The organism is Paenibacillus sp. 7516 (genome assembly GCF_002272715.1).
Taxonomy (GTDB): domain Bacteria; phylum Bacillota; class Bacilli; order Paenibacillales; family Paenibacillaceae; genus Paenibacillus; species Paenibacillus illinoisensis_A.
The window spans coordinates 57,672-115,342 of sequence record NZ_NPBI01000003.1; the positions used below are offsets into that span (position 1 = coordinate 57,672).

General features: G+C 44.7%; 49 protein-coding genes (1 of these 49 only partly in view). 40 read left to right on the forward strand and 9 right to left on the reverse strand.

Annotated features, from left to right (window positions below; all coding sequences use genetic code 11):
- The first annotated feature begins 274 nt into the window (after nt 1-274).
- From CHI14_RS01880 to CHI14_RS01915, 8 genes are all read left to right on the forward strand, one after another.
- Nucleotides 275-1,327, forward strand: coding sequence for an amidohydrolase/deacetylase family metallohydrolase (locus tag CHI14_RS01880; RefSeq protein WP_249280971.1), 1,053 nt, complete (start codon nt 275-277; stop codon nt 1,325-1,327).
- Nucleotides 1,305-2,414, forward strand: coding sequence for a DgaE family pyridoxal phosphate-dependent ammonia lyase (locus CHI14_RS01885; protein WP_095286737.1), 1,110 nt, complete (start codon nt 1,305-1,307; stop codon nt 2,412-2,414). The genes CHI14_RS01880 and CHI14_RS01885 overlap by 23 nt, the downstream gene beginning before the upstream one ends.
- Complete coding sequence (gene dagF / locus CHI14_RS01890) at nt 2,411-3,166, forward strand: 2-dehydro-3-deoxy-phosphogluconate aldolase (protein WP_095286738.1); 756 nt, start codon at nt 2,411-2,413, stop codon at nt 3,164-3,166. The genes CHI14_RS01885 and dagF overlap by 4 nt, the downstream gene beginning before the upstream one ends.
- Nucleotides 3,159-4,172 (forward strand): sugar kinase, encoded by a 1,014-nt coding sequence (locus tag CHI14_RS01895; RefSeq protein ID WP_095286739.1) that lies wholly within the window; start codon nt 3,159-3,161, stop codon nt 4,170-4,172. The genes dagF and CHI14_RS01895 overlap by 8 nt, the downstream gene beginning before the upstream one ends.
- Entirely contained in the window at nt 4,159-4,902 is a 744-nt protein-coding gene (locus tag CHI14_RS01900; RefSeq protein WP_170947985.1) for a GntR family transcriptional regulator, read from the forward strand. Before CHI14_RS01895 ends, CHI14_RS01900 begins: the two co-directional genes overlap by 14 nt.
- A gap of 353 nt (nt 4,903-5,255) precedes the next feature.
- Nucleotides 5,256-5,795 (forward strand): 2'-5' RNA ligase family protein, encoded by a 540-nt coding sequence (locus CHI14_RS01905; RefSeq protein WP_095286740.1) that lies wholly within the window; start codon nt 5,256-5,258, stop codon nt 5,793-5,795.
- A 65-nt stretch (nt 5,796-5,860) separates the two neighbouring features.
- On the forward strand, nt 5,861-6,232 hold the full coding sequence (locus tag CHI14_RS01910) for a DUF7674 family protein (protein WP_095286741.1): 372 nt from the start codon (nt 5,861-5,863) through the stop codon (nt 6,230-6,232).
- Between the two features lie 136 nt (nt 6,233-6,368).
- Nucleotides 6,369-7,472, forward strand: coding sequence for a peptidylprolyl isomerase (locus CHI14_RS01915; RefSeq protein ID WP_095286742.1), 1,104 nt, complete (start codon nt 6,369-6,371; stop codon nt 7,470-7,472).
- A 148-nt stretch (nt 7,473-7,620) separates the two neighbouring features.
- Here CHI14_RS01915 and CHI14_RS01920 read toward each other — a convergent pair whose 3' ends face one another.
- Genes CHI14_RS01920 through CHI14_RS01930 form a run of 3 tightly spaced genes read right to left on the reverse strand, consistent with a single transcriptional unit; the run spans nt 7,621 to nt 10,891 of the window.
- Nucleotides 7,621-9,090 (reverse strand): serine hydrolase domain-containing protein, encoded by a 1,470-nt coding sequence (locus tag CHI14_RS01920; protein WP_349290348.1) that lies wholly within the window; start codon nt 9,088-9,090, stop codon nt 7,621-7,623.
- A 44-nt stretch (nt 9,091-9,134) separates the two neighbouring features.
- The gene (locus CHI14_RS01925; RefSeq protein ID WP_095286744.1) at nt 9,135-10,232 is read right to left on the reverse strand and encodes a HAMP domain-containing sensor histidine kinase; all 1,098 of its coding nucleotides are present in this window, start codon (nt 10,230-10,232) and stop codon (nt 9,135-9,137) included.
- Nucleotides 10,217-10,891 carry a response regulator transcription factor gene (locus CHI14_RS01930; protein WP_095286745.1) on the reverse strand — a complete coding sequence of 225 codons (675 nt, stop codon included), beginning with the start codon at nt 10,889-10,891 and terminating at the stop codon, nt 10,217-10,219. Before CHI14_RS01930 ends, CHI14_RS01925 begins: the two co-directional genes overlap by 16 nt.
- Nucleotides 10,892-11,170: 279 nt before the next feature.
- Here CHI14_RS01930 and CHI14_RS01935 point away from each other — a divergent pair, with 279 nt between their 5' ends.
- The 4 genes from CHI14_RS01935 (at nt 11,171) to CHI14_RS30615 (ending at nt 13,529) form a co-directional block, all read left to right on the forward strand.
- Nucleotides 11,171-11,839 (forward strand): hypothetical protein, encoded by a 669-nt coding sequence (locus CHI14_RS01935; protein ID WP_095286746.1) that lies wholly within the window; start codon nt 11,171-11,173, stop codon nt 11,837-11,839.
- A 312-nt stretch (nt 11,840-12,151) separates the two neighbouring features.
- Entirely contained in the window at nt 12,152-12,385 is a 234-nt protein-coding gene (locus CHI14_RS01940; RefSeq protein ID WP_095286747.1) for a transcriptional regulator, read from the forward strand.
- 44 nt (nt 12,386-12,429) lie between these two features.
- Complete coding sequence (locus tag CHI14_RS01945) at nt 12,430-12,909, forward strand: DUF3888 domain-containing protein (protein WP_095286748.1); 480 nt, start codon at nt 12,430-12,432, stop codon at nt 12,907-12,909.
- 8 nt (nt 12,910-12,917) lie between these two features.
- Nucleotides 12,918-13,529, forward strand: coding sequence for a sugar O-acetyltransferase (locus CHI14_RS30615; protein WP_095286749.1), 612 nt, complete (start codon nt 12,918-12,920; stop codon nt 13,527-13,529).
- Nucleotides 13,530-13,649: 120 nt separating this feature from the next.
- Here the strand turns inward: CHI14_RS30615 and CHI14_RS01955 are convergent, their stop codons facing one another.
- On the reverse strand, nt 13,650-14,522 hold the full coding sequence (locus CHI14_RS01955; RefSeq protein WP_095286750.1) for an AraC family transcriptional regulator: 873 nt from the start codon (nt 14,520-14,522) through the stop codon (nt 13,650-13,652).
- A gap of 308 nt (nt 14,523-14,830) precedes the next feature.
- Here CHI14_RS01955 and CHI14_RS01960 point away from each other — a divergent pair, with 308 nt between their 5' ends.
- From CHI14_RS01960 to CHI14_RS01970, 3 genes are all read left to right on the forward strand, one after another.
- Nucleotides 14,831-21,214: a rhamnogalacturonan lyase family protein gene (locus tag CHI14_RS01960; protein ID WP_095286751.1), complete on the forward strand. Its 6,384-nt coding sequence runs from the start codon at nt 14,831-14,833 to the stop codon at nt 21,212-21,214.
- A gap of 253 nt (nt 21,215-21,467) precedes the next feature.
- Complete coding sequence (locus CHI14_RS01965; protein WP_095286752.1) at nt 21,468-22,229, forward strand: kanamycin nucleotidyltransferase C-terminal domain-containing protein; 762 nt, start codon at nt 21,468-21,470, stop codon at nt 22,227-22,229.
- A 420-nt stretch (nt 22,230-22,649) separates the two neighbouring features.
- Nucleotides 22,650-24,935, forward strand: coding sequence for a preprotein translocase subunit SecA (locus CHI14_RS01970; protein WP_095286753.1), 2,286 nt, complete (start codon nt 22,650-22,652; stop codon nt 24,933-24,935).
- 104 nt (nt 24,936-25,039) lie between these two features.
- On the opposite strand, the gene CHI14_RS01975 is transcribed toward CHI14_RS01970, so the two are convergent.
- Nucleotides 25,040-26,050 carry a phosphotransferase gene (locus CHI14_RS01975; RefSeq protein WP_095286754.1) on the reverse strand — a complete coding sequence of 337 codons (1,011 nt, stop codon included), beginning with the start codon at nt 26,048-26,050 and terminating at the stop codon, nt 25,040-25,042.
- Nucleotides 26,047-27,051, reverse strand: a complete 1,005-nt coding sequence (gene rsgA, locus CHI14_RS01980) for a ribosome small subunit-dependent GTPase A (RefSeq protein WP_249280967.1) — start codon at nt 27,049-27,051, stop codon at nt 26,047-26,049. Before rsgA ends, CHI14_RS01975 begins: the two co-directional genes overlap by 4 nt.
- A gap of 528 nt (nt 27,052-27,579) precedes the next feature.
- On the opposite strand from rsgA, the gene CHI14_RS01985 reads away from it, so the two are divergent.
- From CHI14_RS01985 to CHI14_RS02025, 9 genes are all read left to right on the forward strand, one after another.
- On the forward strand, nt 27,580-28,134 hold the full coding sequence (locus tag CHI14_RS01985) for a class I SAM-dependent methyltransferase (protein ID WP_095286756.1): 555 nt from the start codon (nt 27,580-27,582) through the stop codon (nt 28,132-28,134).
- A 465-nt stretch (nt 28,135-28,599) separates the two neighbouring features.
- Nucleotides 28,600-30,312, forward strand: coding sequence for a sensor histidine kinase (locus CHI14_RS01990; protein ID WP_095286757.1), 1,713 nt, complete (start codon nt 28,600-28,602; stop codon nt 30,310-30,312).
- Nucleotides 30,309-31,715 carry a response regulator transcription factor gene (locus CHI14_RS01995; protein ID WP_095286758.1) on the forward strand — a complete coding sequence of 469 codons (1,407 nt, stop codon included), beginning with the start codon at nt 30,309-30,311 and terminating at the stop codon, nt 31,713-31,715. Before CHI14_RS01990 ends, CHI14_RS01995 begins: the two co-directional genes overlap by 4 nt.
- A gap of 380 nt (nt 31,716-32,095) precedes the next feature.
- Nucleotides 32,096-33,832 carry an extracellular solute-binding protein gene (locus CHI14_RS02000; protein WP_095286759.1) on the forward strand — a complete coding sequence of 579 codons (1,737 nt, stop codon included), beginning with the start codon at nt 32,096-32,098 and terminating at the stop codon, nt 33,830-33,832.
- A 61-nt stretch (nt 33,833-33,893) separates the two neighbouring features.
- Nucleotides 33,894-34,808: an ABC transporter permease gene (locus CHI14_RS02005; protein ID WP_095286760.1), complete on the forward strand. Its 915-nt coding sequence runs from the start codon at nt 33,894-33,896 to the stop codon at nt 34,806-34,808.
- Nucleotides 34,809-34,820: 12 nt separating this feature from the next.
- Entirely contained in the window at nt 34,821-35,714 is an 894-nt protein-coding gene (locus CHI14_RS02010) for a carbohydrate ABC transporter permease (protein ID WP_095286761.1), read from the forward strand.
- 67 nt (nt 35,715-35,781) lie between these two features.
- Nucleotides 35,782-37,410, forward strand: coding sequence for a glycoside hydrolase family 13 protein (locus tag CHI14_RS02015; protein WP_095286810.1), 1,629 nt, complete (start codon nt 35,782-35,784; stop codon nt 37,408-37,410).
- Nucleotides 37,411-37,688: 278 nt separating this feature from the next.
- A complete protein-coding gene (locus tag CHI14_RS02020) occupies nt 37,689-39,356 on the forward strand; it encodes a glycoside hydrolase family 13 protein (RefSeq protein WP_095286762.1) in 1,668 nt (555 codons plus the stop codon).
- 374 nt (nt 39,357-39,730) lie between these two features.
- Nucleotides 39,731-40,618, forward strand: a complete 888-nt coding sequence (locus CHI14_RS02025) for an aldo/keto reductase (RefSeq protein ID WP_095286763.1) — start codon at nt 39,731-39,733, stop codon at nt 40,616-40,618.
- A gap of 115 nt (nt 40,619-40,733) precedes the next feature.
- Here CHI14_RS02025 and CHI14_RS02030 read toward each other — a convergent pair whose 3' ends face one another.
- Nucleotides 40,734-42,494 carry a methyl-accepting chemotaxis protein gene (locus tag CHI14_RS02030; protein ID WP_095286764.1) on the reverse strand — a complete coding sequence of 587 codons (1,761 nt, stop codon included), beginning with the start codon at nt 42,492-42,494 and terminating at the stop codon, nt 40,734-40,736.
- A gap of 338 nt (nt 42,495-42,832) precedes the next feature.
- On the opposite strand from CHI14_RS02030, the gene CHI14_RS02035 reads away from it, so the two are divergent.
- From CHI14_RS02035 to CHI14_RS02045, 3 genes are all read left to right on the forward strand, one after another.
- The gene (locus tag CHI14_RS02035) at nt 42,833-43,234 is read left to right on the forward strand and encodes a hypothetical protein (RefSeq protein ID WP_095286765.1); all 402 of its coding nucleotides are present in this window, start codon (nt 42,833-42,835) and stop codon (nt 43,232-43,234) included.
- Nucleotides 43,235-43,411: 177 nt separating this feature from the next.
- Nucleotides 43,412-43,969 carry a PadR family transcriptional regulator gene (locus CHI14_RS02040; protein ID WP_095286766.1) on the forward strand — a complete coding sequence of 186 codons (558 nt, stop codon included), beginning with the start codon at nt 43,412-43,414 and terminating at the stop codon, nt 43,967-43,969.
- Nucleotides 43,962-44,681 (forward strand): CPBP family intramembrane glutamic endopeptidase, encoded by a 720-nt coding sequence (locus CHI14_RS02045; RefSeq protein ID WP_095286767.1) that lies wholly within the window; start codon nt 43,962-43,964, stop codon nt 44,679-44,681. Before CHI14_RS02040 ends, CHI14_RS02045 begins: the two co-directional genes overlap by 8 nt.
- Nucleotides 44,682-44,750: 69 nt before the next feature.
- Here the strand turns inward: CHI14_RS02045 and CHI14_RS02050 are convergent, their stop codons facing one another.
- Together CHI14_RS02050 and CHI14_RS29835 are read right to left on the reverse strand one after the other, a co-directional pair.
- Nucleotides 44,751-45,167 (reverse strand): GNAT family N-acetyltransferase, encoded by a 417-nt coding sequence (locus tag CHI14_RS02050; RefSeq protein ID WP_095286768.1) that lies wholly within the window; start codon nt 45,165-45,167, stop codon nt 44,751-44,753.
- A 165-nt stretch (nt 45,168-45,332) separates the two neighbouring features.
- On the reverse strand, nt 45,333-45,488 hold the full coding sequence (locus tag CHI14_RS29835) for a hypothetical protein (RefSeq protein WP_170947986.1): 156 nt from the start codon (nt 45,486-45,488) through the stop codon (nt 45,333-45,335).
- A gap of 144 nt (nt 45,489-45,632) precedes the next feature.
- Between CHI14_RS29835 and CHI14_RS02055 the strand changes: the two genes are divergently transcribed.
- The 13 genes from CHI14_RS02055 to CHI14_RS02115 form a co-directional block, all read left to right on the forward strand.
- On the forward strand, nt 45,633-46,247 hold the full coding sequence (locus CHI14_RS02055) for a cysteine hydrolase family protein (RefSeq protein ID WP_095286769.1): 615 nt from the start codon (nt 45,633-45,635) through the stop codon (nt 46,245-46,247).
- 183 nt (nt 46,248-46,430) lie between these two features.
- On the forward strand, nt 46,431-46,886 hold the full coding sequence (locus tag CHI14_RS02060) for a GNAT family N-acetyltransferase (RefSeq protein WP_095286770.1): 456 nt from the start codon (nt 46,431-46,433) through the stop codon (nt 46,884-46,886).
- Nucleotides 46,887-47,049: 163 nt separating this feature from the next.
- Complete coding sequence (locus tag CHI14_RS02065) at nt 47,050-47,628, forward strand: hypothetical protein (RefSeq protein WP_095286771.1); 579 nt, start codon at nt 47,050-47,052, stop codon at nt 47,626-47,628.
- A gap of 90 nt (nt 47,629-47,718) precedes the next feature.
- Nucleotides 47,719-48,333 (forward strand): histidine phosphatase family protein, encoded by a 615-nt coding sequence (locus CHI14_RS02070; RefSeq protein WP_095286772.1) that lies wholly within the window; start codon nt 47,719-47,721, stop codon nt 48,331-48,333.
- 210 nt (nt 48,334-48,543) lie between these two features.
- Entirely contained in the window at nt 48,544-49,173 is a 630-nt protein-coding gene (locus tag CHI14_RS02075; protein ID WP_095286773.1) for a TetR/AcrR family transcriptional regulator, read from the forward strand.
- Nucleotides 49,174-49,191: 18 nt separating this feature from the next.
- A complete protein-coding gene (locus CHI14_RS02080; protein WP_095286774.1) occupies nt 49,192-49,701 on the forward strand; it encodes a DUF4188 domain-containing protein in 510 nt (169 codons plus the stop codon).
- Between the two features lie 208 nt (nt 49,702-49,909).
- Nucleotides 49,910-50,035 (forward strand): sporulation protein YjcZ, encoded by a 126-nt coding sequence (locus CHI14_RS02085; RefSeq protein ID WP_095286775.1) that lies wholly within the window; start codon nt 49,910-49,912, stop codon nt 50,033-50,035.
- 567 nt (nt 50,036-50,602) lie between these two features.
- Nucleotides 50,603-53,224 (forward strand): phosphoenolpyruvate synthase, encoded by a 2,622-nt coding sequence (gene ppsA / locus CHI14_RS02090; RefSeq protein ID WP_095286776.1) that lies wholly within the window; start codon nt 50,603-50,605, stop codon nt 53,222-53,224.
- Between the two features lie 520 nt (nt 53,225-53,744).
- The gene (locus CHI14_RS02095; protein ID WP_170947987.1) at nt 53,745-54,407 is read left to right on the forward strand and encodes a GntR family transcriptional regulator; all 663 of its coding nucleotides are present in this window, start codon (nt 53,745-53,747) and stop codon (nt 54,405-54,407) included.
- Nucleotides 54,408-54,481: 74 nt separating this feature from the next.
- Nucleotides 54,482-55,819: an extracellular solute-binding protein gene (locus CHI14_RS02100; protein WP_170947988.1), complete on the forward strand. Its 1,338-nt coding sequence runs from the start codon at nt 54,482-54,484 to the stop codon at nt 55,817-55,819.
- Between the two features lie 23 nt (nt 55,820-55,842).
- Nucleotides 55,843-56,739 (forward strand): carbohydrate ABC transporter permease, encoded by an 897-nt coding sequence (locus tag CHI14_RS02105; protein WP_095286779.1) that lies wholly within the window; start codon nt 55,843-55,845, stop codon nt 56,737-56,739.
- A 2-nt stretch (nt 56,740-56,741) separates the two neighbouring features.
- Nucleotides 56,742-57,611, forward strand: coding sequence for a carbohydrate ABC transporter permease (locus CHI14_RS02110; RefSeq protein ID WP_095286780.1), 870 nt, complete (start codon nt 56,742-56,744; stop codon nt 57,609-57,611).
- A 34-nt stretch (nt 57,612-57,645) separates the two neighbouring features.
- On the forward strand, nt 57,646-57,671 hold the 5' end (the start) of the coding sequence (locus CHI14_RS02115; RefSeq protein WP_095286781.1) for a DUF6282 family protein. It continues 1,030 nt past the right edge of the window; the window shows 26 of its 1,056 coding nt (coding positions 1-26); it begins with the start codon at nt 57,646-57,648; its stop codon lies off the right edge, out of view.

Genomic DNA, 57,671 nt, shown 5'->3' on the forward strand with positions numbered 1-57,671 from the left:
TGTCCCTCCCGTATTTAAAAAGTTCAAATTAGTCATTCTGGAATATAAATTTATGTTCTGTTCTGGATTATACTTAAGTCAGCATAAACATTATAACATTATAATCTTTCGAATAAAGTAGCACGTCAGGTTTATTTTTAATAGAAGGAGGTACAGGTTTCATGAAATGCATCCAATTTTGAATTTTGCCTGTATACCTGGGTCGAATAAGGAGATGGGATGATTGGGCACAGAGAATGTGCTGCGAAATTTGCAGCTTGTTGACGGGCGGATCATGGATATCGCCATTCAGGACGGGGTCATCACCGACATTACACCGTCAGGCCAGGCTGGGGAAGCAAAGGGAGGTCAAGACTGTTCCGGGTTATATGTGTCTAGCGGATGGATTGATCTGCATGTGCATGCCGTGCCGGAGCTTGATCCCTATGGCGATGATATCGACGAAATTGGTGTGAAGCAGGGAGTAACCACGCTCGTGGATGCCGGAAGCTGCGGTGCAGATCGGATCGGTGCCTTGTACACTGCCAGCCTGAAGGCTGATACGCGGGTGTTTGCTCTATTAAATATTTCGAGGATCGGGCTTGAACGGACAGATGAGCTGTCACAGCTGGAATGGATAGACCGGGCGAAGGCACAAGCAGCTGCAGTGGCTTATCCTGATTTTATTGTAGGTCTGAAAGCACGCATAAGCCGAAGCGTCGTCAAAGACAACGGCATTGAACCGCTCAAGCTGGCACGCATATTGTCCGAAGAAACAAAGCTGCCGCTCATGGTTCATATTGGTTCCGCTCCGCCTGCAATCTCCGAAGTATTGGAGCTATTACAGCCGGGCGATGTAATTACCCATTATCTTAATGGCAAGTCCAATAACCTGTTCCATGAGGACGGCACACCCCTACAAGGTCTGATTGATGCTGCTTCCCGGGGAGTTCATCTGGATGTGGGCCATGGCACCGCGAGCTTCTCCTTCCGGATTGCAGAACAGGCCAAAGTGGCCGGCATTGAGCTGAATACAATCAGTACAGATATTTACCGCAGCAACCGTCTAAACGGGCCAGTGTACAGTATGTCGAATGTGCTGACCAAATTTCTCGTTCTTGGCTACAGTTTGGAAGAGGTCATCCGCGCGGTTACAATCAACGCAGCAGCATGGCTCGGCAAGCCGGAGCTCGGACAGATTAGGGTGGGACAGCAGGCGAACCTGACTTTGTTTGCTCTGGAAGCAGGTGAGAAGCAACTGAAGGACTCGGAAGGCGATGTTCGAATTGCACAGCACTATATTAAGGTTAAAGGAGTCTATGCGAATGGATCACTCATTACAAGCTAAATATGGACTGAAGCGTGTGATAAATGCCAGTGGTAGAATGAGCATTCTTGGCGTTTCTGCACCAACGGATTCGGTCATGGAGGCGATGAAACAAGGCGGACAACAGTACGTGGAAATCGCGGACCTTGTAGACAAATCGGGTGAATATATTGCACACCTGCTTGGTGCGGAAGGGGCAGTTGTTGTGAACTCGGCGTCCAGCGGGATAGCCCTGTCGGTGGCAGCCATGGTGACCAGCGGAGATCCTCGGTTCAGTCTTCGTCTTCACCAAGAGCCGATACCTAAAAACGAAATTATTATGCTAAAAGGTCATAACGTGCAATATGGAGCACCTGTTGAAACCATGGTATTTCTTGGCGGCGGCCGGGTTGTGGAAGTGGGATACGCCAATGAAGGCCGGCAGGAGCATATCGAACAGGCCATCGGTGAATATACCGCGGCTATTCTCTATGTCAAATCTCACCACGCTGTCCAAAAGAACATGATTTCTGTGGAAGAGGCCTGGGAGGTAGCACAGCGCAGAGGGGTTCCGCTAATTGTTGATGCCGCAGCAGAAGAGGACCTGTCCAAATATGTCCGATATTCAGATCTGGCGATTTACAGTGGATCCAAAGCGATTGAGGGTCCGACCTCCGGGATTGTCGCCGGTAAAAAGAAATATACCGAATGGCTGAAGGTACAGCTACACGGGATTGGACGCAGTATGAAGGTTGGTAAAGAGACTACCTTCGGGCTGCTTCAGGCGCTGGAGGAATACCAGAACAAGACCGATAACAGCGAACGGGAGAAGCAGGAGCTGGAGGCTCTTGAGGTACTCGCTGAGATCCCTGGAATTTCAGTTCGCATCGTGCAAGATGAAGCGGGCAGGGCGATCTACCGTGGACGCATCGAGGTTGATTCCAATGTTGCAGGAATGAATGCGAAGGATGTGAATGACCAGCTGCGTGAAGGCGAAATTGCGGTATATACCCGAGACTATGGCGTTAAGCAGGGTTATTTCGATATTGATCCAAGGCCGCTGCAAGGTGATGATCTTCAGGTGATTATCACAAGAATACAAGAAATCGTGGGAGGTGAGCGTAAATGAGTCATATTCAGCAGCGACTGTATAAGAACAGGGCCGCACTTAATGTACTGGCTGGCAGTATCGGGAACGCTAAGGAAGTATTCGAAGCTGCAGAAGGATATGTACTGATAGGTGTGCTCTCGAAAAACTACGATACGGCGGAGGAAGCAGCAATTGCCATGACTGCATATGGCCAGGCTGTTCAAGATGCCGTATCCATCGGGCTCGGAGCCGGAGACAATCGCCAGGCGGCAGTTGTGGCGGAGATTGCCGCAAGTTATCCGGGAAGCCATATCAATCAGGTCTTCCCGGCAGTGGGGGCAACCCGTGCGAACTTGGGAGCTAAGGACAGTTGGATTAACAGCCTGGTTTCTCCATGCGGGAAACCTGGCTATGTAAATATATCAACGGGTCCTGTCAGTTCAGGGGCCGCTCCGCATGCTATTGTCCCGGTTCATGCCGCTATTGCACTGGTTCGTGACATGGGTGGCAATGCGCTCAAATATTATCCCATGCAGGGCATGAAGCTGGAGGAGGAGTACCGAGCAGTTGCCAAAGCCTGCGGAGAAGCCGGGTTTGCACTGGAGCCTACGGGTGGAATCGATCTGGCTAACTTCGGAGCCATATTGGAGATTGCGTTAGAGGCAGGTGTGCCCCAGGTTATCCCGCATGTCTACTCCTCCATTATTGATCCAGAGACTGGGAGTACGAACGCGCAGGATGTTCGCAGACTACTCGATATGATCAAATCGCTGGTGGACCGGTATGCCTAGGATCGCTGCTTTTGGTGAAGTGATGATGCGTTTGCAGGTTCCGGGCTATGAAACGCTGATCCAGAGCAGCAGGCTGGAGTATTCTTTCTCTGGTAGCGGGGTAAATGTAACGGCAGCACTGGCTAAATACGGCCATACTGGTGCGCTTATAACAACCTTGCCGGAAACGCCGGTGGGCGAGGCAGCTATCGCTTATCTGCGCAAACTTGGAGTAGATACTTCACTGATCAGCCGTGGCGGCAAGTATCTGGGGATGTACTTTCTGGAGAATGGCTTTGGAGCCCGTCCCGGCAGAGTCACTTACACAGACAGGCTGAGCAGCAGCTTCAATACTGCGGAGGCGTGTAACTATGACATGCGAGCTCTTGCGGCCAAAGTCGACGTTCTTCATTTATGCGGCATCACGCTGGCAATGAATGAAGGCGTTCGCGAGCAGATGAAAGAACTTGCTGTGGAAGTGAAGCGTGCCGGGGGGAAGGTTGTATTTGATTGCAATTTCCGTCCTGCGTTATGGGGAACAGACGGTTATACCAAGGCCCGCCCACACTATGAAGAACTGCTTGAACTTGCGGACATCGCACTGATCAATGAGAAGGATGCGCGCTATATTCTTGGCATTGGGGCCGGAGATTATGATAGAATAACACAGTTAAAGCAAGTGATTCCCGAAGTTGTGGAGCGCTTCGGCGTCAGAACGGCAGCGGGAACCCAACGAGAGATTAATGCTGACCATACGCATTCCCTGACAGGTTATATCTGTCATGAAGGTACGTTTGTGTTATCCGGCAAATTGACCTTCCCGGTGTATGACCGAATTGGAGCCGGCGATGTGTTTGCCAGCACCATTATCCATGGGGAATTGCAGCAATACCCGCTGCAGCAAACGGTTAATATGGCAGTGGCGGCAGCGATGCTGGCCCATACCACTTCAGGCGATACAGCGCTTTTTAGCGAGAGTGAGGTGCTCCGGGCGCTGTCAGACCATACCTTAGATGTTGAAAGGTAGTGAACAGCGAGTGTCCTTGAAGCGCAAGCAAGGTCCTTTGTATCAGCAAATTCAAAAAATTCTCAAAGACAGAATACTCCATGGGGTATATCCTCTCGGAAGCATCATTCCCTCTGAGCCACAATTGGAGAAGGAATTCGGCGTCAGTAAAATGACGGTCCGCGGTGCGGTCCAGGAGCTGTCTCAAGAAGGATATGTGCAGAAAAAAAGTGGTGTTGGCACGATTGTGATGCGCAATACCTCCCATCAGAAGCTCTCTAAGGGAAAGCGGTTTACAGAGCTGCTCGTAGAAGAGGGTCATAAACTGGAAAAGAGAGTGCTGAACTCCCATTTAGTCACCAATGATGAGGGGACGGAGGAATATAACCGCTTCGGTCCGTATTGCCAGCGGATTGAAAGGCTCTACATTCTGAACGGTCAGCCTTATATTCATCTCATACACTTCCTGGCTGCAGCTGCCCTGCCGGGCGGCACACAAGAAATGAATACAGATATTCAATCGCTGTACGACTCACTGGAGGAGAACAACATTAAGCTGGAAAACTTCAGGGACCGTTTCTTTGTAGAGCCAGCACCTCCCGAGGTGTGTCAGCTGCTGGAGATCCCCGCGGGGATGCATGTGCTCAAGCGCCTGCGTAACTCCTATGACGGGGAAGGAAGACTAATAGAGCACAGTATCGGCTGCTATAATACAGAGCTTCATCATTATCTGGTCAGTTATGACACCTGAATTAAAAAGCGTTCCTGTTTGATAATCTGAAACGACATTTTGAAAGATTGTTCGGGATGTTTTTCAAGACGCAGATAAGTTTATTCTGTTGAGCCGATACTTGGCAAACTACCTATTACTTCAAGATTACAGTAAAGTAAGAGGTTTATAAGGAATATAAGGGAAGGCCTATTCTATAAGAATGGGTCTATTTTTATATCTATTTATGTTTGCATGTGTTATCGGTAAATTTTCTTGGGATTGACACATTATTTAACTGACAGGCAGGATCGTCTGAATAATCGAAGAAATAAGAATGATGAGAGCAAGTGGGAAATGTTCCGTAATGGTTGATAAAGGATGTGACTGTATAATTGAAATATTTTATTGGAATTACCCCTCCAGATGATTACAAAGAAAAAATAGTGGCATTCCGTGATCGCTGGTCCAGTAACGATCTTAACGATGTAGTAGAGCCGCACATCACCGTAAAAGCGCAAGGAGGTCTTTATGGAGATCTGCAATGGTTAGAAAAGATAAGACAAACGTGTTCTTCAATTCAAACTTTTCCGTTAACATTATCGGTACCTGGTTCGTTCGGAAGTGAAGTTATATTTCTTAGCGTTGAAACTGGAAAAGTAATTGATTTACATCGAAGATTGGTAAACTTGATTTCTCCATCACAAGAACTGGTAGATCGCTACTTTGAAATGGATAAGTATCATCCTCATTTGACCTTGGGGCAAACCTGCTGGGGATTGAATGAGACTGAAATCCTCGAAATGGAACAGTTAGCAATGAACGAATTAGCTCCTTATCCAACCTTTAATGTCCATTTTGTTCGCGTATATAAAGAAGTAGAACCAAATCGATACGTACCCTTTGCAGATATCCCCTTAGGAGCTAAAAGCTAAGTGTTTCAACTTACAGGGAACATTAGTGAAACAAATGGAGCAGGTTATTAATAGGAGGTTTGAGATTGGATATTGAAATTTTAATTAAACAATTTTTAATGGAATTCCCTGAATTTAACGGTTGTTATAAAGAACATCTGGAGTTTAATCAAGAGTTTTTAGGACATGTATTTTTTGGTGATGAAGTATCTACCTATGTCGGAAATTTACTTTGTCAAAATAATGATATTGAACAAATTGTAAAATTTTTCAGCTTTTTTGAATGGATGGCAACTCAAAAGAATCTTTATATAAACCAAGTATTATCTACTACAATACTGTACAACCTTGGTGGTAATTCTGATCTATTGCAAAAGGCAGAAAGTTATATGAAGCCACATACAAAATATCTTTCTAAAGAAATAGAAGCTTTGCATTCAGGTAATCTACCTTTGTGAATAACCACATATAAACGAATCACAAATGAATAAGGATTTAAGAATTTTTATGTTATTTTAAGGTATTATTTTCCGAATACATTATATTTAATTAAAAAGTAGATTTAGGAAAAGACCTAAGGGGGATCATAATTTAATGGACAACAACAAGCCGTCGCAACCTGACAACGAAGAAGAAGTAAAAGATTCTTTGACCGAAGAGCGGGAAACTGAGCAAGAAACAACGGTTCTGCCCGAAATGCAAGAAGAAGAGAATCAACATCATTCATCCGGGGCGCAACCACAAGTGGTTAAAGGGAAAAAAAGTGTGGTCTGGATGGCAATCTCGGGCGTTCTAGCTGCAGCACTAATCGTTGTACTTGTATATCCACCGTTTGGTGGGGGCAGGGAGTCTGTGGCTTCGGTCAATGGTACGGACATCTCTAAGGATGAGCTCTATAATGAATTGGTTTCTCTTGGTGGCGAGAGTACACTAAACAGTATGATTACAATGAAGTTGATCGACCAGGAAGCCACAAAAGCGAACGTGTCTGTTACTGAGCAGGATGTGAATGCCGAGATTGAGACTCTAAAAACCCAATATGGCGGTGAAGAAGGGCTTAACACGGCACTTTCTCAATCTGGCATGACCATGGATTCACTCAAGAAAAATACGGAAGTCCAAGTGAAAATCCGTAAAATTCTTGAACCACAAACGACAGTAAAAGATGAAGATATCAGTGCCTATTATGAGGCGAATAAAGCAACTTTCGCCACTCCGGAGCAGGTGAGAGCATCCCACATCCTAGTGGCGACGAAAGAAGAAGCGGATGAGATCAAAAAACAATTGGATGAGGGAGCAGACTTTGCAACCTTGGCAAAAGAAAAATCCACAGATACAGGCTCTGCAGCGAATGGCGGGGATCTTGGATTTTTCGGAGAAGGTGAAATGGTAGAAGCATTTGAGAAAGCAGCCTTCTCCATGAAAAACGATGAGATTAGCGACCCAATTAAGTCCGATTATGGTTACCACATTATCAAGAGGACAGATTATAAAGAAGCAACCAATCCGACTGAGGAAGACAAAAAAGAAGATATTCGTAACATACTGGTGCAGCAGCAAGTGGGTGAGCTCAGTACGAATTGGATGAGTGAATTGCGCTCCAAGGCTACGATTGTTAACACACTTGAACCAGCGGATGAAAGCTCGGATGCTGCTGCAGCTACCACTACGGATACAGAATCCTCTGCCAAGGAATAATAATAACGACAGATGGAATAGTAACATATAAACAGCTGACAAATTTGACTGTAAGGTTCGAGTTTGTCAGCTGTTTTCTTGTTTGTGACATGATAAAGATTAAAGAGTAAGAGCGTGCTGCGCTAGTTGAGAAGGTTAATGGTTGATGTTAATTCAACTGACTGTTCTTCTTATACTGTACATAGACATAATAATAGCAAGACAAATGCACAACATTGACGATGGACAACACAACAAGCCATATGATAGGAGTCGACAGCGTAGTCCAGATACCAAACCAAGGCAGTACACGTCCTCCACCGATAAACGTCATCAATGAGGAAAGGGACAAGAGAATGAGGAGCGGGATCAGCCTTCCAATCGTTATCAGAGCTATTTTACTGGTCGTCAGGCGTTTGTTTCTCAGGCGGATGTGATAGTAGGCATATATGCCCCATACAAGCGTAGCGATGATCAGCGTAATCATAATCAATTCCACGTTTCGACTATTCACAAATGAGGTTTCAGTTTTTTTCCCTCTCATGATCTTCACGATGTCATGAATAAAAGTCGAGTAATTCACAGAAGCGTTTAACCCGGAGTTAAACATTACCGCAATGCCCATCTCTTCGTCCAAATAAATTTTTTCTTCTGACTTATATGTCCAGAAAATGCCGCTATGGGAGATGATTCGACCATGCGATTCTTCTTGGTCAGCAAGCCAGCCCATGCCGTAGGAACCGATGGTCCCTGCTGCGTGATATTCTTTCATTAGGGTAGGAGAAAGTAGCTGACCTTGATATTGGGCAAGCATCCATCGGGACATGTCCTCGGCGGTTGAAACGATGCCTGCCGGGCCTTCAATAAACCATATCGGTTCCTTTTGGGCTACCGCCCGTCCCAAACTCAAGTAATGTCCTAGCGGAATAGCTTCATTCCCATAAAATTGCTGTGTTGTACTGACACTAAAGGTATGGTTCATATCTAGCGGTTTAAAAATGTGGTTATTCAGATAATCCGAAAAGCGCTCTCCGCTCACATTTTCCACAAGGTTCGCCAGCAGCACGTAATTGGGATTATGATAGCTGTAGGCTGTTCCAGGGCTATGGGCAAGTTGTACCTCGCTTAATAGCTGGTTCACCTCATGCAGAGCCTGGAATTGCGGTTTTCTCGTCATATCAGGATTTATTTTGTCATTGAGACCGCTAGTCTGATTCAATAGATGGCGGATCGTGATGTTGTGAACGCGGGGATCCTGTACAGGATGCTCTGGAAAATAAGAATCGTAAGCCGCATCCAGGTCAATCTGGCCGTTGTCCACTAACTGCAGTATGGCAAGTGCGGTAAAAGACTTGCTTAGCGAAGCAATGGGGAAATGAGTGTCGCCCGTAACCCTTTGACCATCTTCAAATGTTCCGTAGCCTTTTGCATAATATACTTCATCGTTTTTAACAATGGACAGTGAGGCAGCCTGTATGTGATTGGCTTTCATACTCTGATTCATATATTCGTCGATGTCTTGCAGAATTTCTGATTTGTTACGGACTTCTGTGGCTGAAACAGAGCTTTGCCAGACTGAACATAACAACAGTGAACAGGCGATTGTAATTAACATTCTTTTTTTCATTTTTAGCATCATAGCACTCCCATCATTCAAGATAAGGAAATGCTATCAGAATATTTTCAACTATTTATCAACTTGATCCCAATACTTGCCGTGACGCTTCCACCGCCTTGAGGACCATTTTCAATCTGCAGGCTTCCATCATGTTTATCGCAAAATACGTTGCAAACGTAAAGGCCCAGCCCACGATGTTCGGACGCATCCCACACTTCGCCCCGGTAAAAAGGCAGGACAGCTTTGTTTAGGGCATCTTTTGAGAAGCCCTGTCCATCGTCTGTGACGTTAATTATCATAAAGCTCTTCTGAATGTCATAGTGAACATTCACTTGGCTGGCAGCATATCGAATTCCATTGGCCACCATATTCTCGAAAATTTGCATAACAATATAGGGGTCCACGTTGATTTGGACATGATCATATTCCATGGATGCGACGAAGGTTTTGCCGGAGTGCCTTGCCATTTGTTTGGCGCTGTCGTTCAGCAGCGTCGTAAGCGTGATCATATCCATCGACTGACGGCGTACTGGGACATCTTCTAGTTTCTGAATCGAGTTCATGGCCTCCGCATAGCTCTCCAGACGCACGATGTGAAGATTTATGGTGTGGATCAGTTCCAGTGCCTTTTCTTCAGACAATTTCTTTTCAGGCAGATAGGCTGCAAGTAGCTCGGTGTTTCCTTTTAGAACTGAAAGCGGTGTTCTAAGATCATGAGCAAAAATGGCATTCAGTTTCTTGCGTTCCTCAACCGATCGCCAGAGCGCCCTTACGTTTTTCTCTAAGGTTGAGCGCATGTTTTCAAATGCTTCGATTAGCTCGCCCATCTCGTCCCGACTGTCATAGGAGATGCGGAAATCTAGATCGTTGGCCGAAATTTTCTCCGAAGCTTGTTTGAGTATCTCCAGCGGACGTTTTAGTTTCCATCTGTAAAATAGGATTGCCATGGTGACGATTCCGGCTGCTACGGTAAGCATCACCGCCGCGACGAGGGATGGCAGCACCCAATCCGATTCTCCGAAACGCAGCCGCAGCTTCTCCGCCCAGGCAAATTCCAGCGTGATGACGGCCAGTACGGCAATGAGCGTGACTACGCATAACAGCATAAAAGATTGCCGTAAGGTAAATCGCCTGAGCAGCAGTGCATTCATGAGCTTGGCCATTTGTATCCTACTCCCCAAACAGTCTCGATTCGGTCATCGCATCCGTTCTCTTTTAATTTTGAGCGAATTCGTCGAATATGTTCCGCGATTACATTACTATCACCTTGGTTGTCCCAACCCCAAATTTTTTCGTACATGCGTTCCTTTTCGAACACGATATTGGGATGTGTAGACAGCAACTCGATGATCTCGAACTCTTTTTTGGCCAGTGGGATTTGCTTATCCCGGTAGTAGAGCACCCGTGCTGTATAGTCAATAACTATATCGTCATTAAATCTCACCGAGGATTTGGTGTGGATACGCTGTTCCCTGCGCAAATGAGCTTCAACCCTGGCACCCAGTTCGTGAATGCTGAAAGGTTTCAGGATATAGTCGTCACCTCCGGCCCGAAATCCGGCAATTTTATCCGCATCTTCGATTCGAGCTGTTAAAAATAAGATGGGGCACGAGACGAAATTACGGATTTGCTCGCATAATTGAAGCCCATTCTGTTCAGGCATGTTGATATCTAGCAAAACAAGGTCGGGCTGTTGTTCGACTTTTCGCAGCGCTTCTCTGCTATCCTTGGCCGTTAGGACAGCATATCCATTGATTTCAAAATAATCGGTCAGCAGCTTTTGAAGATCGGCTTCATCGTCCACGATTAGTATTTTATGCATCAATGCTCAGTCTCCCGTTAACCATTTTTAACACAGCATAGCAAAAATCTATACATAATAAAATCTCCATCTAATAGTGGGCGCAAAACTTATCGTCTTAGAATAAACCCTAAATAGAAAGTCATACTGGAATTAAAATTCCCACCATAGCTTATGTAAAGGGCAGGCTGTTTAACTTTTTTGAATCAGGTTGATGATAGTGGGTTAATAACGGGAGAATTGACTATTCTGGTTATGTAAGCTGCTATTCATAAAAAGGATAAGGGAAGGTGAATCTTTTTGGATCTTGTCATTTATTCGGCACTGGCGCTAATTTATTTGTTTCTTGTTGTCAGGATTGCTGCTCAATTATCTGGAAAAAGACAATGGCTCAATTACGCTATCTTCCAGATTTTTGTATTGTTCAGTCTCGCGTACGATAACGGAATTATTGCAGCAGGTCGCTTCATAGGTGAAGGAGAGCTGCTCAAGGGACTTAGCGGTGTTCGATTTTGGCTTCATGCCTTTGCAACTCCCACGTTGATACTTGTAGGTTATTACATCCTGCGCAGCTCACAAGTCAAGTTTTCAAAACACATCATTACACATATTGCGGCATGGTTAATAACAGTGGGCCTTATCATTTACCAAATTGTAAGTTCAACCTTACATGAAGTAAAAAGTCTTATACCCATTGAAGAGTATGGGGTTTTGAGGTATACGTCAGAAAGTCTTGCAGGTCCGCCATTTATGGTTATCATCGTTGGTTTTCTGCTGTTGTTAATAGGTATAATCGTTCTAGTAAAACAAAAATGGGTATGGCTGTTTGTTGGAACCTTGCTATTATTTATAGGTCAGGGACTCCAAATACCTGTAGCAAGCACAGCTGTAACCAATATATTTGAACTGATCCTCATGGTGTCCATCTGGACCACCACTTCAAAAGCTTTAGATTCACAGAGGCTATAAAGTTTCCACTAATACGTTATAGAGCTGATATGTAGTAAAGAGACAGGTGATGTGTCTAATGAATGAGTGATTAACTCGTTCATTAGACTTTTTTTGTTGTGGAGGAATAACAAAATTCACGATGCTAACGAACAGGATAGTTGAAATCAACGAAGGGCACAATACTACATAAACGATGGGGGTGCTCTTTGTTTAAACAGGTTGTTTCATTGATTTTTATTTGGACTGTATCGGTCGGGCTCCATGTGGAGCCACCAGTAAGAAAAGACGCATAAGGTTAAAATATAATGCTACACAGGAGGTTATCGTTTCATGAAATTCGAACTAGGACGCTGCTTACTGAATGAACGATTGATGGAAGCCGGAAAGTCAGCAGAGTGGCTGGCAAAGGAATTACTTTTTAAACCGGAACGAGTTTACGACTTTATGGAAAACAAAAGAGTGATGCCGCTTAAAGTTGCCATATCGATCGCCGACTCTATCGGTTGTGACGTTCGTGCCTTATATGAATTAATTCCGAGTAATTTCGAAGTAAAGGGAGATTGATGGAATATTGCAGTGCACTATCCCTAGACCGGAGGTGATATGTCATGTTTGGAAGAGTGATAAGAAGATTACTTCCAGCGCTTCTCTTTCTCACGCTTATTTTGGAACCCATCAAAACCTACGCTGAAACGGATACAAATTGTAAGGAACATAGACTGATTTTAACTCTTTTAAGTCCGAAAATAGAAGAGCAACTAACCCTCTTTTATACAGATCGATTGATTGAAAAGCCTATGTTTGCTCCTTTTCTTGGCGGGAATGACTTAAAGTTAGACTATCATGATTCATACATTATTGCCCACGTAACGGTTGAACCGTACGTTGGTCCCCACTTAAGTGTTGGTCAGGATCTGATTACATTTCATATAGACAATGCCGGCGAGGTTAAAGTCATTGCATATCAACATATCAAGAACTACGAGCTTCCACTATATTGGATGAATTCGGTCATTCCAACGGCAATATTCAAAAAAAGTAAATATTGCGCATTAAATAACCGAAATACTTGTTTAACAAGGAGTTGAGTTTTTTTATGACTAAACAATATCAAAGGTTACTTGAGGGGAAATTGTATGAACCTGATGAACAAATCCAAGAAATGAAAAATAAAGGGCGGTATCTGTCTAGATTATTTAATCAAACCACAGAAGAAGAGAGTTCTCTCAGAAAGGACTTGATTAAAGAACTGTTCGGGAGAATTGGTGAAAATTATACAGTGAAGCCACCCTTTTATTGTAGTCATGGGTCTCATATCAATGTAGGAAACCATTTTTTCTGTAATTTTAATTGTATCTTTCTAGACCTCAATACGATTGATATAGGCAATAATGTATTTATTGGTCCAAGAGTTAGTATTTATACTGCTCTTCACCCCATAGATAAAGAAGTCAGAAGCACAGGATTGGAGTATGCATTACCCGTAGTCATTGAAGATGATGTTTGGATCGCAGGAGATGTTGTCATTAATCCAGGAGTAACCATTGGGAAGGGAAGTATTATTGGTTCTGGTTCGGTGGTTACCAAAGATATTCCTGAAAATGTGATTGCTCATGGCAATCCATGTAGAGTTCATAGATCAATTACAGATACGGATAAAGAATACTGGAATGAGGTGTTAGCCGAGTATAAGGAAAGTTTAGAATGAATGGTTCTTTAATGCCGAGAGAAAATAAACACTGTTCCATCGAAAGTCGCTGTTATGGTGGCTTTTTTGCTATCTGCACAAGTTTCTTGCCCTCGAATCCTCAGTGGAGTGGGAGTTTGGCTACTCATAATAGATGGCCTCGTAAGGAAACGCTAACTTATTCAAGCGATATTCTTTGGGTGACATGGACATATATTCCCGAAAAACTTTGCCAAAATAGCTGGGACTCTCAAAACCGCATTGTTGGCCAATTTGTGAAATTGGAAGCTCCGTCGTGCGGAGTAGTCGGATTGCAACCTCAATTCGTCTGTCTTTGAGATAGGCTAGCGGTGATGTTTTCTCCGATTTTTGAAATAATCTGCACAAGTAATGCTTATTGATATCACAATGGCTGGCCAGCACATCCAGCGTCAACGGGGAAGCATAATTCTCCCGGATGAACTTTTTGCATTTCTCGATCGTGGTAATCGAAAGGATCCCGATATCCCTCTCCGCATCCCGACTTGTCTGAACCAAGATAAGCAACCACTGATAGACTTGCATGGACAAACGATACTTGTCCGTCACTTTCTCTTGATGAATCAAATGAATGATTTGCCATAACTCCTGAATCAAGGGAGAATCCGCGTTTCGTAGAATGACATATCCCTCATTATCATGAATCATATCCCAGATTCGGTTCGCTTCATCCCCGCGAATGTTTATCCAGATAAATTCCCAAGGTTCGTTATTCTCTTGCTTATAGTAATAACAATGTTTTCCAGAGATTTTAACCAGTAGGGCATGTCCCTTAGGTAATGGAAGCGTTTGATTATCAATATCCAGATAGCCCTGTCCATTAAGCGTATATTGAAAAACAACGTGCCCGGGGTCCGGTCTATTGTCACTTGGACAGCGATATTCCTCGCTGGAGACGATCTGCCAACCAATAGAGTCCAGTGTCATGATTGATGTATCGTCGTTACGAAAAGCATAAGAGACCGTATGAACCATACTTTCATCCCCTGCCTAAAAAAGTCAATTATATTATATAATACGTCACATTTTTTAGATTGTCTGTCTTTTTTTACACCTGTAAGATAATTGTAAGCGGTAACATAAAAAGGGGGTGACTATCGTTTGTGTTCCTTTGGTCGTGAAAGCAAGTTTTCCTGCAACAAAAGGAATCGTGCTTCACAAGTACAACGAACGACTAACATCAAGCAGGGCAGATGAACCATATTCCTGGGGCTGTCTTAAAACACAAAGATTTCTTTCCCAGATTCTAAAATGAATTTTCGGATAAAGGAGGAGCTAATCCAATGGACCGAAGAACTGTTTCCATCCAGAAATCGATATTTGTATCTTTTCTAGCATTCCTTATGGTTATTTCATTGGCTGTACCTCCGGCTCCGGCACGTGCAGAGTCATCCGACATCCTGACGGGCCGCCAGGGAGAATATCTTAACCGGGGTCTCGTTGCGGTTCTCGGAGACAACGGCGTTTTTTTAAGCTGGAGGTATTTGAACAATGATCCTGATGAGATCGCTTTCAATATATACAAAAACGGAACCAAAGTGAACTCTTCGCCCATCAGCGATGTGACGAACTATGTGGACACAACCGGCTTCGACAGCTCGCAATATCAGATTTCCACCATCATTGCGGGCAAGGAGCAAATGCAGCCAGAGGTTGTATCGGTCTGGCATAACGATTATCTGCCTATTCCACTTGATAAGCCGGCTGACGGCCGGACCAAGGACGGTGGAACCTATTCCTATTATGCGGGCGATGCTTCCGTTGCGGACTTGGACGGTGATGGCGAATATGAAATCGTCTTCCTGTGGAGTCCGAGCAATTCCAAAGACAATTCGCAAGCAGGTTACACTGGCAATGTCTATATCGATGCCATCAAGCTGGACGGCACGAAGCTGTGGAGGATTGACCTTGGAGTCAACATCCGTGCCGGAGCCCATTATACGCAGCTCATGGTATACGATCTGGATGGCAACGGAAAAGCCGAGGTCGTTGTGAAAACAGCGGACGGCACAAAAGACGGACAGGGTACGGTCATTGGTGATGGCACAAAGGATTACCGCAACGAGGGCGGATACATACTGTCAGGGCCGGAGTATCTCACGCTGTTTGATGGTGAGACCGGAGCGGCCCTATCCACCGTGGATTACAATCCTCCAAGAGGAAACGTCAGTGATTGGGGCGACGGGTACGGCAACCGTGTAGACCGCTTCCTTGGCGCCATCGCTTATCTGGACGGCAAGAAGCCAAGTGTTGTGATGAGCCGCGGTTACTACACCCGCACGGTGGTTGCTGCCTATGATTATGTTGGCGGAAAACTCGTGCAGCGCTGGACCTTCGACACAAACGAAGCCGGAGCACAATATCAAGGACAAGGCAATCATAACTTAAGTGTGCTGGATGCCGATAATGACGGCAAAGATGAAATCATGTTCGGCGCCTTGGCCATCGACGATGATGGAAGTTTAATGTACAGCACTGGGCTCGGCCACGGTGATGCCATGCACGCCGGACAGCTCGATCCGAACCGGGAGGGGTACCAGGTCGTAAGCGTGCATGAGCATTCGGACGCTGCGTACGGACTGGAGATGCGAGATGCGGCTACAGGTGAGATTCTCTGGGGACAGAAAACAGGTTTCGACACCGGTCGCGGAATGTCAGCGGACATTGATCCGAACTATCCTGGCTACGAGTCATGGGCCACGACTATTACGAATGGGCAAGCCGTCCCTGTAACCAGTGCCTATTCGGCTGCCGGAGAGGCCATTTACACAGCAGATGAGGCTCCCAAAAGTGCCAACTTCGCCATCTGGTGGGATGGAGATCTTCAGCGGGAGCTGTTCGATCATGAGTGGGATAACAGTACAGCTAGAGGAATTCCACTTATCTATAAGTGGGATTACGAGAACAAAAAGCTGGATGAAATCTTCCGGGCGACCGGTACGTTAACAAACAATCATACCAAAGGAAATCCAGCGCTACAGGCCGATATTCTGGGTGACTGGCGTGAGGAAATCCTACTGCGAAGCGAAGATAGCTCGGAATATCGTCTCTATACGACGACCATTCCTTCAGATTATCGTATTCCTACGCTGATGCAGGACCCTGTTTATCGACTAGGTGTAGCCTGGCAAAATGTATCTTACAACCAGCCGCCTCATACAGGCTTTTATCTTGGAGCGGAAGCTACAGCATTCCCTAAAGCCGATCTGTCACTGACGCGTGAAGCAGAAATGCTGGAGTCTGTCTATCAATTTGACTTCGGTACCGAGACAGCGTCAGGGAATACGGCAGTACAGGATACGCTTTACGCACAAGATCAGGGATACGGCTTCATAGAAACAAGTGGTGTTACTGTAGGGGCAGAACAGGTTTCAGTTGAGACAGGAACGACATTTGCTGTTGACCTGCCGAATGCCAACTATAAGGTGACATTGCGACTGGGCAATGACTCGCGTGACTCCAATGCTGGCGTCAAATCCGAATATGTCCAGAAGCTAGCTATGACCAATGTAAAAGCGGGAGAACCGCTGGAGTATTCCTATGACATTGCCCTGGTGGATGGTCAGCTTGATTTCCTCTTTACGGGTACAGCCATAGACATTCAAGATATTATCATAGAGAAATATCCGGATAAATCGGCCGGTGCCGCAACGACGGTCTATATGGCCGGTGATTCAACCATGCAATCTTACAGTGAGATGCAGGCACCACAAGAAGGGTGGGGTCAGCAATTCGGTCGTTATTTCTCAAATGGGGCAGTGATCGTGAATGATGCGATTGGCGGCCGAAGCAGCAAATCGTTTATGGTAGACGGTCGTCTGGATACGATCCTGCAGCGAATCAAGCCGGGAGACTTCTTCTTCATTTCCTTCGGTCATAATGATGCCAGTGCAGGGATACCGGACCGTTATGCATCACCTGAAGATTATAAGATATACCTGGCCAGATATGTAAACGGTGCCAAACAGCGCGGTGCAACACCGGTATTGCTTACTCCGGTTGGACGCAGAGATTTCAATACGGTGACTCAGGAATTCAACGTCAGTTTCCCGGCATATGTGCAGGCTGCCAAAGAGGTAGCAGAGGAGCTTGAGGTGCCGCTGATTGATCTCAGCAAGCTGAGCATTGCGTACTACGACAAAATCGGTAATACTGCAACGGAGAAAGTGTTCCTTTACGCTAATCCGGGTGAATATCCGAAATACCCGAATGGAATCAACGATAATACTCATTTCAGCACGTATGGCGCACAGAAAATTGCCGGATTGGTTGCAGGCGCGGTCAAAGACATGGAGTTGAGTATTTCTTCTCTGGTTATCGACCCGGATATGTCCGAGCCGGAACCGGAGCCAGAAATTCAGCTCTACGAAGAGGATTTTGAAGGCGACGCTGCAGGCTACCAGTATGCGATGGTTAATGCTACGGGTATTGCAGGAACGATGACGGGAACGGTTGTTGAACAAAGCGGAAATAAAGTGCTCTCCGTCACGGGATCCGGATCAGGACATCGGGCTAAAGTGTTCCGTTTGTTCGATGCCGTAAACGGCGATCAGGTAAACGTGAAGTTTGATTGGCAATCGGGCAATGTAAGTGCCTATCCGTCAGAGGGGCATCTTACCATCATGGATTCTAACGAAAATGCGATTCTCACACTGTATACGAAAACCGGAAGTTCCAAAATTCATTATTATGTCGGTGCTTATAATCCGGACTACGGCACAGGTGATACAGCCATACCAGAAGGTGGAACAGCGACAGAGATCTCCAAGAACCAGTGGGTCAATGTGGATGCAGCCGTTAATTTTGCTAAGAAAACGCTGGATCTGACATTAACGAACCTAGCGGATCCGACAGTTACACAGACGATCGAATCTATTCAGATGAGCTCCGCTGCTTACGCGGACAACGTCAGAGCCCTTCGGTTCTTGGGTACGAGAAAAGGCGGTGGAGGCACGCTGAACTGGACGACTCAGATCGATAATGTGCGAATTGAAGGCACGCAGCTCCCTTCCGAGGGCGGGGATCAAACGGCTTTGATTGCTCTGTATGATGAGCTCAAAGCATTGGATCTGTCGGAATATACAGACGCATCGAAAGCTGTGGTGAATCGGGCCTTGGCAGCTGCGGAGGCCATATTCAATACCGAAGCCACTCAGGCTCAAGTTGACCACGCGTTTAACATGTTAACCGTCAGCAAGGATTCATTGACCAAAGAGACGGCTGAAGAGGTACGTGAGTACAAGTTTGATTTTGGTTCCGGGAGCGCTGCCGATGGATACATCAAGGTAGATGCCAAGAGAGCGTACATCGAAGGCAATGGATATGGCTTTGCCGATACTACGCTGACCGAAGATGTGAACCGGGAAACCGGAGATGCACTCAAGGAGGATTTTACGCGGGTAAACGGAACTTCCTTCCTGGTGGAAATGGAACCAGCCAATTACCGGGTAACGATGACTGTTGGGGATGCGGAGGAATCGACGAGCGCAAGTGTCGTTGTGGAGCAGATGACGAAGCTGCCGCTCACGACCGTTGCCAAGGGCGATTTTAAAGAAATCACAACTGACATTGCTCTGATTGACGGCGTATTTAACTTTGACTTCTCTGGAAATACACCGAAGATTAATGCACTGAAGATTGAGCGTCTGCCTGAAAACGGGGCGGGGGATAAGCCTGTTATTTATTTGGCGAGCGATTCCACCGTTGCCAATTACGCGGAGAACTATCGTCCGCAAGCAGGCTGGGGCGAAACGCTGGGCAGATATTTTGATCAAGATGAAGTCAGCATTGATAACCGGGCAGTCGGTGGACTCAGCAGCAAAACCTTCCTGGTCGGTGGATATCTCAACGAGCTTTTGCTCGACATTCATGAAGGCGATTATCTGTTTATGCAATGGTCTCATAACGATTCCACACCGTCCCGCCCGGAGCGCTATCTTACGCCTGAGCAATTCAAGGTATATTTGAAAGAATACATTGATGGAGCTCGGCAAAGAGGGGCGATTCCGGTTCTGGTCACACCAGTGAACCGTCGTGATTTTACTGGAGAGATCCTGAACAAAAGCTTCCCTGAATATGTTCAGGCCATGAAAGAAACGGCGGAGGAGACGGAAACACTCATCATCGATCTGAACCAGGCCAGTTGGGAGTATTTCCAGGAGCTTGGGACAGAAGGAACCAAGTCGATATTCATGTGGGTAGGTACAACGGAAGACAATACACATTTGCAGATGAACGGTGCAATCAAGGTATCTGAACTTGTGGCACGTCTTGTGAAAGAACTGAATATACCGCTGTCAGCCTTGGTCACACTGGAAGGGGAATCACCGGAACAGACAGCTCCGCATACCACGGTATCCGTGGAAGGGGATGAGCACGACGGGTGGTATACTTCTCCAGTCCAAGTAAGCTTTACAGCAAATGATGAAGATTCCGAGATCAAAGGGACCTATTATCAAATCAATGGTGGCGAAGCAGTGAGTGGCACACAGTTGACTCTAAGTGAAGAAGGTACACACACCATCACCTACTGGAGCGTCGATGTGGATGGTAACCGAGAGAGTGAACAGTCTCTGACCTTATCTATTGATCTCGTACCACCAACCATTGAAATTCAGGGTCAAACCGAATATACCATTGATCAGCATGTGGAAATTGGATATACAGCCGCTGATTCAATATCCGGCGTGACAGAACCGACGGGTGTGCTCCTGGACACTCCGGCTTATACACTGGAACCCGGCCTGAACAAGGTGACGGCAACCGTATCCGATTTGGCTGGTTGGGAACAGACGGTAGAATATAGCTTTGGAGTAATTGCTACTTTTGATAGCCTGATTAATCTGACCAACTCCTTTGGGAATGAATCGATCGATCCTAATGCAAGTGCTCTTGCTGAGCAGCTTGCGAACACATTAGGGCAGGCCAACCAGGCAGCTATCAATCATGAAGGAGCAAAGGCACGTCAACTTCTTGCTTCATACGGTAATGATGTTCAAGCAGCTAGAGGAACTGTCTTTACGGATGATCAGGCCAGTGTGTTAATAAAGTGGGAGGAATGGCTCAACCAAGCAACTCCACTAGCGAATGGGGCCCCTGGAACGCCTGTGTTATCTGACAATAACGGTTACGACACGGGTCTGAAAGACGGGGACTACACAGTCACGATGAATTTATGGTGGGGCAATAACGGCAATCAGTTCAAACTGTATGAGAATGGTGAATTGATCAAGGAAATTGCACTGGTCGATCAATCACCATCCGCTCAGTCTGTTCAAGTTGATATTACTGGAAAGAAAAATGGCACCTACATTTATACCGGAGAGTTGATCAATTCCCTAGGTACAACGATGAGTGTTCCCTTGACAGTCACTGTTACCGATGCTTCTCCGGGGCAAGCCGTTCTATCAAACGACAACTGGGACGGAGATGGTAATTTTAATGTCAGCATGAATCTGTGGTGGGGAACGAATGCAACCGAATACGAACTTTATGAAAATGGTATATTGATCGACACACAGTCGCTGCAATCGAATACGCCTCATGCACAATCTGCGGTTACCGCAATTACTGGAAGGGCACCTGGAATCTACGAGTATGAAGCTGTACTTCGTAATTCTTCAGGGGAAACCAGAACTTCCAAGTTAAATGTAACTGTACGAAAGTAGGCTATAATGTTTAAGGTATCTTAAGATATCCCTTTATCACAAGTGATTTAAAACTGAAGTAGATTAGGTATTATAAAAAGTGCTATTCCTCATCCATCTGAGGAGTAGCACTATTTATTTTGAGAAATCGTAAAAAGTACATGATCTTTTACTAGCCGAAGAAAATTAACAGAGAACCCTCAAGTCCCACGGGCAGCTTAGTTCCGTGAATGTTAAAATAAATGAGATCATGATAACGAACAGGAGGGTTTGTATGCTGCCTTTTCCAGCCCGTACAAGTCGTCAAGAAAAATTGGATTTTGTGTATGAGATAAAGGACAAGTTGTTGGATAAATACGATGAGGATATTGAAGCTATCGGCATCTATGGTTCGGTTGCTCAAGGAAAAGACGGCCCATATTCAGATATCGAATTACATGTAATTTGTCGAGATGGAGCGAATATACCTAGCCATGAATTAATCTATCATCCATTCAAATTGGAGATTTCTACAAAGCAGACATCGGAATGGTTAGATCAAGCGCGTTCAGTAGACGATGGATGGGCAATTAAAATGGGGAGCTTCTTACACATTACCTCTTTGTATGATCCGAAAGGTATATTTAAAAGGACGAAAGAAGTTGCACTTTCCGTACCCGAAGAAGCATTTAGAGAAGTGATCGCAGAATTTATCATTTGGGAGCCTTACGAAACGATGGGCAAGATTCGAAATATGCAATTTACGAATAATCTTTCTTATCTACCCCGTGCTGTTTTTGATTTCACATGGCAAAATGCAAAATTGATTGGTCTGTTGAATAAGCAATACTATACCAGTAGAGCGGTAACTCTGGAAGAATCTATAGATAGACAAATTAAGCCAGAAGGATATGTTGAGCTCGCGAGAAAAGTAATCAGTGGAGATTTATCTGAAAAAGAAGAGCTTTATCAGCTCTGTGAAAATCTCTGGTCTGGGCTGAACCGTTTAATTCAGGAATTAGGGATTGAGTACCGAAGCGATAAATTGGAATTCTGACAATCTATTATTTAACTCGGATACCTTATTCGATGATTGGGGAAAAGAACAACCACAATTTTAAGTTTCAAGTTGAAAACTCTTCATGATCGGCCATTAGTATGGTGTGAATAAACCGTTCCCTCAACATGGCTCCTCGATGCTAGCGTTCATGTTGAGGAAACGGTTTTTTTTCTATCAGACACCTACCTTATAACCAATTCATCAGTAGAGAATGAAATCATTAAGAAGGGGATGGAATTGCACGGCTAGAATACTAATCAAAACGAATTGGAAAGTAACCCAACAATCAAATTCTTATTTGTGAAAAGAATACAATAATTGCTCTGATAGTGAGTTGTTTTTAGAACTCATGTTGTCGAATCCAAGTGCATTTCATTGAGCAAAGGAAGTGCACTTCCACAGAGGAGGGATCAACCCGTGAATGTAGTCACCAAGTTGATCAGTGAACTCAAAGATCGCGATAGCCGGCAGCAGTTGAAAGGCTATCGAGACCAAGTGAAACTCATCAGAAAAAGGAATTTGGAGGCGTGGGACGATGTACGACTTCAAGAGGAATCACATCGCTTGAAAGAGGAAGCATTACGGGGCCGAGCTTTGGATGAGCTGCTTGTCGATGCCTACGCTTTAGTCTGCGAGGTGGCGAAGAGAAAGCTTGGATTAAACCCGTACGATGTACAGATCATGGCAGCCATCGCTCTGCATAAGAGATTTTTGATTGAGCAGCACACGGGTGAAGGAAAAACACTCTCTGCTGTTATGCCCGCTTATCTAAATGGGCTGACAGGACAGGGCGTGCATGTGCTGACGTTTAACGATTATTTGGCTAACCGGGATGCCGAGTGGATGGGCCCCATCTATCGCTTTCTTGGGTTAAGTGTAAACTCAGTTCAAGCGGGCATGAATCCGTACGAGAAAAAGAATGCCTACGCTAGCGATATAACCTATGTGACGGCTAAAGAAGCAGGATTTGATTACTTACGAGACACGATCACGCTCAACGAAGTTGAACTGGTTCATCGTCCGTTCCACTTCGTCATCGTCGACGAGGCGGATTCGCTGCTTCTTGATGAAGCGCGGGTGCCGCTGGTTATTAGTGGAGAGTCGGGATCTTCCAAGAATGACGATATTCGTTTCGCAAAAGTGGCTCAGCAGCTCAAACAAGGAGAGCATTACGAATTCGATGAGTTCCAACGGAACGTTTACTTGAATGAAGCAGGCTCAGCGAAGGCAGAGTCACTGCTCAGATGCGGCAATCTGTACGATAGCCATAATACGCATTTGTTAACGTCATTAAATTGTGCGCTGCATGTGGAAACGTTACTGAAAAGAGACGTTGATTACATCGTCCGAGACGGTGGAATCGAGTTGATTGACGAATATACTGGCCGAGTGGCTGAAAACAGGTATTTACCTGACGGACTGCAAGCCGCGCTTGTGGCCAAAGAAGGGCTGCAGTGGACCGTAGGCGGGAAAATTCTCGGCACGATCACGATTCAACATTTTATTAGCCTGTATCCGGGCATTTGCGGAATGACGGCTACAGCACATGCTTCTGCAATGGAATTTGAACATATCTACGCGCTGCAGGTCATGCGAATTCCACCGAACCAACCAAACATACGGATCGACCACCCGCACCGAATTTACACTCATATAGAAGCCAAACGAAAAGCACTTGTACAAGAAATCTCGTCTGTCCATGCGACGGGACGTCCGATTCTCATTGGTACATCCAGCGTTGAGGAGTCCGATAACCTAGCGGCAGCGCTGGCGAAGGTTAATGTACAATGCCATGTTTTAAATGCAAAAAACGACGCAAAAGAAGCCGAAATTATCGCTAAAGCAGGAAAAATTGGTGCCGTAACCGTTTCTACAAATATGGCAGGACGAGGCGTAGACATTCGGCTTGGTGGCGGAAATCCTAAGCAGGCAGGATTGGTCGCCAAGCTGGGAGGCTTATACGTGATCAGTACATATGTGAATGAAAGCGTGCGGATTGACGATCAACTACGCGGGCGTTCCGGCCGCCAGGGCGACCCGGGATCCTCCGTATTTTTTGTAAGCCTGGAAGATGAGCTTATGGTTCAGTTCGGCATCCATAAATTGGTTCATGTACCTAGGCAGGATGAGGCTCTCGATGACACGGTGCTTCTCAGTAAAATCGAGCATATTCAGCGCGTTATTATGGGTCAGAACTTTGATATTCATCTGGAACTGAACAGTTATTCGGATATGGTGGAAGATCAGAGGCGAATTCTATACGCCGAGCGACTTAAGATTTTAAAAGGCGATATATCGATGAGCCCCTCGGAACAGAGGGTCCGTCTTTTTTATATCGACGAGTTCTGGGCGGAACATCTGGCATATGTTTCTTACCTTCGAGAAAGTATCCATTTGGAGAGTATAGCCAGCCGCAATCCAATCGACCAATTTCATATGCAAATCACCCAGGCCTACGAGCAAATTCCGTATAAAATCAATAAGGCATCTCAGAAGATGCTTCTAAAACTTGGAGATTCAAATGATCCATCGGAGTGGGAAAAACTCGGTCTGAAAAGCCCTGCATCCACAAGGACGTATATTATCAACGATCAGTACAGCGAAAATAGACGCAGCTTATGGACTGGAACGACCGTTTTCGCTTTTTGGGGCCGCCAAATTTTGAGATGGGCACTATGGCCGGTATATAGGCTGTCGAAATAGTGATTAAAAGTAGTATTTCCTTTTATCGAATCGATAGATGCTGCAAAAGAAACTCCGAAAACCCACTACATTCAGGGGTTTCGGAGTTTCTCTGTCAGGACAAATTAAACAGTGATGCTCTTCATTTCATGGATTTTTTGGAGGATTTGAACAAGTTTTGTCTTCTTTTCATCATCCTCTGTGTGGAGATAACTCTCCACAAACCTGTATCCAAAGACGAGAAGGATCATTTCATAGACGCAATGGTCTTCAACAGGGGGGGCATCTGCATATTCAGAAAATCCCTGGTAATACGCGGGAACACACCGCTTGTAGTAATCGACCATGTAATTAACATCCGCTTCATCCGCAATCAGACTTGCTAGATCTTCACCCAAGTAGCCCCATCCCGATGTATCCCAATCAATGAGCGCAATTTCTCCATCAGCATAGATCAAGTTGGTCACCCAGAAGTCCCTATGGCATAGCACAAGGGGGAGTTTTTCAATGCGGTCAAATATTTCGTCAGCGTGCTCATCAAAGTTGATAAGCATTTGCCGCACATGCTGCGGGAATTCGCAGTCATCTGAACGTATATAGTCGTGAACAACCGGCCATGACCGGTAGTGCAGATAGGTATTTTTCATGAGGTCCGCATGGCTCAGGTTAGTCAGGCTCTGCAGTACAGTAGGTTGTTTGGCATATAGTTTGCCTTGAAAGCGTCCTAATTCCAGCGCGGCCTGTTCATACATGTCACCGGTCAAGTCCAATCCGGATACGCCATCAATGTATTCAAGCCATAGATGGAATTCATCTTCTTCGGTATTCATCGCGGCATAATAACACGTTGGCCAGCGCAAGGCATTGGAGAAGGTTTCACCCAAGTCAGATGCATAGAGGTCATATTCCCGGCGCCATGAGCCTGGATCATTGTAACGAGTCCATTGCTTCTGAATTTTCAGCACGATGCGGTATGACAATTTTTCACCCTCGGATGTTTCGGCAATCCCCGTCACCAAGTTTACATTTCCCACAGTACCGCCATGTAAAGGTATGGTTTGGTAATCGGCCGAGATGATCTCTCTCTCAAATATTCTGTGTAAGACAGCGTTCAGCGTTTCGGATTTAATATTCATATCTTCTTACCCCCGTTTTTCTTCGTGTTCTTGCTGTACATGGCAAGCGTTTTGCTTCTCGCCCTTTTGTCAATGAGGTAACTCGTTTTATCCTGGACATACCTGTTCTCATGGTGTTGGGCGAGATAATGCTCCCACCGCCCACAAGACAATGAACCGTCGGCAATGGCGGTGAGAACGGCACAACCTGGCTCGGTCTGATGGCGGCAATCCGTAAATCGGCATTGAGGGAACCATGCCTCCACATCGGTAAAGCTTGTGCGTAAGCCTTCATCGGCATCAAAAAGACCAAGCTCCCGCATACCAGGCGTGTCGATGACCATACTTCCGGAGGGAAGCATGAACAGCTGACGATGGGTTGTTGTATGCCGCCCCCGGCTGTCGACCTCCCGGATCGCCTGAACCTTCATTACGTTCTGTTCCATCAATGCATTGAGCAGAGACGATTTACCAACACCAGACATACCGAGGAAGACAATTGTTTTACCAGGCATGAAATAGGGATTGAGTTCTTTCAGCCCCATGGCTGTATGACTGCAGATTGCGTGAACCGGCACGCCAGGAATACTTTGTGTGACTTCGGAGAGTGGGAGAGTATAATCTGGGGCGAGATCAGCCTTGGTCAGAATGATGACCGGCTGGCCGCCGCTCTGCCGGGCTTGTGTCAGGTACCGCATGATACGGGAAACGTTGAAATCCCCATTCAGCGATGAAAGGATAAAAACATAGTCAAAGTTGGTTGCAACGACCTGTTCCAGCACGGTTTTGGTATAACCTGTGGCATGACCGGAGTAATCCGCGCGTGAGAATTTGGAGCGGCGGGGCAGTACTGTAGCGATGAGAGAATCTCCGCTCTCGTTGTAGTACAGCAAGACAAAATCCCCGACGCACGGAAAGTCAACGCGTGTTGCCGCGCCGTGATAAAAGGTTCCTTTAAGAACCGCTGTTACTTCCCCGCGCTCGGTCATGACCGTGAAGCGCTCGCGCCTAAGTTCAGTCACCCTGCCGGGGAATAATCCACCTTGAATTGCATCTATTTCTGTATAGCCATAGGTTTTCATATCGATCATGTTTCTTGGTTAGCTCCTTTAATATTGTTTTTTGGACGCAAAAATGCCACGGACAAGCAGCCTCTTAAGAAGCTGCTGTCGCGCGGCATCAGGACGCAAAAAAGATACGACCTTCATCGTATCTGCAAACAGCAATATTCACGAAAGGTTACTTTGGATGGCATACCAAATAATACGGGCGTATTCCCGCTTTTTTCGTATATGCCAACTATTCAGTTTTAAGACGAAACCACCATATAAGTAGCTGCCATTAAAAACATCTCCCTTCGTGTAAGGAACTAGCTTATCACTAAGCTCTCTATAAAATACCCTTTTTTACCAGGAAAATCAATTGAAAAATACGACTAACCGAAAACGATCCTTCCACTTATTTTAAGGAACATTACCGTTTACATTACATTGAAAGTATATTATAGTTATTAAAGAGTTATTTTATCCGTGATTAAAGGAGAGACCAACATGAATCCAAAATTACAAAAGAAAATTAACAACTTAGAAAATATCGAAAGATTTCCTGCAGAGGAATTATTGGAGCTACTGCCTATCAAGAAAACCGACAATGTATTGGACCTTGGAGCGGGCACTGGTTATATTTCCATGTCCATTGCTGAACGAGTGAACACCGTATATGCGTTGGACAATGATAAGGATGTTCTTGAATATTTGGAAGCCCAAGCGACGGAGAGAGGTATTACGAATATTACATCTGTGGTAGGTGACTTCAGAGAAATTCCGTTAGATAACCAGATTCTTGATATAGCTATTGCATCCATTTCTTTACACGAAGTTAGGCCTCTTGCAACAGCTCTGAAAGAGATCAACAGAATATTGAAAGACAGAGGCTTGTTCTTATGTATCGAATTAGAAAAGTCAGAGACTTCAACGGGTCCGAGAGTTTCTTCCAAAGATATGGAAGTGGAAATGCTTGATGCTGGCTTCACCATTGTTAATAAAGTCTACCCGTCAATCCAAATTGCCAACCAATCTGTCTATATAATCCTTGCTCAAAAGTAAAAAGGGCACCTGTATTCTGCTGGAAACCAAAGCTTAATATAAATGAAAGCGGGGCTTTCGATATCATCGGCAGCCTCGTTAATCTACAGATGAATTTACGCTCGTACTCGGTTGCTCCTGCTCGATATGGAAAGATATAGCTTATATGAATTCTTCACCTTCATGTAAGAAGGGGTGTTTAATGACTTCCCCTTGTCCTGCTACTAGTTTTGGTGGCGAGAAGTATGAAAGCGTTTGACTTATTCGAATATCGATCTATAATTATGAAGGAAATTGGACGAGGACGGAAACTGACGAAGTGTCCTGATATGTGTCCGCCTGAATGGATCGAAATGCCGACGAGCTTCAAAGTAGGCCTCAGCCTATGGGGATAACGATATTCGGTATAGCTGTATGTATACTCACAGCAAGCTTCCATAACCAGGAGGCTTGCTGTTTTTATTTTTAGAAGGAGACTAGGTCAGAATGACACTAAAAAAAAGGATCTTTTTATTGTTCTTCCTCAGTGCGTTTATCCCTTTTATCAGCATATTTGCGATTTCTTACTATACCATTGACTCCATTTTCGCAAATAAAATCGATGACGGCATCCGCAGTAATTTACAGCAGGTGACATCCTCACTGGAGAATTCAATCACCAATCTGAATCACGTTACACAGCAATTGTCCTACCGAGGAACCATTGGCAAGAAGCTGGATCAATTCCTGAAGCCTTCCTCGGATATCTTCCTATTAATGGAGGCGAGAGACGAATTAAAAAGTGAGTTAAGTGTGGTCACGTTTACCAATCCGAATATTGGTTTGACCTTGTATTACTTCCAGAAGGATGGAACTACACAGTTTGGCAACTTCCCGATTAAGGATCACTTTTCTCCGGAGTCACTGCCTGTACTCTTCCAGACCTATGGCATTAAATATTATGGACCGCATATCAGCATGAACCGGTTCGATGACCAACTCGTTCTGTCTGCTCTGCGAAGAGTACAACTGCCCGAAAGGGACGACGTGTACATTTACGTAGAGTCCGGCTTTCGTCTCACACAGGATAACTTGGGATACAGTCAGTACAACGGGGCTCTGTCTCATCTGATCCTGGATGGTGAAGGCAACATTGTGTACAGTGAGATACCGGAAGCGATGAAGGTCGGGGAGAATTTCTCCAGCCTGACCGCCGATCCTGCCAAGGACGGGATATCCCGGGGGTATCACTGGTTCAAGGAGGATTCATCACAGAAATGGAGTGTCGTTTCAGTCATTTCGCAGGCTCAATATCAGCAGGAAAAAAACCAGTGGTTACTTCAAATATTGCTGGTCGCCTTATTTTTCCTCGGCTTTACCGTATTTCTAGCTTGGCTCCTGTGGAAGATGGTGTATAAACCACTTGGTTTGTTCCATTCGGAAATCAACGGGATGTCCAAAAATCCACAAATGACGGGGAGCCGAACTCGCACCCAGATTCCCGAATTTGATTTTCTGCTCGGTGAATTTTCCAACATGCAGCATCAAATTGGCGATCTCTTCAAGGAAGTGCAGCAGAAAGAAAAAATTCGTGCAGATCTTGAAGTGGAAAAACTGCTCTATCAGATTAACCCGCACTTTCTGATGAATACACTGGATACGGTACACTGGCTGGCCGTCATGAACGGACAAGGGGAGATCGACAAGCTGGTACAGTCATTGAACAAGCTGCTCTATTACAACTTGGGCAAATTAGGGCAAGTATCCACGATGGAAGAGGAGATTGATGCATTAAGACAGTATCTGATTTTGCAGCAAATTCGGTATGACTTTGAATTCGACGTCCGTATTACTGCTGATGAACAAGTGCTTCAAATTCCTGTGCCTCGTTTTATTCTGCAACCTCTGGTTGAAAATTCGCTCTATCATGGATTGAGTGACGAAGGCTTTATTCAAATTGAAGTGACATGTAATACAACATTGAACATTATGATACAGGATAATGGTGCAGGCATGAGCGAGGAAACCATTCATAAACTGCTGAACAATCGTGTAGCTGAACAACAAAAAGTAGGAATGGGCATTGGACTCAATTACGTTCACCGCATGTTGAAGTCACAATATGGGGACCAAGCACAATTGGTCATCGAGAGTGAATTGGGAATGGGGACAAGCATTCTGCTCATACTGCCCATTAAAGGAGAAGATATCTCAGCATGATTAAGGTATTGATTGTGGATGACGATAAGCTGGTACGCAAAGGCATTAGCTCAGCGATGCCATGGAACGAATTCAATATGGAGGTTGTAGGAGAAGCAAGTAACGGAGCGAAAGCATTGGATTTCCTGAAATCCCAACCGGTCGATCTCATGTTGACGGATCTTGCGATGCCGGTCATGTCAGGGATTGAACTGATGCGAGCCACAAAACAGCTCTATCCGGAGCTTCATATTGTCGTGTTAACCTTACATCAGGATTTCGATTATATCCAGGAAGCACTGAGACTGGGCGCCATTGATTATATAGCCAAAGTCCAGCTGGAGAAAGAGCAATTCGAACATGTTCTGCACCGGATCCATACTCGTATTACGGGGTTGACGAGTTCTATCCGAAAGATGCCTTCTACCAATGAAATTAATGTCCGTTACCCGAATGTGTATGCACTCGTTTCCCAAGATCGCAAATCCGAACAGAAGTGGCCAGTGGAACTGACCACCGATGGAGATGTGATCCGGTGGGAGGTTGAACGGAATAGCTGGATGTGGGCAGCTTCGGATGAGGAGCAGGACCCGCTGTTTCATCAGTTAAAGGCATCCCTGAATGAAGTTCCCCATAGTACGTTATTGGTGTTGTCCGATGTACAAGAGAGAACATGGTCCCAAATCAAAAACTGGATTATGAATTATTCAGAGACATCTCTATTCTATGCGTATAACCCCGATGTCCGAGTCATTGCGGTTTCGATGAACGAGGAAGAGACATTTTTAAAAGAACCGCAGGATGAGGACATAGACCGGATTAAGCAAAGTTGGTTCCAAACCCCATGGACTCATCATGACGCGTACTATAACCAACTCATTGAACAGTTTACATCATTACGATTAAACAAGGGCCAGTTGATGGGATTACTATACTCCCTCGTTATGGAATGGAATCACCTGTTTGCCCAAACAACGCTTGGAAGGATCTCGATGATCCATGGTTTCGATTCCTGGTACGAGGTTGAGAAATGGATTAAACAGACTGCGGTAGTTATTCGTAAGGCCGACGAACAGACCTCGTATTCCCAGGAAATCATCCATGCCGTGAAAAAAGCAGTGATGATCATGCAGGATGACTTGGAGCAGGCGTATACGGCTTCAGGCCTTTCCCAACAACTCAACATCAGCCGAAGTTATTTCAGTCAATGTTTCAAAGATCTGATGGGGAAAACCTTTAATGAGTACTCCAGGTTCATCCGGGTAGAGAAGTCGAAGGAGTATTTACTCAATACAAACAACACCATTTTCTGGATTGCCGAGCGAGTGGGTTATACGGATGAAAAATATTTCAGCCGGATTTTCCGTGAAACGACAGGCCTTCTGCCAAGCGAATATCGGCAGCAAGGCAGAGGAGTCAAATAGCAGATGTGTCCCCATTGAACAGACACCCATCATAGGGAAAGTGACCGTCTCCATGATGATCGTTGGAGGCCGTCATGGAAATGGTCCAAGAGACATTTTATCATTTTATCGATTATGGATAAATTGAAGGCCGACAGTTTCCTGTTTGAGGAGCTGCCGGCCTTTGTTCTCGAATGGAAATAAGGAAAGATAGATGAATGTAAGTCAGCAGGTAGGATAAATGTTTACGATCTAACCAATGCTCCGAGTTCGCGGTTGAAAACTGTAATCATTTCTCTATCCAAACGAACGTGCAATCCCTATCTCAGTGGAGCTTCACTCCATTTTATAATGAAAGCGTAAACAAAAAATGATAAACAGAATAAGGGGAATCGAACTAGATGAGAACAAAATGGTCCATGAAAAGCAAACCGCTCACGAAACGTCTGGCCGTGCTGTCGATGTCTGCGCTGATGGTTACAGCTCTCGCGGCTTGTGGAGGCGCATCCACTCCTCCTACTGCAGAGGAAGCAGGCAAATATGAGGTAACTCCGGGGGATCCGTTCAGTGCCTACAAAGACGAAATCACCGTAACCATGGGACGGGTGACTACAGCCAATCCGAAACTGCCGGCTGGAGATACCTATGAGAACAACGCATATACGCGACTGGTTAAAGATACATTTAACGCTCAAATCACAGATCAATTTGAAGCCAATGGTGAAGATTACAGCCGTCAGGTTTCCCTCGCCATCGCCTCTGGGGAATTGCCTGACATGATGCGTGTCGACTCCAAAGACGAACTGAAAGAATTGGTGGACAATGACCTGATTGAGGATCTGACTACCATTTACGATCAATACGCCACAGATAACATCAAGCAGATTTACGATTCCTATGATGGGCGTGCCTTAGACAATGCGACGATTGATGGTCGTTTGATGGGCCTTCCGGCGACGTCCCTCGATTCCGCACCAACAATGGTTTGGGTACGTCAGGATTGGCTGGATCTGCTGGGGATCCAACTTGATGCAGACGGAGATGGCGCCATCTCGCTCGAAGAAGTGGAGAAAACAGCACAGGAATTCCTGAAAAGAGATCCAGGTCAAACCGGCAATCCGGTCGGTATTCCTTTTGTGAACACATTGAATACCACAGATTACAATGCCTCTGCCTATACCATGCTGGGTGTTGCCTCAACCGAGGGCGCGTTCCCGCAATATTGGATGAATGGGGAAGACGGCAAAATTGTGTATGGTTCCACGACAGAAGAGACCAAGCAAATGCTGGGAATCATGGCGGACTGGTTCAAGAAAGGCATCATTGACCCGCAATTCGGAACTCGCACGTTTGATGACATTACTGCACTCTATACCAATGGCCAGAGCGGTATCGCTTTTGGACCGTGGCATATCCCGGACTGGGGATTGATCAGCGTGAAGCAGATGGATAAAAATGCGAAGTTTTCGGCGTATACGTTGGAAGATGCAGAAGGTAATGTGAACGTGGCACATGCTAATCCATCCAATCAGTTTATCGTGGTAAGAAAAGGGTATGAGCACCCTGAACTGGCAGTGAAGATTGTAAACCTGTTCTACGACAAACTGGCAAATGATAAAGATGTGGCAACAACCATGCCGGAAGCTGCCAAGTATCAGGAGACTGGGGTAGACGGTTCTACGAGACCGTTTAATATCGAAGTCAATTCCGCTACATCGCTGCTGGATGATTATTCTGATGTCGTTCGTGGAATTAAAGGGGAAATTGGTCTGGATGAGGTTCGCACAACCGAATCGAAGAACAATATCGGTAGCATTAAAACGTATTTGAGCGACATGGATACGGATGACGTGACCGCTTGGTCCAAATACCATTCACGGATTAACGGAGTTGGACTGATTGACAAGCTGACAAAGGAGGATAAATTCGTTTGGATGACTCCTGCTTTCTCTGGAACTACATCAAGCATGAAACAAACGTGGGCCAATCTGACGAAGCTCGAGCAGGAATCGTTCATCAAAATTGTGACGGGTTCCGAACCGCTGGATTACTTCGATACATTCGTCAGCAACTGGAAGAAACAAGGCGGTGATCAAGTCATTCAGGAAATTGAAGACGAGATCGCAACGAAACAATAGACATCCATGAACAGTAGCAGGGCTGCGATTAGCAGCCTTTCTTCAGGAAAGGGGTTCATCCATGAAACAGGGGAAATTAAAAGCAAGAGGCCGGCTTGGCACAGGTGCCATGTACCATATGATGATGCTGCCGGGTATTTTGTTTTTGCTTGTATTCAGCTATATACCAATGGTCGGTGTCATTACGGCTTTTCAGGACTATGTTCCAGCCAAGGGCATGTTCGGCTCCGAATTTGTAGGGCTGAAGCATTTTATTTACATGTTCAAACTCCCGGATATCGCTCAGGTCATCAGCAATACGTTAGTCATTGCGATTGCCAAGATTCTACTCGGAACATTGATGGCGATTATATTTTCCGTATTGTTGAATGAAATTCGTATTAAATACGTTAAAAAATCCGTGCAGACGATTGTTTATCTGCCGCACTTTCTATCCTGGGTTGTACTCGCATCTGTCGTGGTCAACATGTTCAGTTTGGATGGAATCGTGAACCAAATGCTCGCGTTCTTTGGCCTGGATCATATCAATTTCCTGGGCAGCAATACGTGGTTCCAGCCACTGATCATCGGAACAGACGTCTGGAAGGAATTTGGTTATAGTTCCATCGTTTATTTGGCTGCTATTACGTCGATTGATCCCGGTCTATATGAAGCGGCAGGAATGGATGGAGCCAGTTGGTGGAGAAAAGTATGGCATATTACGCTGCCGGGTATGCTGCCAATTATTCTGCTCATGGGTGTAATGAGCCTGACCAACATTTTGAGTGCAGGTTTCGATCAAGTCTATAACCTGTATAACCCGGTAGTGTATGAAACGGGCGATATTCTGGATACTTACGTGTACCGGATTGGTCTCGTTGGGCGACAGTATAGCTTCGGTACGGCTGTTGGATTGTTCAAATCCGTAATCGGCATCGTGCTGCTCTTGTCTGCGAATCAACTCGCCAAAAAATATACCGACAGAAAAATATTCTAAGGAGGCAATTCCGTGTCCTATTCTGCAAACTTTAAAGATCGAATTGGCCGGTTTGTCATCTATGCCATCGTAATCATGCTGGCAATGGCTTGCCTTCTTCCGTTATGGAATATTGTTGCCATTTCATTCAGCAGCAGCGAGGCTGTATCGGCGAATGCCGTGGGTCTCGTTCCGGTCAATTTTACGACAGCCGCGTATTCAAAAATTATTGATGATGCACAGTTCTGGCGTTCCTTTGGCATATCTGTTCTGCGCGTTGCGCTGGCCCTTGTGCTTAACATGATTCTGATTATTTTGATGGCTTATCCGCTATCCAAGTCGAAAAGGGAATTCAAAGGCAGAAACATCTATATGAATATCATGATTTTTGCCATGTTGTTCAGTGGAGGCATGATTCCAAGTTACCTGCTGATCAAAAACCTGGATATGCTTAATACGATATGGGCACTTGTTCTACCAGGTGCTGTCCCGATATTCAGTGTCATCCTAGTGATGAACTTCTTCTCTGCAGTACCTAAAGCACTGGAAGAAGCGGCGTTTATCGATGGGGCGAATCCGCTCCAAGTCTTGTTCAAAGTGTATGTTCCCGTGTCCATTCCTGCCTTGGCGACCGTTGCCTTATTCAGTATCGTGGGCACATGGAACGACTTCTTCAGCGGTTTGATCTATATGACCAAGGTCAGCAACTATCCGCTTATGACCTATATTCAGTCCCTTAACGTAAATATTGCAGATCTGCTGCAGGCTGGTACGAACTCCAGCGAGCTCAGCAACCTGACTGAAATTTCGAACAAAAACCTGAATGCGGCAAAAATCGTAGTTGCGGTCATCCCGCTGCTGCTGATTTATCCGCTGCTGCAAAAATACTTTGTAACAGGCATTGTCGTTGGATCAGTCAAAGAATAATGAGAGGTTATAACACACCTTATCGGAGAGGCACACCAATCTGGAGTAGGTAGAAAGGTTGTATGACATGGAAAATAAAAAATGGTGGAAAGAAACCGTTGTCTATCAAATCTATCCGCGGAGTTTTCAAGATAGTAACGGAGACGGAATCGGCGACTTGAAGGGTATTGTGTCAAGGCTTGATTATTTGCAGGAACTCGGTATTGGTGCGATCTGGTTGTCACCTGTTTGCAAGTCACCTCAAGATGATTTTGGGTATGATATTTCCGACTATCAGGATATCGATCCAATGTTCGGGTCTCTGGATGATATGGAATCGTTAATTCATGAAGCCGGGAAACGAGACATTCGGATCATTATGGATCTGGTATTGAACCACACATCGGATGAACATCCTTGGTTTCAAGAAGCCAAAAAAGGCAAAGACAATCCGTACCATGACTACTACGTCTGGAGAGATGGTGTGGAAGGAACACCTCCAAACGATTTGGGGTCCACATTTGGTGGCTCAGCCTGGGAATGGGTTCCTGAAATTGGACAATATTATTTGCATCTCTTTTCCGTAAAACAGCCAGATCTCAATTGGGAGAATCCCAAAGTCCGGCAGGAGATTTACGACATGATCAATTGGTGGATCGACAAGGGAGTCGGCGGGTTTAGACTGGATGTAATCGACTTAATCGGTAAAGAGCCGGATGCGAAGATTACGGGGAATGGGCCCGATCTGCATAAATATATCAGGGAACTGAGCAAGGAAACGTTTCAAAAAGCAGAAAATCTGCTAACGGTTGGAGAAACATGGGGCGCTACTCCCGAGATTGCAAAACTGTACAGCAACCCGGACGGCAGTGAGTTTTCAATGGTGTTCCAATTTGAACACATCGGCTTGGATGAACAAGAAGGCAAAGGAAAGTGGGAGCTCAAGCCTTTGGATGTGCTGGAATTGAAAAAAGTGCTGTCCAAATGGCAGACGGAGCTCAAGGGCGATGCCTGGAATAGTTTGTTCTGGAACAACCACGACTTGCCTCGAATCGTCTCCCGTTGGGGAAATGACGGAGAATATAGAATCGAATCGGCTAAAATGCTCGCGACCCTTCTTCATGGCATGCAAGGTACACCTTATATTTATCAGGGTGAAGAACTGGGCATGACGAATGTTCAATATGCGATTGAAGACTATCGGGATATCGAACTGCTTAATTTCTATAAGGAAAGAATGGGGAAAGGATACCCTGAAAGCAGCGTGATGGAGTCGATCTTCGCAAAGGGACGCGATAACGCACGAACACCGATGCATTGGGACTCTTCCGATAACGCTGGGTTTACAAGTGGCGAACCTTGGATCAAGGTGAATCCGAACTATACCGATATCCATGCCCAAGACAATTTGAATAACCCTGAATCCATATTTCATTACTATCGGAAGTTAATCCAATTGAGAAAAGATCATGAAGTCATCGTCTATGGAGATTATGAGCTGGTTTTCCCGGATGATCCAGATGTGTTTGCTTATACCCGAACGCTAAATGGAACAAAAATCCTTGTTGTATGCAATTTTAAAGGAAATACGATCGAGCTCCCGCTTCAGGAACACTTGGCAGAGACGAATCAGCTGTTGATATCGAATTATGCAGGTGAACTGCCTCTGGACAAACTGCGTCCATATGAAGCGAGAATGTACCTTATTCATGCGTAAAGAATAATACTATAAATAAAGTCTATATAAACTGTTTAAACAGACACACGTTAACGGAGAGGCAGAACCAATCTGGAGAAGCGAAGCGTTCGCCTAAAAGCTTTCTGAAGGAAAGCTGCATCGGAAGCATACGCTTATCACCGGATTTTCCCCCTAGAGAAGGGGATTCAAAAAATCTGGGGATAACAGCGATCGGAAGATGGTACTGTGCTCGTAGTGCCCTTGTGTGATCGATTAGTGCAGTTTATATCGTGGTTGAGAAAGAAGGATTGCATCAAATGAAAAGAGTATGGTGGAAAGAAGCAGTAGCGTATCAAATCTATCCTAGAAGCTTTATGGATTCCAATGGGGATGGGATTGGCGACATCAAGGGAATCATCTCAAAACTGGATTATATTCAAGACCTCGGTATTGATCTGATATGGATCTGCCCGATGTATAAATCGCCCAACGATGATAATGGTTATGATATCAGTGATTACTGTTCCATTATGGATGAATTCGGCACGATGGCTGAATTTGATCAATTATTAAAAGAAGTACATCACCGCGGCATGAAACTCATCATGGATTTGGTGATCAATCATACCAGTGACGAACATCCGTGGTTCATCGAATCGAGATCTTCGCAGGATAGTTCCAAACGGGACTGGTACATCTGGAGAGACGGGAAGAACGGAGAAGAACCGAATAACTGGGAAAGCATCTTCGGTGGTTCTGCTTGGGAATATGATGAAGTCTCCGGACAGTACTATCTTCATCTGTTCTCCAAAAAACAACCGGATTTGAATTGGGCAAATGAAAACGTACGGAAATCCATATATGAAATGATGAACTGGTGGCTCGATAAAGGTATTGATGGTTTCCGTGTCGATGCAATCAGCCATATCCACAAAGAAGAGGGCCTGCTGGATATGCCAGTCAAAGAAGGCTTTAAATATATCTCTTCGTTTGAGAAGCACATGAATGTCAAAGGAATTCAGCGTTATCTGCAGGAAATGAAAGAGGAAACGTTATCCAAATATGACGTGGTAACCGTTGGGGAAGCCAATGGGGTAAAAGTAGAGGACCAAGAAGATCTGTACGATTGGATCTGTGAAGTCAGAGGCAAATTTAATATGGTCTTCCAATTCGAACACCTTGACCTGTGGAAAAACAGCACAGACCGGCAACTCGATGTTCCCAAACTTAAAAACGTCTTGACCAAGTGGCAAAAATCGCTGGAAGGCATCGGTTGGAATGCTTTGTTTATTGAAAATCACGATCAGCCACGCAAAGTTTCATCCTGGGGAAATGATGCGGAGTATTGGTATGAAAGTTCAACAGCTCTTGGAGCCATGTACTTTTTCATGCAGGGCACTCCGTTCATATACCAAGGACAAGAAATAGGCATGACGAATGTGGCTTATCCTTCCATAGAGGACTATAACGACGTAGCTGACCGGAATCTATATCAGATTAAACGTGAAGAAGGGATGTCGCATGAGGAAATCATGAACATCATCTGGGCATCCAGTCGCGATAACTCCAGAACGCCGATGCAGTGGTCTTCTGCAGAACAAGCCGGGTTTACTAATGGTACGCCGTGGCTTAAGGTGAATGATAATTACGTTCATATTAATGTAGAGAAACAGCTGCAGGATCCGCGTTCCATCCTTCACTTTTATAAACGAATGATTCAGCTGCGAAAAGAACACGATACGCTGACGTATGGTATCTATGAGCTTCTTATGCCGGAACATCCAAGTGTATTTGCTTATACACGTACTCTGGCAGAAGAGCAGGTGCTGGTCGTAGTCAATCTCTCTGACCAAGCCGTAGAGCTTAAGGAAGAAGAGCGTAACCTTAACTTCTCCGAGGTCTGGCTTACCAACTACGAAGATAGCAAGCTGCCAAGGATGCTGCGACCGTATGAAACGATCGTTGGTTTAAGCAATAAAGAATAAGTCTGATGTTCCTACAGGTATCCAATGAAGCAAACAGAGAATTCACTCTCTAATTTCTGGCATCAAGCAAGTGAACCCCTTAGAAAAAGGTATTGGAATAAACGCTGTTTATCCAATGAATTTCTAAGGGGCTTTATTTGTTATGCCTTCAGCCTGTGGTGGGCGTGAAACGAGTGAAGCAAAGTCATTTATTAAAAGGGAATACATTAAATCAATCTATAAATTGGAGAGGGTTCTTCCTGCGTATACAAACGAGCACACTTCAGATTGATAATTTGTTAATTATCCTTTATTATGAAAGCGTTATCGTTAATTAAATTCGTATTGTACCATTCGGTCACTTGACCAACATATTAAACCTCGAGGTGAGTAGCGTGAAGTACAGAAGATTGGGCAAGACCGAGCTGGATGTATCCGTCGTAGGTGTGGGCACCTGGCAGTTTGGCGGGGACTGGGGTAAAGATTATACCCAGAAGGAAGCCGATGATATTCTTTACCGTGCCAAAGAGCTTGGTATTAATTTGATTGATACAGCGGAATGTTACGGACCTCACCATATGTCGGAAAACTTTATCGGCGATTTTATGTCCCGTGACCGGCGTGAGGATTGGGTGATCGCATCGAAGTTTGGTCATCAGTGGCATGATCACTGGACCAATGCCTGGAGTGTGGATCAGATCCGTGTACAACTGGAAGAATCCCTGAAAGCCCTAAGAACAGATTATATCGATTTGTATCAGTTCCATTCCGGATCAGATGAAGCGTTTGATAACGACGAGCTGTGGACCATGCTGGACAAGCAGGTACAGGCCGGTAAAATTCGAAATCTTGGTATCTCCATTGGCAGCAACGATAATCTGCATCAGACGAGCAAGGCTAGTGAGTTAAACGCGAAGGCAATACAGGTCGTATATAACCGTCTGGACCAGAAGCCCGAGGAGAGGGTATTCCCGTCATGTCAGGAGCAGGACCTTGGTGTGCTTGCAAGAGTCCCACTGGCCAGCGGCTATCTGAGCGGCAAGTACAAGCCGGGCGCAGTGTTCAATGACAATGTCAGGAAAGGGCGCGAGCGTCAAGAGATCGATGAGAAACTGCAGCTGGTAAGTGAAATCCAGAAGAACGAAGTCCCTGAAGGTGTCGACATGGCTTCGTGGGCCCTTGCCTGGTGTCTGAAGCATCCAGCCGTTAGCTGCGTCATTCCAGGATGCAAAAGTCCGGAGCAGGTTGAAGCGAACGCCCGGGCTGCAGATCTGGAATTATAAGTGAGCTTGATCGGTGTAGCTTGCTGAAGGCAATATAATCGTGGATTAAAACGGAGAAAGCAGCCGACCAAAGTAGAAGGGGGCGGCTGCTTTTTATTACCTAGATGAGTCAAAATTAATATTTAAATTGAATCGTCAAACGCTCTAACTTTTGAGACATATCGGACAAGGTTGTGGCTAGGCTCGTAATTTGTTCCATGGAAGCCAGTTGTTCTTCTGAAGAAGCAGCTATATTTTGGGAGTTGTCTGCAGCTTGAAGTGCAAGATTGGAGACTTGCTCTTGGCCTGCTGTAATTTCCTGGACGCTTGCCGTGATCTGCTGCGTAACGCTGGCAAGTTCCTCCGTTTGTTGGGCGATAAAGTTGGTAGACCCTACGATTTTGTTAAACTGTTGTTCCGTCTCATTAGCAATCTGTATGCCGGAGTCGACGTCCTGTTTAACTCGATTCAACGTTTTGAGCGATTGTTCAATATCTGTACGCATATCTTGGATCAACGTCGAAATCTGCCCGGATGATTGGTTCGATTGTTCAGCAAGTTTTCTCACTTCAGCAGCCACTACCGAGAAACCGCGGCCTTCTTCGCCTGCGCGGGCTGCCTCAATCGAGGCATTCAGAGCAAGAAGATTCGTCTGCTTCGCAATATCCGTAATGGCATGCAGCATCGTACCGATCTGCTGGCTGCGCTCATCCAGCATTCTCATGACTACATCCGTTTCATTAACCGACTTGTTGATCAGATTCATTTGCTTCGCCGTATGCTCTACGGCTGTACCACCTATGTTCGCGAGTTCCATCGCATCAACAGAAGAATCGGCAATGGTTGATGAGCTTTCCGCTATTCGCTGGATCCCGATCGATATTTCCTCGAGTGAGTTGGTTGTCCGTTGAAGCATCATTTGTTGCTCTTGTGCACCGGCTGCAGATTCTTGGATGGAAATGGTGATATTCTCAGTTGCCTGACTGGTGTGCTCCGCACCAAGAGTCAACTCTTTGGAAGATGAGGCTACCTGCTTGGTAGAGAGATCGACTTGACTAATAAGCGTTCTCATGTTTTTAATCATATGATTAAAGTCCTGTGAAAGCTCACCGATCTCATCCTTGGACTTCATCTTAACTTCTTCAACGGTTAAGTCACCGTCCGCAACGGATTTCAATCGCTTAGCGACCATAAGGATCGGCTTCGTTAGGCGTCCTGAGATGATGCTAACGATAATGGATCCTAGAACAACCGCCACTACCATAATTATAAGAACAAGATACAGAACTTGTGTGGCACCACTGTTAAACTCACTTAAGTAGGCACCCGAACCGATGATCCATCCCCAATGCGGGTCCATTTCAACATATGAAACTTTCGTTTCTACCTCACCTGTATCAGGTAGAGCCCACTTGTAGGTGACAAATCCGCCTCCGGCTGTACCCACATTAACGAGCTCTTTTCCCAAATATACGCCGTCTTCTGTAACGACATCTGTCAAATCCTGACCTTCATTTGAAGGATTCATTACGGATCGCGCATCCTTGCTAACAGCCCATGGATATCCTGTTTCCCCTACAGTATATTCACTTTTTACAGGCCGCTTATTATCTGCATTCTTTTCACCGAGCAGTTCTACGCGGAGCTTTTCCTGCGCTTGCTCCAATGTTAAATTTCCGTTCTCTACCTGCTCGTTGAGGAGATTAATCATACCAATGACCATTCGGACACTATTTTCAAGTGCGGCCTTGCCGGATTCATTCATTTCATTTTTTGAAACGGTATAAGAACTGAAACCTATTACGATTGTGGGCACGATAAGTATAACCAAGCACAAAGAGACTAACTTGGCCCTTAACGTTCTCATTTTTAGAATGGATCCTATCTTTGTTTTCACTTCAGTTCCCCCTAAGTATGTCAATGTACAGATCTAACTCATAACCTGATAGTTAAAATTTAAATTAAATCTGTACCTAATATATCGAAAAAAGAGAAGGTAAAATGAAGTCTTTGAGCGATGTAAATCTCTGTAAACGAACTCGTCCATTGTGCTCAACACAGGGCAAATAGAATTGGTAAAACCAAAAGTGGAAATTGCATAAAAATGCATTCTTCACAAAGTAGAGAAGCTGAATATGTCCCGTCTGCGGTGTTTCATAAAACAAAGGTAAACAAACATGTAGTGTTGTATAATGATGGTAAAATATACAGGTGATATGATAGGAGCGAGGGATTTTGCAGAGAAAGATTAAGATTAACCTTTTTTACTTAGCTGCCGGGATTTATCTGGGTATCGCCGTTGCAGCTTTTGTTCCATGGATTGAGATTGGTTTGAAAATAACGGCATATTCAAGCATTATCGCACTATTAATAACGATCTATGACTCTTCTAAAGTCAGCTTTAGAATTAACTCAAAACAAGGGAATTTGCGTAAGCAAAGAATTCATTATGTATTTATGTTAGCTATGAAAGTGTTAATGATAGTATCACCATTCGTTCTTTTGTTCTGGATCAATTATGAGGATGATGAAGAAGTAATAGCCAAGATAAGTAATTACGTTACGTTTGCTGCAATTGGAATTGTGTTTTTTACAAGAGGCATGGAATTAAAAGGTTTAAGCAGCACTCAAAAATGATTATAGGCATATTGCATTATTATAACTCGAAAGGGGTGTTACCTTACGGTAATCACTCCTTTTTTGCATTGGAGAACAGAATTAAAGATATCTAGAAATGAATTGTAATCTTTATCTTAATGGAGTAATATGCTAATTATATATATCTCAAAGATACATTGAGAACAGGGAGGGCATATGAGAAGAATCAATACGACCCACTTTGCGATTCTCGGCTTGCTTCGGTTGAAGCCCATGAGCGCCTATGAGCTGGTTAAGTTTTCGAAGGAGAGCATCGGCCTTTTTTGGAACGAATCGTATGGACATATTCATAAGAGTATCAAACAATTGCAGTTAGAAGGCTCAGTTTCGGTGGTGGAAGAAGCAGAGACGGGGAGACGTAAAATTGTCTACGGCATTACAGAGCAAGGATGTGACCAGCTTGATACCTGGCTGGCTCTGCCACCTGAAGAACCCGTAATGAGAAACGAACTGTTGATGAAGCTTTTTGTTTCCGATGAACGTCATATCCCGCAACTCATCACTTTTCTCGAAGAGGAATTAACAGCTAATGAGCAGCTCATCAAGATGTTGGCAGGAATTAAAGAGAGTGTCCCTAAAGGGGAAAGTAAGCAAGCGCAGCTCTGGTTGTTAACCCTGGACTATGGGGAGAGATATCTTCGGATGACCATGGAATGGTGTCAGCATGCGCTTGAAACCTTAAGTCATCCAAACAGGGGAGAATATAATGAATAAAAAACGATCCACCCTCATTCCCATCCTATTGATCACGATCGTGGTGGTTGCCTGCGCACCTCTCTTGTTATGGTTTAGAAGCAGTCCGCTTCTCCCGTTAAAGGTCTTCGAAAGCGATGTATACAACCTGGAGATTAGTTATCAGATTACGGTTTTGTTATTAGCTGTGACTGTGATTGGCATTGTATACGGGTTGGCAGGTAAGGGGGGACTTAGGTATTTAAATCTGAAAAATCGAGATGGAAAAATTCGGCCCGAACCGTGGATCGGCATTAAGCCGAAAGAAACAGAGACATGGAAACACTTAGGTCTAAACTTTGCGGTCATCATTACGTTGGTAACCGCTATCGTAATCTACTTCCAAGTGGTGCACGGGGAAACCGTGAGACTGGAGCTGTATCCCGGTGTTATCCTCATCCTTGTGTTTGCACTAATGAATGCTTTTTCTGAGGAAATCATCTTTCGGTTTTCATTTGTTGCTGTGGTAGGCAAATATGGTTTGTCCCCGTATGTAGCTCAAGGACTGGCGGCTGCAATCTTTGGCGCCGTTCATTATTTTGGACATCCAGGCGGGATAGCGGGTGTAATCATGGCAGCGTTTATCGGATGGTTTTTAGCCAAATCGATGATGGAAACGAGAGGATTCTTCTGGGCGCTGACGATTCATTTCTTGCAGGATGTTCTTATTTTCAGTGCGTTATTTATGAAATAGCTGGGCTTGGGAGCTCATACAAAAGTTAACCGCCCATTAGGCGGTTAACTTAATCCAATGGCTATTCCTCTATAGGTGTTTCTCATAAAATACCATTGTCATTTTGTCGTTAATTACTTTGGTTACACCCGTCTTTTTATAGCCTATCTTTTCATACAAGAAACAGTTTCCTTTCTCTTGCAAGATGGTACCCAGTCTCCATGACTTTGCATCTTCATATATCTGCTCTACGATTGTAAAGACTTTTTGAGCAATGCCTTTTCCTTGATGTTCTGGCAGGATAAAAATGGGGCTAACACTATAGATCTGATCCTCTTTTTTGACGACTCTTATACCGCCCACGGCAACCTCAAAATGATAGATTATGAAATAATCTGTAAAAGACTGATTGATTTGAGTAAGAACTCTTTCTATGGTTTCATTGGCGGGGCTTGTTTCAAAATCCTGATATCTTTCTAACAAGGGCATAAACGATTTAACTTTCATAACGAAGGGGTTTGGCGGAACATTACATTTATGATGAGGAACGTGTGCTATTTCTTCCGAATAACCACCCTATAATCCCGAAGAATGCGATACCGCGAATATTCAATTTGGGATACATCCAGATAAACATTAGAAAAAGAGTGAGTGAAATCATTGGAAAAGCGATCAATCCGTAAATAATATAGGAAGTTCGGACAGCGGATCATCTTGCCATGAGCCAGTTGCTTCAAAGAATCCTATTAGCCCTAATGCGTTGAATGAAGCCAAAATAATTGAAAAAGCAAAGGCGACGCTTCCGGCTAAAGAATAGATAAATCTCATAGATGTGTCTCCTTGATCACAATGTCTTTTTAAGTGTTTCATCTAACCAGAAATAAAAGCATCTGTCAATGATTTGGTCTGTAACTTAATTTTTTGTATAAAAAGGCTGCACCCTACTGAATACTAAGTTCTGGGGGTGTATGCATGGATAAAATGAAAATTCATCTTGAGGGAAAAAATACAGCTCTAATTGTCGTGGATGTTCAAAACGATTACTGTCATCCAGATGGGGCGATCTCCAAAAGCGGAATTGATGTGAGCTCGGTAAAACAAATAATGCCTCATTTGCATTCTTTATTGGAAGCTGCAAGAGGAAGCTCAATTCCCATCATTTTTTTGCAAACGAACCATGAAGATGCTACTGATTCCGAAGTATGGCTTTCACGTTTTCCGGATGGGGTAAACCCCATTTGTCGTACAGGAAGCTGGGGAGCAAATTTTTACGAAGTGACACCACAGGCGAATGATATCATTGTGAAAAAGCATCGTTACAGCGGGTTTGTTCACACCAGATTGGAGAGTGTTCTGCAAACGCTCAAAATAGAAACCCTCATTATGACAGGGGTTAGCACGAATTTGTGTGTTGAGTCTACAGCGCGGGAAGGTTTTATGCTTGATTATCACATTGTCCTTATACAAGATGCCTGCGCAGCTTTTTCACAAGCAGAACATGATATGACGCTGAAAACAGTGGATACGTATTTCGGCATGGTTACAGATACAGCAGAAATCGTCTCTTATATAGAAACCTCACATTAGGCAACATTAAATTAAGCAGAGACGTGGGGTGTCGCAGACAAAAACAATGTTCCAGTCAAAGTCGCTATAATAGCGGCTTTTTTGTTTTTAGAAACTAATGTTTTCTCTCGATGGTGTTTGGAGCTAGATTGTTGGTATTCTATATGTAAATAAAATAACTTGAATTCAGTATTGGAGGTCTACATGGAATTTAGAACTGCAACGTTAACCCATCTTCCTGCCATTGTTCGTTTGTTGGCAGATGATGAAATGGGTGCTACCCGAGAGCGTTTCATAGATCCACTGCCAAAAGAATATGTTGAAGCTTTTGCAAAAATTGAACAGCAGATTGGTAATTCCATAATCATTGCCCTGGACAACAACGAAGTCATTGGTTGTCTTCAGCTTACAATTATTCCGGGGATTGCAAGACTGGGTACAACACGTGGTCAAATTGAGGGGGTTCGTATTGACCGGAACTATCGTGGTCAAGGCGTTGGAGAGTCTCTATTACAATACGCTATTCATGAAGCCAAATCAATGGGGTGTGAGCTGATTCAACTGACAACGGATAAAAAGCGAAAAGATGCTCACAGGTTCTATGAACGACTTGGATTTGTTGCTAGTCATGATGGGATGAAACTTGCACTCAGTAATTAGTCCTTCTAACTAATCGATTACGATAGAGCATTATATCGAAGAGAGCAGCTGACCAATGTGATCGGCTGCTCTTGTTCAACTAGCTGAGGGATGTGTGCAACATTTCGTCTGCTGAGAAAGTCAATAAGAGGTAAGATGTATGTAATAATATGATGATAAGTAGGTGGAGAAACTGAAACATCGTTTATTCACGATCATATTTCTTTGCACTACCATATTCTTTTTTGCGAATGGTCAAGATGTCAAAGCACTATCCTGTGCTGAGAAGGGAAGCCTTCAAGAAGAGTTAGACGGATATACTGGTGCTATTTACGGTGAAATAAAGAAAATTAAAGTTGATCTGAAGCAAGAAGGGATAACGGGCACAAAAGAGAAAGTTAGATATATATTAATGGAAGTAGAACGAAGTTGGAAAACGGAAGTTGATTCTCAGGTCATTGTCGCAACCGACTACACTTGGGGCTTTAACTTCAAGGAAGGCAGCAAATACTTCATATTTATTAGTGAAATGGATGGCGAATTAAGCAGTAGTCCGTGCAGCACGACCATTGAAATGAATAACTTTAACCAAGCAACTGAAGAATTTGGTGAGGGATTTGAGCCAAAACAACAAGTGAATTTAGAACACAAGATGAGGTTTATGTTGGAGCAGGATATTGATTTGTATATCGTCCTTGCAATAATCCTTGTGGTGAGTTCCGTCTTCATCCTGAGAGCAAGAATAAAAAGGAAAAGGGGCTAAGCATCATTGCTCGAAGGGAAACAATCGTTGAGTGAATCGAAGGTTTTCTCTTGAGCGACTTACATAATACGTAGGAAAAGAGGGACACCAATGACTACGTTAGGATTGATCCGACACGGAGTAACGGATTGGAACGAGGAATATCGGACACAAGGCCATTCAGATATCCCGCTCAATGAGAAGGGGCGACAACAGGCTGAACTCTTGTCCAAAAGAATTGGCTCAGAACAGTGGGATTATGTTTATTCTAGTGATTTGTCCAGAGCACTTGAAACAGCGGAAATCATCGGCAAAATCAAGAATATTGAAGTGAGAACCGACCCGCGCTTGAGAGAAATGAACTGTGGGCTTATTGAAGGGACAACAGAACAAGAGCGTGTCAATCGATGGGGGTATGGATGGTTTAGGCTGGATCTCGGCATCGAATCTAACGATGAGATTGTAAAAAGAGGCAGGGAGTGCCTTGCTGACATATCAGACAGACACCCAGACGAGAATATATTAATCGTGAGTCACGGTGCATTCCTTGGAATGACTCTGAAGAGACTTATCCCGCATATCGACATGACAGAAAGTTTAATGAATACATCTGTCACCATACTGCATACAGCACAACCACGTTGGGACTGTTCGGTGTACAATTGCACTGCACATTTAAATGTGGAATCTATCGAGATCGTAAAAGGGAAACATTCTGGAAAATGAAATGTAGAAGCCGTGATAAGCGGCTTTTTTATCGGTACAACAATTCAATAGGCGTCCCGATGGAATAAAAGTTATTTCAATAGGGCTGCACCCCTGCATCTGTATAGCGAATGTTAGGGGTATTTAGTCTGTCTGTTTAGCCGTATTGACCAAAAAGTTAACTCGTGTTAATTTATTAACTGTAGTTAACTTCGAGGAGATGCATTTAATATGAATCAGGATATCTCACTAAGGGAATTAAAAAAAGCCAAGAACAAAATCGCGCTGTATGAAGCGGGATTATCCTTAATGAAGGATCGAATGTTCAGCCAGGTCATGATTGATGACATCTGCAAGACTGCTGAAATATCCAAGGTCACTTTTTTTAAATTTTATCAACGTAAAGAGGATTTGCTGATTTATTTTATGCGGGTTTGGCTTACTGAACGAATGATTGAGATCGAAGAGGAAGAGAAAAAAGGATTTCAGGCATTCCGCCATTTGCTGTCCAAGGTTGCTAAGGAGCATCAAGTTAGGCCGGGGATGATGCCGAGTTTGATTTCCTTTCTTGCAGAACAGAACATGCAGCCTTGTATGCCTGAACTGAGCCAAGCGGAAGTATCGCTGCTCTTTCCAGGTCACGAGGAAGCGGGGAGTCAATCGCCTAATATGTTCGTTTTATTTCAACAGTTTATGAAGGAAGAACAACAAGTGGGCAAGCTCAACAAATCTCTCACCTTGGAGCAATCTGTACAGATCTGCTTCACCATTTTCTATGGTGCTTTTCTGACGGCTCAACTGTACAATTCAGCGGATATTGGTCGCTTTTATGATACGCATCTGGGTCTGCTTGAAATATAGGAGAAGGAGTGAGTAAGTATGGCTAAAGTGATTGCAGGTCGTTATACCGCACAGATGGAAGGTTCCTTCGTTGTTTTCGTGATTGGTTTTCGGATTAACAAATGGTGGGCGGTACATAAATGGCTGCCTGTTATGAATTCCATGTCTCCTATGCTTCAGGAGCTGTATCGAAACAAAGAGGAGCTCGGATTCATGGATGGCTCTTATCACTTTTCAGGCCGTGGACTTACACTCATCCAATATTGGAGGAGCTTTGAACACCTGGAGCACTATGCCCGACACGGAGCTAACCACCTGAAGGCATGGAGGGATTTCAACCGCAAAGTTGGAACTGGGGGAGATGTAGGAATTTTCCACGAAACCTATCTGGTTCCTGAAGGGCAATATGAATGTGTTTACAACAATATGCCGACCTTTGGATTGGCAAAAGCGGGAGCCCACGTTCCGGCAACGGGGCGTAGAGAAACGGCAAGCCGGCGGCTTGGCCGCGAAGGAGAGCCGGCTGTTCCCACACCTCCGAATCCTTAATCTAAGTAGCGTGGTTGTAGATAATGGGGTAAACATAACTGAATAAATGAATAAGGCAGCTGACATCCATGATTAGCTGCTTGTTTTTTTATGAACGAACAGGAAACAAGCAAAGGCAGCGTAGCTATAAGCCCCTTTTGTAAATAGCCTTGTCAAATAATACATTTCTGAATAATCTAACACATACCACAGAAGAGGGGGAAGAAATATGAGTGGATACAGCAATGATAATGTAGGCGGAATTGGTGGGGGATATGGTGGTTTTACGTCCATTGGTGCTATTCTGGTACTTTTTATTCTGTTAGTCATCATCTCCAAAGCTTTCTTGGTGTAATGATCACGGAATAATCCGCAAGTAGTGCTGAGAAAAGAACTCGTAAACCTTCAAAATTAAATGCGCCTTAAGCAAAATTGGTATGCTTGCGGAGTTTCGCCTGCAATATAAAAAAAGGAACTGCTAATACGGCAGTTCCTTTTTTTAATAAGTTAGAGTTGAGGTCAAATACAGGAGCTGGTGAGATCTCCTGGTTCTGTTCTGTGCATTTGTTTAATGGATCCATTTGTATTTTTCCTGGCCATCTATTCTTTATACATAGTAAGTTTGCTAAGTTATTCAGACTGTTACTTAAAAAAAAGAGATGATCCCATAAAAACAAAGGTCATCTCTTTTAAACAAAAAAATAATTGAACACAAAAAAACGCTATGATATAATCGATAAACGTCATTGATTTCAATCAAAAAAAGTATGTACATATTATTATTCCTATATTTATAGTACATCTTATAATTTGATTTGTCAATGCTATTTTTTTGAAAGGTGGGGAAAGGAGGTATTTGAGGGGAATAGGACTGAAACGATCATCTTTGTTTTTTTATTTTAACGGATAGAGGAGAGGTTGAATGAACTCACTGGTTCTCGATTTTCAAGAAATAGATCACACTCAGCTTTGGTTGGTTGGTGGAAAAGGGCTGCACTTAGGGTTGTTATCCAAATTGGAAGGGATTCACGTGCCAGAAGGGTTTTGTGTCACAACGGTGGGATACCAAACTGCGATCAATCAGAATAAAATGGTTCATGCATTGTTGGATCAGCTGTCTGAGCTTAAGGTAGAAGAACGAGAACGTGTTAATGAAATCCGTAAGGAGATTCAACAGGTCATCTTGGAAGCAGCCATTCCTTCCGATGTTGTGAACGCAGTCGTCCAATCTCTCTCTCGCTTTGGTGAGGATCATGCCTATGCGGTACGCTCAAGTGCAACTGCTGAAGACTTACCCCATGCTTCTTTTGCTGGTCAACAAGACACTTATTTAAATATTATCGGCACAGAAGCCATCTTGGAGCATATCCGTAAATGCTGGGCTTCTCTATTTACAGAACGCGCGGTAGTTTACCGGATGCAGAATGGATTTGACCATAGGCAGGTTTATTTATCTGTTGTGGTTCAAAAAATGGTGTTCCCGCAGGCATCAGGAGTATTATTTACTGCGGATCCGATCACTTGCAATCGGAAACTGATCTCGATCGATGCCAGTTTCGGACTTGGAGAGGCGCTTGTGTCCGGCCTAGTGTCTGCTGATGGTTACCAAGTTAAGGATGGGGAAATCGTCAGCAAGCGAATTGAAACCAAAAAAGTAGCGATTTATGGGCGGAAGGAAGGCGGAACGGAGACCAAGCAGCTCCAGCTTGAGCAGCAAAAAACGCAAACACTTACGGATCAACAGATTTTACAACTTGCACGTTTGGGTAGACAACTCGAAGAACATTTCGGATGCCCCCAAGACATCGAATGGTGTATGGACGATGATACATTTTACATCGTTCAGAGCCGACCCATTACCACTTTATATCCGATTCCTGAAGCACAAGATGAGGAAAATCACGTGTATGTATCTGTTGGTCATCAGCAAATGATGACAGATCCAATCAAACCATTAGGAATGTCCATCTGGAAGCTAACGGGCAACCCCTCCATGTTTAAAATGGGTGGTGGAAGGTTGTTTGTCGATATTACAAAGGGTCTGTCTACCTCGGCGGGCAGGCAGAATTTGCTGGGTGTCTTGGGACACTCCGACCCGCTTATAAAAGATGCACTAATGACCATTATAGAGCGGGGAGATTTTATACCATTGGACCCGACTGACAAAAGCGCACAGGGACCTATAAAAAGTCATAAGGGCATGTCTCCTGCGGATATTTTAGAAGAGGCAGGAAGCGATCCAGCCATTGTTGCTGCTTTGATACAGAGTAGTGAGACATCGGTATCTGCGTTGAAACATACGATGCAAACGAAAGCGGGATTGGACATATTTGATTGCATTCTGGAAGATATGCAGCAGCGGAAAAAGCGTTCTTCCGACTCGGAAAATTTGAGTGTGATCATGGCTGCTTTCCACGCATCCGCATGGATCAATGAAAAGATGGATGAATGGTTAGGCGAAAAAAACGCTGCAGACACACTTTCCTTGTCTGTGCCTCATAACATTACTTCAGAAATGGGCATGGAACTGCTGGATGTTGCCGATGTGATTCGTCCCTATCCGGAAATCATTGAGTACTTACAACAAGTAAGAAATGATCATTTTATGGATAAACTGGTTCAATTCGAAGGCGGCCAGCGAGTATATGAAGCTATTTCTGCTTTTCTCAATAAATATGGAATGCGCTGTGCCGGCGAGATCGATATTACACGGACTCGATGGAGTGAAAAACCGAGTGTTCTGATACCCATGATCCTCAGTAATATCAAGAACCTTGAGCCTGGAGCCAGTAAACGGAAATTTGAACAAGGACGACAAGAAGCCTTGTCAAAAGAACAGGACTTATTAGCTCGTTTGAAGCAATTACCTGGCGGTGAACAGAAAGCTAGAGAAACAAAACAAATGATCGACCTGATCCGTAATTTCATCGGTTATCGTGAATATCCGAAATACGACATTGTTAGTCGTTACTTCGTTTATAAGCAGGCTTTGCTCAAGGAAGCGGAACAACTCGTCCAAGCCCATGTTCTTCGTGATAAGGAGGATATATACTATCTTTCATTTGAAGAACTGCAGGAAGCTGTACGCACTATGGAATTGGATTACCAGGTCATTGACAGACGGAAAAGTGATTACAAATTGTATGAAAAACTAACTCCGCCACGGGTGATCACATCGGATGGCGAAATTATTACAGGCAAGTACAGACGTGGGAACATTCCAGCTGAAGCTGTTGTCGGTCTCGCTGTATCTTCAGGCGTGATTGAAGGGCGGGCGCGTGTCATTCTGAATATGGAAGAGGCGGATCTTGAGGATGGAGATATACTTGTGACCACTTTTACCGATCCCAGTTGGACTCCATTGTTTTTATCCATAAAAGGCTTGGTTACGGAGGTGGGTGGACTGATGACGCATGGAGCTGTTATCGCACGTGAATATGGCTTGCCTGCCGTTGTTGGAGTGGAGAATGCGACCAAATTGATAAAAGATGGGCAACGAATTCGTTTACACGGAACTGAAGGATATATCGAATTGCTGTCGTAATGGATAAACAACGCGGAATTAACTGCCTTACAGATGCAGTATCGTTGACCGAGAGACAAGAACACAATCCCGATGAAAGTCGCTATTTATAGCGGCTTTTTTATTTTCTCGATACAACTTCTAGTTAAGCTCCGTGGGATTACACATTAACAAAAATGAAATATAGCTGCTGGAACAGCGAGGGTGGAGGTGCAGAGCGTGTTCCTTATTACCGCTTATAGCTAAGTATTCACTTCATCAAGAAAAGAGAAGGAATCTAGAAGGTTATAGTTTTTCATAGCTGTTTATTCAATCTATTGTCTATATGAATTAACATGACATAAATATGTTAGGTATTAACTTGTATATGGTTTATAAATGAAGCAACAGGAGTATTGGTCGGTTTTATTGTGCATTTTTCCGAAATAAGGTTACATATATTGACGTTCAATAGGACTAAAACTATCATAATATTCAATTAAGAGTTCATTCATTCTTAATTTAGTAGGTAACCCTAAGAAGAGATGGAGTGATGACGTATATGACTAAAGGAAAGGAGAGGGAAATCTACCGGGACATCAAACTGGCGATCACACAGCACAAGCTGCTGCCGAACTCCCAACTGGTGGAGGATGCACTGGCCGAGGCTTTTGAGGTCAGCCGCACTCCAATCCGAAACGTGCTGAGAAGGCTCGAAATGGAGAAGCTGGTCACGGTTATACCTTATCGGGGAGCTTTTGTCTCTTGTCCTAGTGTTGATGAAGCTAGAGAAGTTTTTGAAATGCGTAGGGTTATCGAAACCTCGATGGTCCGAAAATTATGCGCAACCGTGAAGCAGGAGCAGTTATTCCCTATCGAGACGCTGATCCGGGAGGAGCATCAGGCTAGCCATGAAGGCGATATCGTTGGCGCATTGGATGTCACGGTTGATATACACCTTAAGCTGGCAGAACTATCGGATAACTATTACTACTATCATTTTCTCGAGGAGTTGATCTCGCTCACCTCTGTTATCATCGCCTTGTATGGGACGGATCAGAGCTTCTGCCATGATCATGTAGACTTGCTAGCGGCGATTCAGCAGCAAGATGGGGAGCAGGCAGCTCACATTATGACAGAGCATCTCTGGCAAATCGAACGTTCACTAAATTTCACAGAAACGGCGCCCAATGTCCTGAATTTTAAAGAGATCTTTCAGAAGTGATTTTTTTTGGATAGGATTGTATCCAATTTTGGATTCTAAATTACCTGAAAATGCATCCAAAGGAGTGGAGAGATTTGAACAAACGGTCATTCATGCTGGGGTTAATGGTGGTGGCATCGTCTGTGCTTAGTGCTTGTGGAAGTGGAGAGAACGAGGAATCAGCAGCTGAAAGCGGAAATACCATTACGATATCGCTGCTGCACAGGTATCAGGAATCCAATATCGGTAAAAGTCCGGAGGATACCGCAGTACTTGATGGACTGAAGCGGTTCAGGGAAGATTATCCGGATATCGAGATCATAGAGGAGCAGCTTCAGAACGAGGACTATTCCATTAAAGCCCAGGCACTGGCAGCGGCCGATGATATGCCTGATGTATTCATCGTACCTGGCTCATGGATGACCAATTTTGTGGACAACGAGATCGTACTCCCTTTGGATAAGGAATTGGACAAGCGCCCTGAATGGCGAGACGGTTACCGTGCTGGAACACTGGATGCCGGAACCCGTGAAGGTCAAATTTACGGGATACCCATTGCAGCAGGGCCTACGCATCTGATCTACTATAATGCTGATCTGTTTGGAAGCATCGGCTACGACCAGTTTCCAGCGAGCTGGCCTGAACTGATGGATGCCGGAGACAAACTGGCCGAGAAAGGCATTAACCTGTTCTCATACGGAGACAAATCCAAAGGATACGCCATGTCCAGCTGGATCAGTGCATTGACTGATCGGATCAACGGCCCGGAATGGACGGAGTCCATTTTGAACGGCGATGGTGCTAAATTTACCGATGAAGGTTTCGTACAGGGAATTGGCATCATGAGTGAGCTGGCGAAAGCCGGTTATCTGAATAAGGATCTGAATTCTGTCGACAACGACACCATGGTTAACTATTACTTTGAAGGACGATCGGCTGCCTTTGTCAGTGGAATCTGGTCAGCAATGAATGTCGTAAACAATGCACCAGAAGGGATTAAGGCGAGTACACGAGTTGCCGTCTTTCCGGGCGTCGAGAACGGACTTGGCAATCCACTCAGTTCTTCCGGAGGCGCCGGTGTCTATTATAGCGTTAACTCTGGGGTAGAAGCGGGAGAAAAGTTAGACGCCATCATGACGATGCTAGAATATATGACCGGTTCGGATAGCGCCAAGCTAATGGCAGAAGTCGGAGGATTCCCGGCCTATGATCCCGGAGATTTCGATACTGGGAAGCTGCATCCGGTAGCTCTGGCTGCTTACGAGGCAAGCGCGGCGGCTGACGCGACTAAAATCTTTGACCTCTGGTTTGATGCTTCGATCGTAGAAGTGCTAAATACGGGGATACAAGGTGTAATGGCTGGTTCTAGAACACCCGAGCAGCTGGCTGAAGAAACCCAACAAGCCTATGAGACTTTTTTAAATCATCCATAACTTATTATTGAAGGAGTGAGAACATGGGCAAGGCGCTTCGACCGAAAGGCTGGGTGCTTGTGGCATATCTGCTTCCGGGTCTTCTTATCTATTCATTTGTCGTGCTGGTTCCCATACTGGCTGCTCTCCGAGACAGCTTCTACTCCTGGACAGGAGGTCCCAAAAAAACGTATATCGGCATGGGAAACTACAAGGAAATTCTTCAGGACGATGTGTTCTGGCATTCATTTCTGAACAATGTGCTGATGACGGCTTATGGCTTGATTGGACAAGTAGGGTTCGGCTTTGTTTTTGCTCTGCTGCTGATGTCCAAGATGGTAAAACTAAAAGGGTTTCATCGGACAATGAGCTATTTTCCCTCTACACTTGCCCCGGTAATTATCGCTTTTCTATGGATGCTGGTCTACAACTATAACTACGGTTTACTCAATGCCGGACTAACCAAGCTTGGCCTGGGTGCATTGGTGCAATCCTGGCTGGATCTGACAGGCCCAATCGTTCTGTTGGCCTCCATACCTCTGTCTTGGCAAAACATTGGGTTCTTCACACTACTTATGCTGGCAGGGCTATCGTCAATCAATAAGGAAGTTCTGGAGGTTGCTGAACTGGATGGAGCGACAGGTGTTCGCAAAGCCTGGTATATCATCATTCCTTTGGCCAAACCTACCCTAATCGTTGCTTCACTGCTCTGTATTGCCAACAATATGCGCGGGTTCGAGCATATCTACGCACTGACCGGGGGCGGTCCAGGTAACTCTTCCTCAGTGATGGCGTTATATGCGTATGAAACGTCTTTCCTGCGTTTCCGGTATGGATACGGTTCTGCACTCGCCATTGCCATCATTACGCTAACCATGCTTATGATCCTGCTCTCCACACTTTTACTACAGCGCCGCAATCACTCCAAGGGAGGTGCGTAAAAATGGAGTTACAACTGGAACTACAATCGCAGCGCAGTCCCCGTCGGTTCCTTCCCAATCCAGCCAAGCTGGCAGTGAATGCCTTATTACTGCTCTTTACCGCGAGCTGTATCATACCGCTGCTCTGGATCGGTTATTCATCATTGAAAACACAAGCAGAATTCGCCAACAATATTCTTAGTCTGCCAAGTGCACCGCAGTTTAGTAATTATTGGGAAGCGATTAAGCTGACGAATATGCTGCAGCTATCGTGGAACAGTGCGAGGGTCACCTTCCTGTCCGTCATTGGCATTACGGCAATTGCATATGTAACAGGCTATATTACGGCCCGGCTGGACTTCAAGGGAAAGAGAGCGATGATCTTTTATTACCTTTTCGGTATGCTGGTACCCATTCACGCTCTACTTGTTCCCATCTACCTGCTGTTTAAAAATTGGGGGCTGGCAGATCAATGGTATACGCTCATCATCCCTTATATTGCCTTTAACTTGTCTTTACCAATTATGCTAGTCATTAGCTACGTGATGGGCATTCCAAGAGAAATGGAGGAAGCAGCAGCAATCGACGGCCTTAGCTTCAGTGGAACCATGTACCGTATTATCCTGCCGATAGCCGTACCTGTACTGACAACGGTCGCAATTCTACAATTTTTCTCCTGTTGGAATGAATTTTCATTTGCTCTCGTACTGCTTAATGATGAGTCGCTGCGCACGGTTCCACTCGGGATGTCCTACTTTAAGTCCCAGCACAGCACCAATTATCCACAGTTAATGGCCGGAATGATATTGTCGATGCTGCCTGTCACGATTATTTATTTTGTATTCAATTCACGGATTATTGCCGGCGTTATGGCGGGAGCCATAAAGGGATAATCGCTAAAAATTCATCGTTCACGGAGGGATTACTATGCTTACTTTTGATTCCAATCAAGA

Bases quoted from the DNA above. Each gene is read 5' to 3' on its own strand.
- CHI14_RS02045 (WP_095286767.1), top strand. From the start codon at position 43,962: ATGAATAAAAAACGATCCACCCTCATTCCCATCCTATTGATCACGATC.
- CHI14_RS01955 (WP_095286750.1), bottom strand. From the start codon at position 14,522: ATGGTTCATACGGTCTCTTATGCTTTTCGTAACGACGATACATCAATC.
- CHI14_RS01900 (WP_170947985.1), top strand. From the start codon at position 4,159: ATGTTGAAAGGTAGTGAACAGCGAGTGTCCTTGAAGCGCAAGCAAGGT.
- CHI14_RS01960 (WP_095286751.1), top strand. From the start codon at position 14,831: ATGGACCGAAGAACTGTTTCCATCCAGAAATCGATATTTGTATCTTTT.
- CHI14_RS02060 (WP_095286770.1), top strand. From the start codon at position 46,431: ATGGAATTTAGAACTGCAACGTTAACCCATCTTCCTGCCATTGTTCGT.
- CHI14_RS01945 (WP_095286748.1), top strand. From the start codon at position 12,430: ATGTTTGGAAGAGTGATAAGAAGATTACTTCCAGCGCTTCTCTTTCTC.
- CHI14_RS01940 (WP_095286747.1), top strand. From the start codon at position 12,152: ATGAAATTCGAACTAGGACGCTGCTTACTGAATGAACGATTGATGGAA.
- CHI14_RS01885 (WP_095286737.1), top strand. From the start codon at position 1,305: ATGGATCACTCATTACAAGCTAAATATGGACTGAAGCGTGTGATAAAT.
- CHI14_RS30615 (WP_095286749.1), top strand. From the start codon at position 12,918: ATGACTAAACAATATCAAAGGTTACTTGAGGGGAAATTGTATGAACCT.
- CHI14_RS02075 (WP_095286773.1), top strand. From the start codon at position 48,544: ATGAATCAGGATATCTCACTAAGGGAATTAAAAAAAGCCAAGAACAAA.
- CHI14_RS02040 (WP_095286766.1), top strand. From the start codon at position 43,412: ATGAGAAGAATCAATACGACCCACTTTGCGATTCTCGGCTTGCTTCGG.
- CHI14_RS29835 (WP_170947986.1), bottom strand. From the start codon at position 45,488: ATGAGATTTATCTATTCTTTAGCCGGAAGCGTCGCCTTTGCTTTTTCA.
- ppsA (WP_095286776.1), top strand. From the start codon at position 50,603: ATGAACTCACTGGTTCTCGATTTTCAAGAAATAGATCACACTCAGCTT.
- CHI14_RS02020 (WP_095286762.1), top strand. From the start codon at position 37,689: ATGAAAAGAGTATGGTGGAAAGAAGCAGTAGCGTATCAAATCTATCCT.
- CHI14_RS02080 (WP_095286774.1), top strand. From the start codon at position 49,192: ATGGCTAAAGTGATTGCAGGTCGTTATACCGCACAGATGGAAGGTTCC.
- CHI14_RS01920 (WP_349290348.1), bottom strand. From the start codon at position 9,090: ATGATGCTAAAAATGAAAAAAAGAATGTTAATTACAATCGCCTGTTCA.
- CHI14_RS02050 (WP_095286768.1), bottom strand. From the start codon at position 45,167: ATGAAAGTTAAATCGTTTATGCCCTTGTTAGAAAGATATCAGGATTTT.
- dagF (WP_095286738.1), top strand. From the start codon at position 2,411: ATGAGTCATATTCAGCAGCGACTGTATAAGAACAGGGCCGCACTTAAT.
- CHI14_RS01925 (WP_095286744.1), bottom strand. From the start codon at position 10,232: ATGGCCAAGCTCATGAATGCACTGCTGCTCAGGCGATTTACCTTACGG.
- CHI14_RS02085 (WP_095286775.1), top strand. From the start codon at position 49,910: ATGAGTGGATACAGCAATGATAATGTAGGCGGAATTGGTGGGGGATAT.
- CHI14_RS02070 (WP_095286772.1), top strand. From the start codon at position 47,719: ATGACTACGTTAGGATTGATCCGACACGGAGTAACGGATTGGAACGAG.
- CHI14_RS01880 (WP_249280971.1), top strand. From the start codon at position 275: ATGGATATCGCCATTCAGGACGGGGTCATCACCGACATTACACCGTCA.
- CHI14_RS01965 (WP_095286752.1), top strand. From the start codon at position 21,468: ATGCTGCCTTTTCCAGCCCGTACAAGTCGTCAAGAAAAATTGGATTTT.
- CHI14_RS01995 (WP_095286758.1), top strand. From the start codon at position 30,309: ATGATTAAGGTATTGATTGTGGATGACGATAAGCTGGTACGCAAAGGC.
- CHI14_RS01990 (WP_095286757.1), top strand. From the start codon at position 28,600: ATGACACTAAAAAAAAGGATCTTTTTATTGTTCTTCCTCAGTGCGTTT.
- CHI14_RS02005 (WP_095286760.1), top strand. From the start codon at position 33,894: ATGAAACAGGGGAAATTAAAAGCAAGAGGCCGGCTTGGCACAGGTGCC.
- CHI14_RS02095 (WP_170947987.1), top strand. From the start codon at position 53,745: ATGACTAAAGGAAAGGAGAGGGAAATCTACCGGGACATCAAACTGGCG.
- CHI14_RS01930 (WP_095286745.1), bottom strand. From the start codon at position 10,891: ATGCATAAAATACTAATCGTGGACGATGAAGCCGATCTTCAAAAGCTG.
- CHI14_RS02015 (WP_095286810.1), top strand. From the start codon at position 35,782: ATGGAAAATAAAAAATGGTGGAAAGAAACCGTTGTCTATCAAATCTAT.
- CHI14_RS02105 (WP_095286779.1), top strand. From the start codon at position 55,843: ATGGGCAAGGCGCTTCGACCGAAAGGCTGGGTGCTTGTGGCATATCTG.
- CHI14_RS01985 (WP_095286756.1), top strand. From the start codon at position 27,580: ATGAATCCAAAATTACAAAAGAAAATTAACAACTTAGAAAATATCGAA.
- CHI14_RS02055 (WP_095286769.1), top strand. From the start codon at position 45,633: ATGGATAAAATGAAAATTCATCTTGAGGGAAAAAATACAGCTCTAATT.
- CHI14_RS02110 (WP_095286780.1), top strand. From the start codon at position 56,742: ATGGAGTTACAACTGGAACTACAATCGCAGCGCAGTCCCCGTCGGTTC.
- CHI14_RS01915 (WP_095286742.1), top strand. From the start codon at position 6,369: ATGGACAACAACAAGCCGTCGCAACCTGACAACGAAGAAGAAGTAAAA.
- CHI14_RS01895 (WP_095286739.1), top strand. From the start codon at position 3,159: ATGCCTAGGATCGCTGCTTTTGGTGAAGTGATGATGCGTTTGCAGGTT.
- CHI14_RS01975 (WP_095286754.1), bottom strand. From the start codon at position 26,050: ATGAATATTAAATCCGAAACGCTGAACGCTGTCTTACACAGAATATTT.
- CHI14_RS02000 (WP_095286759.1), top strand. From the start codon at position 32,096: ATGAGAACAAAATGGTCCATGAAAAGCAAACCGCTCACGAAACGTCTG.